Consider the following 57,671-nt stretch of genomic DNA (forward strand, 5'->3'; position numbering starts at 1 on the left):
CAAGCACCGTGGGGTGACGCGTGGAACGCGAGCGAGGTGATCGCTCCGCGGGCGCCAGCTACGGTTCGCGGTCGGCCATCGCTGGCCGTATCCGCTGGTGAGGCGGTGGATCAGGCGCTCAGGGTGGAAACCTGGGCGGCCAGCGCCGACTTCTTGTTGGCGGCGGCGTTCTTGTGGATGACGCCCTTGCTGGCGGCCTTGTCGAGCTTCTTGGACGCCTCGCGGGCGGCGACGGTGGCCTTCTCCAGGTCACCGCTGGCCACGGCCTCACGGGTCTTGCGGATCGCGGTACGAAGCGAGGACTTGACGGCCTTGTTGCGCTGGCGCGCCTTCTCGTTCGTCTTGTTCCGCTTGATCTGGGACTTGATGTTCGCCACGAAAGAGCCTTTGCAGGTTCGTCGGATTTCTCGGTTTTTCTGGAGCGGCCCCGAGGGGCGTTTCCCCAGAGTGCCGCGTACAGGAGAGGTCACGAGGCACGGTCGTCCAGATTACCAGCAGGTGCTGTGGCCTCCCAAACCAGACGGCGGCTGCCACTCGTGGGACGATGGGCGGGACTGTCACCACGTCCCACTAGCTGCTAGCTGCGTTCAATCACCGAATGGACCCCTGCGTGCCCGCGATCCCTACCCACGTGCCGGAGCCGAGCCGTACCGATCCGGCTCTCATCCGTAACTTCTGCATCATCGCGCATATCGACCACGGCAAGTCCACGCTCGCCGACCGGATGCTCCAGCTGACGGGTGTGGTGGAGCAGCGGCAGATGCGCGCGCAGTACCTGGACCGTATGGACATCGAGCGTGAGCGCGGCATCACGATCAAGTCCCAGGCGGTCCGGTTGCCCTGGGCGCCCACCGAGGGCGAGTTCCAGAGCTCCACCCACGTCCTGAACATGATCGACACCCCGGGCCACGTGGACTTCACCTACGAGGTCTCCCGCTCGCTCGCCGCGTGCGAGGGCTGCATCCTGCTCGTGGACGCGGCCCAGGGGATCGAGGCGCAGACCCTCGCCAACCTGTACCTGGCGATGGAGAACGACCTCACGATCATCCCGGTCCTCAACAAGATCGACCTGCCGGCCGCGCAGCCCGAGAAGTTCGCCGCCGAGCTGGCGCACCTCATCGGTTGCGACCCGAGCGAGGTGCTGAAGGTCTCGGCGAAGACCGGCGAGGGCGTGGCCGAGCTGCTGAACCGCGTGGTGGACACGGTGCCCGCGCCGGTGGGCGACGCCGACGCACCGGCCCGCGCGATGATCTTCGACTCGGTCTACGACTCGTACCGCGGCGTCGTCACCTACGTCCGCGTGATCGACGGCCAGCTCAACCGGCGCGAGCGCATCCGGATGATGTCCACGGGCGCCGCGCACGAACTGCTGGAGATCGGCGTCTCCTCGCCCGAGATGACGGCGTCCGACGGCCTGGGCGTCGGCGAGGTGGGCTACCTGATCACCGGTGTGAAGGACGTCCGCCAGTCCAAGGTCGGTGACACGATCACGGCGTTCAGCAAGGGGGCCACGGAGCCGCTCGGCGGCTACAAGGACCCCAAGCCGATGGTGTTCTCCGGCCTGTACCCGCTGGACGGGTCCGACTACCCGGAGCTGCGGGACGCGCTCGACAAGCTCCAGCTCAACGACGCCGCGCTGGTGTACGAGCCGGAGACGTCCGCCGCGCTCGGGTTCGGCTTCCGCGTCGGCTTCCTCGGCCTGCTGCACCTGGACGTGATCCGGGAGCGGCTGGAGCGCGAGTTCGGCCTCGACCTGATCGCCACCGCCCCCAACGTGGTCTACCGCGTGATCATGGAGGACGGCGCGGAGCACACGGTCACCAACCCGAGCGAGTTCCCCACCGGCAAGATCGCCGAGGTGTACGAGCCGGTGGTGCGGGCCACGGTGCTGGCGCCCAGCGAGTTCATCGGGGCGATCATGGAGCTGTGCCAGACCCGTCGCGGCACGCTGCTCGGCATGGACTACCTCTCCGAGGACCGCGTCGAACTGCGCTACACGCTGCCGCTGGCCGAGATCGTCTTCGACTTCTTCGACCAGCTCAAGTCCAAGACGCGCGGGTACGCCTCGCTCGACTACGAGCCCACCGGCGAGCAGACCGCCTCGCTGGTCAAGGTGGACATCCTGCTGCACGGCGACAAGGTGGACGCCTTCTCCGCGATCACGCACAAGGACAAGGCGTACTCCTACGGCGTGCGCCTGGTGGCCAAGCTGCGTGAGCTGATCCCGCGGCAGAACTTCGAGGTGCCCATCCAGGCCGCGATCGGCAGCCGCGTCATCGCCCGTGAGACGGTGCGCGCGATCCGTAAGGACGTGCTCGCGAAGTGCTACGGCGGCGACATCTCCCGTAAGCGCAAGCTCCTTGAGAAGCAGAAGGAGGGCAAGAAGCGCATGAAGATGGTCGGCAGTGTGGAGGTGCCGCAGGAGGCGTTCATCGCGGTGCTGTCCTCGGACTCCGACGGCGGGGACGCCAAGGCGAAGAAGTAGCGACACCGCCCCACCCGGGCCGGCCCGCCCCCGAGGGCGCCCCGTCCGGTCGTGGGGCACCGGGGCCCGTGGCCGCGCGCCGCGGGCCTCTCGCATGCCCGCGCGCGCAAAGGCGCCGGTCACTGTTTTAACAAGGAGGTTGCAGCCCCTTACGCGCGGGGGCGCGGCCATCTACTCTGATCACTGCTCGAAGGTTACTCATGAGTCACTAGCGCTGAGGCGGGCCCGGGAGGAAGCCGTGACCGACGACACCCAAGCCTTGCTCGACAACCGGCCGCCATCGATGGCCACGCTCTTCGTGGAGCGCGTCGCGGCCACACCCGAGAGGGAGGCGTACCGCTATCCGATCCCGCCCGCGTCGGGCGAGGGACCATCGGACTGGGGGTCGATGAGCTGGGCCGAGACGGCCGACCGCGTGTACGCCATCGCGGCCGGCCTCATCGACCTGGGGCTGGGTTCGGAGGAGCGGGTCGCCCTGGCGAGCAGCACCCGGGTCGAGTGGATCTTCGCGGACCTGGCCGTCCTCTGCGCCGGCGCCGCGACCACCACGATCTACCCGTCCACCAACGACGGGGAGACGGCGTTCATCCTCTCCGACTCGGGCAGCCGGGTGCTCATCGCCGAGGACGCCGAACAGCTCCGCAAGGCCCGCGCGAGCCGCGCCGACCTGCCCGCGCTGGAGCACGTGGTGGTGATCGAGGAGGCCGACGCGGTGCCGGCCGACGGCGACCCGGAGGGCTGGGTGCTCTCACTCGCCGAGTTGGAGCGGCGGGGCGCGAAGTACCTGGCGAAGCACCCGGACAGCGTGCGGGACCGGGTCCGGGACCTGCGGTCCGACCAGCTCGCCACGCTCATCTACACCTCCGGTACCACCGGGCGCCCCAAGGGCGTACGCCTGCCGCACGACGCCTGGTCCTACATGGGCCGCGCTATCGAGGCCATCGAACTCCTGGAAGAGGAGGACATCGGCTACCTCTGGCTGCCGCTGGCGCACGTCTTCGGCAAGGTGCTGGTGGCCGGGCAGCTCGCGGTCGGGCACACCACCGCGGTCGACGGCCGCGTCGACAAGATCATCGAGAACCTGCCGGTGGTCAGCCCGACGTACATGGCCGCCGTGCCGCGCATCTTCGAGAAGGTCTACAACGGCGTCGCGGCCAAGGCCCGGGAGGGCGGCGCTGCCAAGTACAAGATCTTCAAGTGGGCCGCCGAGGTCGCGCGCGAGTACGCCAAGGTCTCCCAGGACAACTTCCGGGCCACCGGCACCGCCACCGTCCCGCTCGGCCTGCGCACCAAGCACGGCATCGCTGACAAGCTCGTCTACGCCAAGCTGCGCGCGGCCTTCGGCGGGCGGCTGCGGGCCTGCGTCTCGGGCTCGGCCGCGCTCGCGCCCGACATCGGCTTCTTCTTCGCGGGCGCCGGGATCAACATCCTGGAGGGGTACGGGCTCACCGAGTCCAGCGCCGCCAGCTTCGTCAACCCGCGCGACTACCGCACCGGCACCGTCGGCAAGGCGCTGCCCGGCCTGGAGGTCCGCATCGCCGACGACGGCGAGATCCTGCTGCGCGGCCCGGGCATCATGGCGGGCTACCACGGGCTGCCGGAACGCACCGCCGAGGTGCTGGAGCCGGACGGCTGGTTCCACACCGGCGACATCGGCGAACTGTCCCCGGACGGCTATCTGAGCATCACCGACCGCAAGAAGGACCTGATCAAGACGTCGGGCGGCAAGTACATCGCGCCGGCCGAGGTCGAGGGGCAGTTCAAGGCCGTGTGCCCGTACGTCTCCAACATCCTGGTGCACGGCGCGGACCGTAACTACTGCACCGCGCTGATCGCGCTGGACGAGCCGTCGATCATGGACTGGGCCAAGGAGAACGGCCTGGCCGGCAAGGACTACACCGAGGTCACCGCGGCGCGCGAGACGCAGGAGCTGATCGACGGGTACGTGCGCCAGCTCAACGAGGGCCTCCAGCGCTGGCAGACGATCAAGAAATTCCGGCTGCTCCCGCGCGACCTCGACATCGAGCACGGCGAACTCACGCCGAGCCTCAAGCTCAAGCGCCCGGTCGTCGAGCGCGAGTACAAGGCACTCATCGAGGAGATGTACGCCGGCGCGCGCGAGGCGTAGCCGGCGCCGGCGCACTCCGCCGGCGCGCGAACGGACGGGAGGCCGCGCGGGCGGTCGACCCTGCGGGCGGTCGGGGCTCTGCCCCGACCGCCCGTCGCCGTTTCCGCCTCCCCCGGCGGGCCGGGCGCGGTCAGCCGAGTCCCAGGCCGCAGGCCGGGCGCGGTCGGCCGAGTCCCGGGCCGCGGGCCGGGGAAGCGCTGCCCACGCCGGCGATCCCGGACGCCTGACCGGATCGGCTGGCCACGGGCCCGCGCGCGGGGTGATCGCGTTCCGGCCAAGTCGCCGACGCGGTCGGCGCGCCGGCCCGTTCCGTACCCGGTGGCGCCCCAGGCGGGCTAGTGTCACTTCGAGCCCCGGCCCCGTTCACCACCCGTTGGGGAAACGGGGGCCGAGTGGGGCGCAGTTGTGGTCGTACGCGTCATATCGCGGCTCATGGCAGCCCATTTCCGTAACTCGGCGCATGTGAACGCGAGCGTTCTGCCACGCTGTCGGTACTGGACATTGAGCCACGCGGTGGGCGAACACCGCGTGACGCACGCCCCTCCGGCCCGCGCGGACGCCTCGCGTCCCCATGTCGCGGGCCGGGCCCGACGGGGGTCGGGTGGCGTGCACGAGAACCCCCGGGGGAGTGCATGGGCACGGGTGTGAACGCGCAGTGGGGCGCCCGCGGCGCCGAGGCCGTGGGGGCGTACGAGGGTGACGGTGCGGCGGTCCCGAGACGTGCCGCCCCGGTCCCCGGCGCCCCGCCCGGCAGGGTCGCCGCCACTGGTCCGGCCCCAGGGCGCATCTGCCGTACGGTCCTGCCCGGCAACGTGCTGGCGCCGGCCGCGGCGCGGCGGTTCGTACGGGACGCGCTGGCCGACTGGGCCGCGCACGGGATGCCGCAGGGTGACGTGATCACGGAGCAACTACGGGACGACGCCGTGCTGTTGGTGAGCGAACTGGTCACCAACGCCGTGGTGCACGCCGGCACCGGAGTGGTCGTGCGCTGCGCCCTGGAGCCGGCCGAGGCGCCCGAGCCCATGGCCACCCTCTACGCGGAGGTGACCGACCACCACCCGGCCCGCGCCGTCCGTGGCCAGCCGGCGCTGCGCGAGGCGGCACCCGAGGCCGTCGGCGCGGCGGTGGCGTCCGAGGCCGGCGGCCCGGCCGACGGGTTGCCGCGCGCCGGCGCGGTCGGGGCCGGCGTGGGTACGGACGCGCGCGGGGGCGCGCGGGCCGTCGTGGGCGGCGGCGATCGGGCCGGCAGCGGACTGCGGCTGGTCGGCACCATCGCCGACTCCTGGGGCACGATCTACCGCCGGACCAGCAAGACGGTGTGGTTCCGGCTACCGATGGGGCCCGTGCCCGCCGAGGGCCCGACGCCCAGCGCGGAGAGCGCGTGCGCCGAAGGGGGCGCTGCGCCGGCGCACGAGGCGGGCCGCGGCGACCGGAGCCCCGGCGACCGGACTCCCGGCGCCGACCTGCGGACCGCGGACGTGTTGGCCCCCGCGCCGCGCGAGGCGGCGCAGGACCGTGGCGCGCCGGGACTGCTCAGCCACGGAGGCCTGTCCTTCCTGGCCGAGGCGTCCGACCTGCTGGCCGGCCAGTTCGACGCGGACAAGGTGGCCCTGCTGGCGGGGCAGCTCCTGGTGCCGAGGCTGGCCGACTGGTGCGCGGTGTGGCTGGAGACCGCGGACGCCGGGCCCGCCGCCCCCTGGGTCTGGCACGCCAGCGAGAACCAGATGGCCGAGCTGCGGCGCCAGGTGGGGGAGCGCCCGCCGCCTCTGCCGGCCACCGCCAGGGGCCGCGCGGTGCCCTGGCCGTGGCCCGGCGGCGGTGCCGAGGCGGGGCCCGGCGGCGCGGCCCTCGCGTGCGCGCTGGTCACCGGCGGCCGGACGGTGGGCACGCTGCTGATCGGCCGCGGCGGACTGAGCCAGCTTCCGGACGAGGTGGCGCGACTCTTCGAGGACCTCGCGCGCCGGGTCGCGCTCGCGGTCGTGGCGGCGCGCCAGTACACCCGACAGGCGCAGATCAGCGAGGTGCTCCAGCGCGGGCTGCTGCCCAGCGGGCTCGCCGCGATCCCCGGCATGGACACCGCGGTGGTCTACGAGCCGGCCGGGGGCACCTGTGCGGGCGGCGACTTCTACGACGTCTTCCCGGCCGGCGACGGACGCTGGTGCTTCGCGCTCGGCGACGTGTGCGGCAACGGCCCGGAGGCGGCCGTCGTCACCGGCCTGGCCCGCCCGGTGCTGCGCCTGCTCGCCCGCGAGGGCTACGGCGTGACCGAGGTCCTGGACCGGCTCAACCGCACCCTGGGCGAGAAGGCCGTCGAGGCGGCGGCCTCCGCCATCGCGGCCGAGGGGCCGGGAGAGTCCCGGTTCCTGTCCCTCCTCTACGGCGAACTGGTGCCGTACGACGGGCTCGACGAGTCGGCGCCGTACGACGGGCTCGACCAGCCTGTGCCGCACGGCGAGCCGGTGCCGGGCGACGGTCCGATGCCGTACGGGGAGTCCCGGGGCGAGGGCCGGAGCGGCCCGGCGGGGGAGGGCGCGCGGGGCGCGCGGGGCGGCGTGCGGTGCACGCTGGCCAGCACCGGGCATCCGCTGCCGTTGCTGCTGCGGGCCGACGGCGGCGTGGTGGCGCGCGCGGCGCCGCAACTCCTGCTCGGGGTGCTGGAGGGCGTGCGGTACGAGAGCGAGACCTTCGACCTGCTGCCGGGCGAGACGCTGCTGTGCGTCACGGACGGCGTGACCGAGCGCAGGTCGGACCGGGCACAGTTCGACGACGACGACGGCCTGGCGCGGGCGCTGGCGATGTGCGCCGGGCTCACCGCGCAGGAGGTGGCCCAGCGCGTCCGCACGGCCGTGCACGCGTTCGGGGCGGCGCCGCCGAGCGACGACCTGGCGATGCTGGTGCTCAGGGCGGCGCCCTGACCCCGGCCGCCGCCCACGGCCCGAGCCGAGACCGCCCGCCGGCGCGCGCCCCGGCCCGCGCGCCCGCCCCGTCGCGCGGGCCACCACGCGACGGCGGGCCCGGTCACCCGGGCGATGCCGGAGAATGGGCACATGCCTTCTGCACTGCCCGACGGTGAGCCCATGCCCGACGACGGGGCGCTGCCGCAGCACGCCCTGGAAGGGGCCGGGGCGCGACCGCTCGGGTTCTACCTGCACGTTCCGTACTGCGCGACCCGCTGCGGATACTGCGACTTCAACACCTACACCGCCAGCGAGCTGCGCGGCTCCGGCGGCGCTCTCGCCTCCCGGGACAACTACGCCGCGATGGTCGCCGACGAGGTGCGGCTGGCGCGCAAGGTGCTCGGGGACGACCCGCGCCCCGTCGAGACCGTGTTCGTCGGCGGTGGCACGCCGACCCTGCTGGACGCGGCGGACCTGGTGCGGATGCTGGCGGCGATCCGCGACGAGTTCGGCCTGGCCCCCGGGGCGGAGGTCACCACCGAGGCCAACCCGGAGTCCGTGGACGAGCGCTACCTGGCCACGCTGCGCGAGGGCGGCTTCAACCGCGTCTCGCTCGGCATGCAGAGCGCGCGGCAGCACGTGTTGAAGGTGCTCGACCGCACCCACACCCCCGGCCGCCCCGAACGCTGCGTGGAGCTGGCCCGCGCGGCGGGGTTCGAGCACGTCAACCTCGACCTGATCTACGGGACGCCGGGGGAGAGCGACGACGACTGGCGGGCCTCCCTCGACGCCGCGCTCGGCGCCGGCCCCGACCACGTCTCGGCGTACGCGCTGATCGTGGAGGAGGGCACCCAGCTCGCGCGCCGCATCCGACGCGGCGAGGTGCCGATGACCGACGACGACGTGCACGCCGACCGCTACCTGATCACCGAGGAGACACTCACGGCCGCGGGGTTCGCCTGGTACGAGGTGTCGAACTGGGCCACCACCGAGGCCGGCCGCTGCCGGCACAACGAGCTGTACTGGCGTGGCGCCGACTGGTGGGGCGCGGGCCCCGGGGCGCACAGCCACGTGGGCGGCGTGCGCTGGTGGAACGTGAAGCACCCGGGGGCGTACGCGCAGGCGCTCACCGAGGGGCGCTCGCCCGGCGCGGGCCGCGAGATGCTGAGTGCCGAGGACCGCCGCGTGGAGCGCGTCCTGCTGGAACTGAGGCTCGCGGACGGCTGCCCGCTGGACATCCTCGCCCCCGCCGGCGCACGCGCCGCGGCGCGCGCCCTGTCCGACGGCCTGCTGCAGCCGGGCCCGTACGAGCGGGGCCGCGCCGTGCTGACCCTGCGCGGCCGGCTGCTGGCCGACGCGGTGGTCCGGGACCTCGTCGACTGACGGACGGAGCGGCTGACTGACGGACCGAGCGGCCGGCGGGCTGGCCGCTCGAACGGGTGAACGCGTACGGACGCCCGCCGCTCCGATCCCGGCCGTCTCTACGCTGGCCCCGCACGTCGCGGCGCACAGGGGGAGGTCCACGGAGATGAGCGGTGCGAGCGGTGCGAAGGCCCGTCTGGTGACCGACATCAGGGAGATCTTCGCGACGCTGGAGGCTCCCGGCGAACTCAGGGCGGAGCTGCTCCGCGGGGAGATCGTCATGACGGGCGGGCCCGACTGGGCCCACAACATGATCGTCACGCGCGTACGAGACCAGGTCCCGCAGAACCGCTGGTATCCGGTGGCGACGCAGGACATCGCCATCCCCGGCGAGGTCAGCGAGCCGCAGCCGGATCTCGTCGTCATCGAGCACGGCGCCTTCGACGGTCGCTCCCGGCTCGTGCCCGCCCCGGCGACCACCCTCCTCCTGGAGGTCGTCTCCAAGACCAGCAAGCACCGGGACCACGTCACCAAGCGCTCGATCTACGCCGCCGGGCAGGTCCCCGCGTACCTGATCATCGACCCCTACGCGGCCACCTGCGTGCTGCTGACCGAGCCGCGCGGCTCGGGCGAGGCGGCCGACTACCGGACCGAGCGCACCAGCGAGTTCGGCGAGCCGGTGCCGATCGGCGCACTCGGCATCGACCTTGACACCTCGGAGTTCGGCACCCTGCCGGCGGGGGCGTAGCCCGTCACCCCCGGGCCGTGGCGCCGCCCGTCACGCCGGGGCCGTGACGAAGTCGATCAACTCCTCGACGCGGCCGAGCAGTTCCGGCTCCAGGTCCTTGTACGAGCGGACCCAGCCCAGGATCCTCTGCCAGGCCGCGCCCGTGTTCTCCGGCCAGCCCAGGGCGCGGCACACGCCCGTCTTCCAGTCCTGGCCACGGGGAATCACCGGCCAGGCCGGAATGCCCAGCGACGCGGGCTTCACGGCCTGCCAGATGTCGATGTACGGGTGCCCGACGACGAGCACGTCGCTGCCGCCCGCGCTGACCTCCGCCGCGATGCGGGACTCCTTGGAGCCGGGCACCAGGTGGTCGACCAGGACGCCGAGCCGGGCGTCCGGGGCCGGAGCGAACTCGCGGACGATGGCGGGCAGGTCGTCGACGCCCTCCAGGTACTCCACGACCACGCCTTCGATGCGCAGGTCATCGCCCCACACCCGCTCGACCAACTCGGCGTCGTGGCGGCCCTCCACGTAGATGCGCCCGGCGCGGGCGACCCGGGCGCGCGCCCCGGGGACGGCGAGCGAGCCGGACGCGGTGCGCGGCTTCCCACCGCCCCCGGCCGCCGGCCGCCCGCCCGCGCCGGGCCGTGGCCGTACGAGGGTGACCGGACGGCCCTCCAGCAGGAAGCCGGCCGGGCTCAGTGGGAACACCCGGTGCTTGCCGAAGCGGTCTTCCAGGGTGACGGTCGGGCCTTCGGCGGTCTTCTCGCAGCGGATGACGGCGCCGCAGAAGCCGGTGGCCACCTCCTCCACCACGAGATCCACCTCGGCCGCCACCTCGGGCACGGACGTGGGCTTCTTCCAGGGCGGGGTCAGGTCGGGCCCGTACTGTCTGCTGCGCATGCGGCAGACGATAGCTTCCGCCCGGCGCTCGCCCCGCGCACCTATCGCGTCCCGCGCACCCAACCGCCCCCGCGCACCCGGCGTGCGCGGTGCCGCGAGCCGCCACCGCGTGCGTCGTAGCGCGTACGCCCGCCCCGTCCGGGCCCACTTGCCGCCCGGCCGGCTTACCGCCCGGCCCGCTCGCCGTCCAGGTTCGCCAGCGCGTGCCCCACACGTGGTTCGGCCAGCGGGCGCCGGCGCGTGCCCCGCGCGTGGTGCGACCGGTGGGCGTCGGTCAGGGCGCCGTCGCGTAGCGGCGGGCCAACTCCGCGCGCTGCGCGCGGACGTACGCCGCGTCCACCACCGCCCCGTGCCCCGGCACGTACACCGCGTCCTCGCCGCCGAGGGCCAGCAGCCGGTCCAGGGCCGCCGGCCACCGGGCCGGGACCGCGTCCGGGCCCGCCTGCGGCTCGCCGGACTCCTCGACCAGGTCACCGCAGAAGACCACCTCGGGCCGGCCCGGCACCAGGACCGTCAGGTCGTGCCCGGTGTGGCCGGGGCCGACGTTGGCCAGCAGCACCTCGCGTCCGGCGCCGAGTCCGATGGTGACCTCGCCGCTCACCGAGTGCCGCGGGCAGACCAGCAGGTCGGCGGCCTCGGCGACCGCCTCGGGGTCGGCGCCGTGGCGCACCGCGTCCGCGCGCAGCGCCTCCCGCCCCCGCTCCAGCACGTCCGCGAGCCCTGCCGCCCCGTAGACCCGCACGCCGGCGAAGGCGGCCGTGCCGAGTACGTGGTCGAAGTGCGGGTGGGTGAGGGCGACGTGGGTGACCGGGCGGCCGAAGAGGGCGCGCACCTCGCGGCGGATCTCGGCGCCCTCACGCAGCGTCGCCCCGGTGTCCACCACGAGGACGCCCTCCGGGCCGGCCACGGCCCCGACCGTGGCGTCCCAGCCGGGCAGCCGGCGCCGGGCGACGCCCGGCGCCAGCACCTCCCAGCGCTCACGCACGCGCTCTTCCGTCACGCTGTCCATGGGGAGACGCTAGCCCCCGGCGGGGCGGAGCGCCCGGTCGGTGCGGCGGCGGTTTCCAGCCCCCGCCCCCCAGCGGCCGGGGCCACTCTTGCCCGGACCGCGGTGACCGGCCGTACACTGGCTCAGGGGATTTGGCACTCGGGCGGGATGAGTGCCAGGAAAAGTCCCCTGATAGACGGTTTGACTGGAGGTGTGCGCGGTGCTGAGCGAACGCAGACTTGAGGTTCTTCGCGCCATCGTCCAGGACTACGTCGGCACGGAGGAGCCGGTCGGCTCCAAGGCGCTGACCGAGCGGCACCAGCTCGGCGTCTCGCCGGCCACGGTGCGTAACGACATGGCCGCGCTCGAGGACGAGGGCTTCATCGCCCAGCCGCACACCAGCGCCGGCCGCATCCCCACCGACAAGGGCTACCGCCTGTTCGTGGACCGACTGGCCGGTGTGAAGCCGCTCTCACCGGCGGAGCGCCGGGCCATCCAGAACTTCCTGGACGGCGCGGTGGACCTCGACGACGTGGTGGGGCGCACGGTGCGGCTGTTGGCGCAGCTCACCCGCCAGGTCGCGGTGGTGCAGTACCCGTCCCTGACCCGTTCCACGGTGCGCCACGTCGAGTTGCTCGCGCTCGCGCCCGCGCGCGTGATGCTCGTACTGATCACCGACACGGGCCGGGTCGAGCAGCGGATGGTGGACTGCCCGGCGCCCGTGGGCGAGACGGCCCTGGCGGACCTGCGGGCGCGGTTGAACAGCCGGGTGGTGGGGCGCAGGTTCGCCGACGTGCCGCAGCTCGTGCAGGACCTGCCGGAATCGTTCGAGCAGGAGGACCGGGGTACGGTCTCCACGGTCCTGGCGACGCTGCTTGAGACGCTGGTCGAGGAGACCGAAGAGCGGTTGATGATCGGCGGCACGGCCAACCTCACCCGGTTCGGCCATGACTTCCCGCTCACCATCCGGCCGGTGCTTGAGGCCCTGGAGGAGCAGGTCGTCCTCCTGAAGCTGCTCGGCGAGGCCAAGGATTCGGGCATGACCGTGCGAATCGGTCATGAGAACGCTCACGAGGGCCTGAACTCCACATCCGTGGTCGCTGTCGGCTACGGTTCGGGCGACGAGGCAGTCGCAAAACTCGGCGTGGTCGGACCGACCCGCATGGACTACCCCGGAACGATGGGAGCGGTACGCGCAGTGGCACGATACGTCGGACAGATCCTGGCGGAGTCGTAAGTGGCGACGGACTACTACGCCGTCCTGGGCGTGCGGCGCGATGCCTCTCAGGACGAGATCAAGAAGGCGTTCCGCAGGCTCGCGCGTGAGCTTCACCCGGACGTCAACCCCGATCCGAAGACGCAAGAGCGCTTCAAGGAGATCAACGCCGCCTACGAGGTGTTGTCGGACCCGCAGAAGAAGCAGGTCTACGACCTCGGCGGCGACCCGTTGTCCAACGCGTCGGGCGGCGGCCAGGGCGGCTTCGGCGCCGGCTTCGGCAACTTCTCCGACATCATGGACGCCTTCTTCGGCACCGCGTCCCAGCGCGGCCCGCGCTCGCGGACCCGGCGCGGCCAGGACGCCATGATCCGGCTCGACATCGAGCTGGACGAGGCGGCGTTCGGGACCACCAAGGAGATCCAGGTCGACACGGCGATCGTGTGCACGACCTGTAGCGGCGAGGGGGCGGCGCCCGGCACCTCGGCGCAGACCTGTGACATGTGTCGCGGTCGCGGCGAGGTCTCCCAGGTCACCCGCTCCTTCCTCGGGCAGGTCATGACCTCGCGGCCGTGCCCGCAGTGCCAGGGTTTCGGCACCGTGGTGCCCACGCCGTGCCCCGAGTGCGCGGGCGACGGGCGGGTGCGCTCGCGCCGCACGCTGACGGTCAAGATCCCCGCGGGCGTGGACAACGGCACCCGCATCCAGCTCGCGGGCGAGGGCGAGGTCGGCCCGGGCGGCGGCCCCGCCGGCGACCTGTACGTGGAGATCCACGAGGCCGCGCACCCCGTCTTCCAGCGCCGCGGTGACGACCTGCACTGCACGGTCACCATCCCGATGACCGCTGCGGCGCTCGGCACCAAGGTGCCGCTGGAGACGCTGGACGGTCTGGAGGAGATCGACATCCGGCCGGGCACCCAGTCCGGTCAGTCCGTCCCGCTGCACGGACGCGGCGTGACGCACCTGCGCGGCGGCGGCCGGGGCCAGCTCATCGTGCACGTCGAGGTCACCACCCCGAGCAAGCTCGACCCCGAGCAGGAGGAACTCCTGCGCCGGTTGGCCAAGTTGCGTGGCGAGGAGCGTCCGCTGGGCGAATTCAAGCCAGGGCAGCAGGGGCTGTTCTCGCGGCTCAAGGACGCGTTCAACGGCCGCTGAGGCCCGGCCCGGCTGACGCGGGCCGAAATCGCCGGTGGGCGCCGATCCCGTTGCGTGCGGGATCGGCGCCCTTCGCGTCGGCGTCCCTTCGCGTCGGTGTGCCGGCGCGGGAGCCGGCGGTGCGCCGGGGTACGGGAGCGCACGGCGCGGCTTGTGTACGTGTGGGCGGCGTGCGCATCGGGTGAACAGCGGGTGCCTGATGGGTGGGGAGTGCGTGGCGGGCGTCCACGCAGTGGACGCTCGGGGGCGTTACCCGGTGCTGTGGAGGGCGTGACACGATGTGGTCATGTCCTCCGCGTTGACCGGTCTCTCCCGGTATCCGATCGTGCAGGCCCCCATGGCGGGCGGCGCCTCGCGCCCGCAGCTCGCAGCCGCCGTGGGCGCGGCCGGCGGGCTCGGCTTCCTCGCCGCCGGGTACAAGACGCCGGCGGCGATGTACGAGGAGATCAAGCACCTGCGGGCGCAGAGCGACATGCCCTTCGGCGTCAATCTCTTCATGCCGCAGCCCGCGACCAGCGACCCCTCGGCCGTGGCCGTCTACGCCGAGCAACTGGCGGGCGAGGCCGCCTGGTACGAGACGCCGCTCGGTGACCCCGACTCGGGCAACGACGACGCCTACGAGGCCAAGCTCGCCATCCTGCTCGACGACCCGGTGCCGGTGGTCTCCTTCACCTTCGGCTGCCCGACGCGTGCCGTGTGCGAGGCGTTGGCCCGGGTGGGCACCGTCACGGTCGTCACCGTCACCACCGTGGAGGAGGCGCTGGCCGCGCACGCCGCCGGGGCCGACGCCGTCTGCGTCCAGGGCATCGAGGCCGGCGGCCACCAGGGCACGCACCGCGACGACCCGCACGCCCAGGGCATGGGCGCGGGGCTCGGGCTGCTGGCCCTGATCGAGCTGGTGCGCGACGCGGTGCCGCTGCCGCTGATCGCCGCCGGCGGACTGATGCGCGGCTCGCAGATCGCCGCCGTGCTGGCGGCCGGCGCCAGCGCCGCGCAGCTCGGCACGGCGTTCCTGGTCTGCCCCGAGTCCGGCGCGCACGAGCTGCACAAGCGGGCCATGACCGACACCACCTTCACCCGCACCGAACTCACCCGCGCCTTCTCCGGCCGCCCCGCGCGCGGCCTGGCCAACCGCTTCCTGCGCGAGCACGGCCCGTACGCCCCCGTCGCCTACCCCCAGGTGCACCACCTCACCTCCGGGCTGCGCAAGGCCGCCGCCAAGGCCGGTGACCCGCAGGGCATGGCGCTCTGGGCGGGCCAGGGGCACCGGCTGGCCCGGGAGATGCCGGCGGGGCACCTGGTGGAGATCCTCGTCGACGAGTTGGAGGCCGCCCGCGCGGGGCTCGCCGCGCGGGCCGGGCAGGCGCCGCAGCCCCGGGCGGGCGCCGGGGACGTGGCGTGAGCGCCCCGGTCTTCGTCGCCGACACCCTGGAGGGCGCGGCGGTCGGCGCCGCGCTCACGCTGACCGGCCCGGAGGGGCGGCACGCGGTCGCGGTGCGCAGGCTGCGGGTCGGCGAGGAGGTCGTGCTCACCGACGGGGCGGGCCGGGGCGTCTCGGGCACCGTGGCCGCCGTCGAGGGCAAGGACCGGCTGACGGTCGAGGTGGACGAGGTACGCGGCGAGCCGGCGCCGCAGCCGCGCATCACCGTCGTGCAGGCACTGCCCAAAGGCGACCGCGGCGAACTCGCCGTGGAGACCATGACCGAGACCGGCGTGGACGCGGTGGTGCCGTGGGCCGCCGCGCGCTGCATCACCCAGTGGCGCGCCGAGCGGGGCGCCAAGGCGCTCGCCAAGTGGCGGGCCACCGCGCGCGAGGCGGGCAAGCAGTCGCGCCGGCTGCGCTTCCCCGAGGTCGCCGACGCGATGACCACGCCGCAGGTGGCCGAGCTGCTGTCGCGGGCCGACTTCGCCGCCGTCCTGCACGAGGAGGGCTCCCAGCCGTTGGCCACGGCCGAGCTGCCGACGCGGGGAGAGGTCGTGCTCGTCGTCGGGCCCGAAGGCGGCGTGTCCCCGGAGGAGTTGGCCGCCTTCGCCGCCGTGGGAGCCCAGCCCTACCGGCTCGGGCCCAGCGTGCTGCGCACCTCCACCGCGGGCACGGCGGCCCTCGCGCTGCTGCTCGGCCGCACGGGTCGGTGGGGTTAGCCGCCCGCGACGCAACGCGTTCGGCGCGGTACGGGGCGGGGCATGGGGGGTCGGTCGGGCGGCCGTGACGCCGAGCGAGGGGCGCGCGTGTGTCGTCTGGGGCGCGCGTGGGGTGCCCGCGCGCGTACCGATGTCTTGCCTGTTCAGGCCCGTACGGCCCGGTGATTGCGCGAAGCGTGCCCCACACGGGTGACGGCGTGCCCAAACGAGTGGCCGACGGTGCCCTTTCGAGCACGTGGGAGGGGGTGGCAGGCTGCATCCCATGGGGGCACCAACACGAGTACGGCGATGGCGGCACACGGCCATCGCACTGGGCGCGGTCGGCGCGGCACTGGGCACGCTGGCGGCGTGCGACGACGTCGAGGGCGGGCTGCGGGCATCCACGGTCGCGGTCACCACGGACAAGGTGGGGACCCGGGCGCTGGAGCGCGGCGGCATCGACGTGCAGTGGCTGACCTGCACGGCACAGATCAAACGGGAGGACAACGACGCGACCGGCAAGCCACGTTCGCGCAACACGGGCCGCGCGCAGGTGAGCTGCCGGGGCAAGACCGAGAAGAGCCAGGACCTGGAGATCGGCGGGACCGTCACCTACGTACGCGAGGACCGCTGCGTGCGCGGCGCGCTGACCGGCAAGTTGGCCGGTCGCGTGGTCTTCGAGGCGGGCCTGATCGGCGAGTGCGGAAGTGGCAGATCCGCCTAGCCCGGCCGGCCAGCCCGCGACCGGAGCTGGCCCGGCCGACACCCGAACCGCCCCCCGCCCGCCGCGCGACACCGGCGGGCGGCCCCGGCGCGACGACCTCGGGGTACGGGCGGCGGGGGCAGCGGCCGGGCCCGCGCCACCGGGCCGCTAGCATGCGACGTATCCCAACGGACGGTGCTAAGGAGACGCGGCGATGGCGGGAGAACCGCAGGCCGACTGCTTGTTCTGCAAGATCGTGGCGAAGGAGGTGCCGGCGACCGTGGTGCGTGAAACCGCGACGACCCTCGCCTTCCGCGACATAAACCCGCAGGCCCCGACGCACGTCCTCGTCATCCCCAAGTCCCACCACCCGGACGCCGGGTCGCTGGCCGCCGCCGAACCGGAGGCCGCGGCCGACGTGCTGCGCGAGGCCGGTCTGGTCGCCGTCGACGAGAAGATCGCCGACAGCGGCTACCGCATCGTGTTCAACACGGGCAGCGGCGCCGGCCAGACCGTCTTCCACGCACACGCGCACGTCCTGGGCGGTCGCGGCCTCAACTGGCCCCCCGGATAAGCCAGTTGTCCGTACGTGAACTGGTCGTCCTGGGTACCGCGAGCCAGGTGCCGACCCGGCACCGCAACCACAACGGCTACGTGTTGCGCTGGGACGGCCAGGGCATCCTCTTCGACCCCGGCGAGGGCACCCAACGGCAGATGCTGCGCGCCGGGGTCGCGGCCCACGACCTGCACCGCATCTGTGTCACGCACTTCCACGGCGACCACTCGCTCGGCCTGGCCGGGGTGATCCAGCGGATCAACCTCGACCGGGTGCCGCACCCGATCACGGCCCACTATCCGGCCAGCGGCCAGCGGTTCTTCGAGCGGCTGCGGTACGCCACGGCCTACCGCGAGACGGTCGACATAGCCCAGGAGCCGGTGCGCGGGCCGGGCGCGACGCTCGCCGTCACCCCCGCGTACACGCTCGCGGCGCGGCGGCTCTCGCACCCGGTCGAGTCCTACGGCTACCGCCTGGTGGAGCCGGACGGCCGTCGCATGCTGCCCGACCGGCTCGCCGCGCACGGCCTCGCCGGACCGCTGATCGGCAGGTTGCAGCGGGAGGGCGCGGTACGGGTGGCCGGGCGCACGGTCGCGTTGGAGGAGGTCAGCGAGGTCCGCCGGGGGCAGCGCTTCGCCTTCGTGATGGACACCCGGCTGTGCGACGGCGTGTACGCCCTCGCCGAGGGGTGCGACCAGCTCGTCATCGAGTCGACGTTCCTCGACGAGGACGAGGCGCTGGCCCGCGAGCACGGCCACCTGACGGCCGGTCAGGCGGCGCGGGTGGCGGCGGAGGCGGGCGTACGGCAGTTGGTGCTCACGCACTTCTCGCAGCGCTACGGCGACCCGGTCGAGTTCGAGCGGCAGGCCCGTGCGGCGGGCTTCGCCGGCGAACTCGTGGTGGCCAGCGACCTGATGCGGGTGGCCGTGCCATCCCGGGCCGGCGTGGGCGGCTAGGTACGAGGGGTGCTCGCGGGGCGGCCCGCGAGCGTGAGCGGCGGTGGCGCGGGCCCCGAACGCGCGCCACTGCCGCCGTGCGGGGTGTCGGTCAGGCGACGACGCGGAACCTCTGGTTCGCGTTGGCACCCGACGCCTTGCACCGGTACTGGATGAGGGGTGCGCCGACCGCGGTGCTGGCGCCCTTCACGTCGAAGCACTTGCCGGCGAAGGTCTTGACGACGACCCTGTCGCCGCCGTCGGCGACGATGCGGAACCGCTGGTTGGCGTCGCTCCCTCCGGGCTTGCAGGAGTACTGGATGATCGGGGCCTCGTCCCGCGTGCTCCTGTTGGCCACGTCGAGGCACTTGCCGCGGGTGTGGGTGGTGTGGATCTTGTGCAGGCCGCCGCCGACCGGGATGAAGGCGAAGCGTTGGTTCGCCTTGCCGGCGCCGCAGGTGTACTGGATGATCGGCGCGCCGTTCGCCTGGCTGCCGCGGTGGACGTCGAGACACTTGCCGGCGAACGTTCTGATCGTGCCCTCGCGGGGCAGCATGGCCGAGCTCTCGGCCGCCTGGACGCTGGCCGGCAGGGCGGTCGCGGCGGCGGCCGTGACGGCGATGGTGGACAGATAGCGCAGAACCTTCGCGCGAACGCGCATGTTGGTGCTCCTTGTTTCGAAATGGGCCCCTTTAGCAGGATTAGCGCGGTATAAGTATGAGAAACGCCCAATAGTCGGCGTTCATCCGTTTGCTGCGCCGCCGCCGGAGACCGGAGTGCTCAGCCGGTCGGCGACCCGCTCCGATGGGCACAGCTTTCGGCCTACGTAGGGGAGTTGCTCGGAAAGCGCACCCCTCGCGTTCGGTTCCGGGCGGCCCTGGTCGACCCTCGTCAGTCCCGGTCGGTTCTCGTCGGCTCTGGCCCGTCTCCGCCGGCTCCGGTCGGTCGCGGGCGGTGAGCCTGGCGGACGGCGCCCGGAGCCTCAGTCGGTCAGTGCCGCGGCGGTGGCGCGGGCGAAGGCTTCCGGATTGTCCAGCATGATGTTGTGCCCGCAGTCCGGGACCGGGACGACGGCGACCCCGGCCGAGGTGAGTTCCGCGGCCCCGGGCAGCGGGCCGTCGGCCTCGGGCAGCAGGTAGGCGCGCGGGATCGGCAGGTCCCGCAGCAGCGCGCGCAGCGTGGGCTCGGTGCCGCGGGCGAGGTGGACCGCGCTGCGGTGCAGGGCGCGGCGGTCGGTCAGGCGCATGGTGGCCCACCAGTGCGCGCCGGCCCGCTCGCGCGCCTGCCGCCAGCCGCCCGCGAGGAAGTCCGCCTCGGAGTGTGCGGCGATGCCCGCGCTGCCCGCCGACGCCGGGTCGGGGGCGAGGGCATCGAGGTTGGCGTCGACCAGCACCAGGCGGGAGACCAGGTGCGGGTGGCGGGTCGCCAGGACGATGGCCACCGAGCCGCCCATGCTGTGCGCGACCAACTCCGCGCCGGCCACGCCGGCGTGGGTCAGCGTCGCGGCCAGCGCGTCGGCGTGCGACTCCAACGCGTAGTCGAAGCCCTGGGGCCGGTCGCTGAGGCCGTGCCCGAGCAGGTCGACGAGGAGCGAACGGTGGCCGGCCAGCAGCGGATGCGCCGCGCTCGCCGTGAAGTAGGCCGGCGACGAGGCGCCCAGGCCGTGGACGTAGACGCGCGCCGGCTGCCGTCCGGGCAACTCGACCCAGCGCATCCGGTCCCCCTCGGGCGTCACTGCTGCCTCACGCACGGTCTGCTCCCTCGCGGCGGTGGACGATGGACGAAACGGACGGGGGAGAAGCGTAGACACCCGCGTTCCGCGCCCCCGCGCGGCCCCCTTCGCGCGGCGCCACGGTGACCCGGAGCGCGGACCCGGGAGCCGCCCGGTCGGCCGGGTGCGTACGGGGCGATCGGGCACACTGGCCCCACTCGCACCGTCGGCGTACCCGCAGTACGGCAGGGCACCCGGGGCTGGGCCGTGCGAGGGCAGTACAGCGAGGTACGGCAAGGGAGCGACACCGTGACACGGCGAGACGGAGACGGCACCACCCGGGCGAACGGCGACGACCGGGCCCGCCACGAGCCGCCGGCGCGGCCGGCGGAGGCCGGCGGGCCAGGCACGGCGCCCGGCGAGCGGGACGGCGGGGCGCGCACCGAGCCGCGCGCCGGGTCTCGGGCGGGCGAGGCGCGCGCCGAGCCGGGCCCCGGGGCGCGCGCCGGGCGGCCGGGAGCCGCGCACGGGGAGATGCCCGCCGGCGCACACCGGTGGACGCCGGCGGACGGCCCACGACCCGGGCCCGGATCCGAAGCGGGGGCCGGGGCCGGTCACCGGGAGGGGCGGGGGCCGCTCGGCGCGCCGGGCCTCGGGGAGGGCGGGGTGCGTCCGGTGCTCGACCCGTTGGCCGCCGTCCGCCGCCCCGACGACCCGGCCTGCGACGTCTACCTGACCGGCCCCGTCTTCCTCGACATCGTCTTCACCGGCCTCGACTCGGCCCCCGTACGCGGCACCGAGTCCTGGGCCCGGGGCATGGGCTCAAGCCCCGGCGGCGTGGCCAACATGGCCACCGCGCTCGCCCGGCTCGGGCTGCGCACCTCGCTCGCCGCGGCCTTCGGCGACGACATGTACGGCGACTACTGCCGGGACGCCCTCGACCGTGGCGAGGGCATCGACCTGTCGCTGTCGCGCACGGTGCCGGGCTGGCACTCGCCGGTCACCGTCTCCATGGCGTACGAGGGCGAGCGCACGATGGTCTCGCACGGGCACGAGGCGCCGCCGACGCGGGCGGGGGCGGCGGAGGGGGCGTTCGACGGGGAGCCCGCCCCGGAGTGTCCGCCGCCGGCGCGCGCCTGCGTGGCCTCGCTGGTGCCCGGCAGCCGCGAGGAGTGGATCGCGCACGCCGCGCGCCGGGGCAGTCGGATCTTCGCCGACGTGGGCTGGGACGACACCGGACGCTGGGACCCGGCCGACCTCGCCGACCTGGAGCACTGCGAGGCGTTCCTGCCCAACGCCGTCGAGGCGATGCGCTACACGCGCACCGACTGCCCGCGCGCCGCGGCCCGCGCGCTGACCGAGAAGGTGCCGGTGGCCGTCGTGACGCTGGGTGCCGAGGGCGCGTACGCCGTGGACGGCCGCACCGGCGAGAGCGCCGAGGTGCCCGCGATCGCGGTCGAGGCGCTGGACCCGACCGGGGCCGGGGACGTCTTCGTGGCGGGGTTCATCACCGGCACTCTGGCCGGCTGGCCGCTCGCCGACCGGCTCGCCTTCGCCGGCCTGACCGCGGCCCTGTCGGTGCAGGAGTTCGGCGGATCGCTGTCCGCGCCGGGCTGGGTGGAGATCGCCGCCTGGTGGCAGCACGTGCGGGCCTTCGACGACCAGAGCCTGGTCGCGGGGCAGGGCAGCGCGCTGCGCCGGTACGCGTTCCTGGACGGCCTGCTGCCCTCCGCGCCCCGCCCCTGGCCGCTGCGCCGGGCGGTACCCACCATCGGCTTCCGGCAGTCCTGAGCCGGCCCCCTCCCGACCCCGAACCGGCCCCCACCAAGCCCCGACACCGGCCGTGCCCCGACCCTGACCCGGTCCCGACCCTGATACGGGCCCTGGCGCGGCCCTGATCCAGCCCTCATGCCGCCCCGGCCCCGGCCGCGCGCCGGCCCTGAACTTCGCCCGGGGCCGACCCGGACGCCCACCCGCGCACCGACGTCCCCGTGGCCTCGCGCGCGGGCCGCGGGGACGTCGGTGCGCGTTCACGTCGTGGCAGGGTGCCGGGCACCGGCCGGCCGCGGCCCTCGATAAAAGGCTCTGGTCTTGTCGGTGCGGCGTCGTACGCTGGGTATCCCAAGCCGCTGAACCACGGAAAGAGGGATGAGCAGGCCCCAGAGCCGGCCCATGACGCAGACACCCACAGCCCAGAGCCCCGCGCAGGGGCAGGCACGCGCCCACTTCACCGTTCCGGCCAAGCACCCGATGGTCACGGTCCTTGGCTCCGGAGACTCCCTGCTGTGCGTGATCGAGAACGCGTTCCCGGCCACCGACATCCACGTCCGGGGAAACCAGATCAGCGCGATCGGCGATCAGCGGGAAGTCGCTCTGATCCAGCGTCTTTTCGACGAGATGATGCTGGTGCTGCGCACCGGTCAACCGATGACGGAGGATGCGGTGGAGCGCTCGATCGCCATGCTGCGCGCGGCGGAGAACGGCGGCGAGCAGGCGGAGACCCCCGCCGAGGTCCTCACGCAGAACATCCTCTCCAACCGGGGTCGCACCATCCGCCCCAAGACCCTGAACCAGAAGCGCTACGTCGACGCCATCGACAAGCACACGATCGTCTTCGGCATCGGCCCCGCCGGCACCGGCAAGACCTACCTGGCCATGGCCAAGGCGGTCCAGGCGCTCCAGTCCAAGCAGGTCACCCGCATCATCCTGACCCGGCCGGCGGTCGAGGCGGGCGAGCGGCTCGGCTTCCTGCCCGGCACGCTCTACGAGAAGATCGACCCGTACCTGCGCCCGCTCTACGACGCGCTGCACGACATGCTCGACCCCGACTCCATCCCGCGCCTGATGGCCGCGGGCACGATCGAGGTGGCGCCGCTGGCGTACATGCGGGGGCGCAGCCAACCTGTATTCACCAACGTCCTCACACCGGACGGGTGGCGTCCCATTGGAGACCTGCAGGTTGGCGACCTGGTCGTCGGCTCGAACGGTGAGCCGACGCCGGTCCTCGGTGTCTATCCGCAGGGCGAGCGGGACATCTACCGCGTCACGGCCCAGGACGGTTCCTGGACCCTATGCTGCGGTGAGCACCTGTGGACCGTACGGACGGCTGCGGACAAGCGCCGCAACAAGCCGTGGCGGGTCCTGGAAACCCAGGAGATGATCGGCAACCTGCGGGCGGCGCACGCACGCCGATACGAGCTGCCACTGCTCACCGCGCCGGTCTGCTTCCCCGAGCGCGAGGTCCCTGTCGACCCGTACGCATTGGGGCTCCTGCTGGGCGACGGGTGCATCACGGGGTCCACCACCCCGTCGTTCTCGACCGAGGATCCGGAGCTCGCCGCATCGCTGGAAGCCGCGTTGCCGGGTATCCAGGCGCGCCCCAAGGGAGGGCCCGACTACGTCCTGAACCGGATCAAGAAGCCTGGTGACGTCGTCACGCTCGAAAATCCGGTGGTGCATGCGCTGCGCGAGTTGGATCTGCTCGGCTGCCGCTCGCACACCAAGTTTGTTCCGGACGCCTACCTGCACAACTCCGCCGAGGTCCGGCTCGCGGTGCTCCAGGGGCTCCTCGACTCCGACGGCGGGCCGGTTGCGCAGGCCGACCGCACCTGCCGCATCCAGTACGGGACGACGTCGATCCTGCTCCGCGACGACGTGATCGCCCTGGTGCAGTCCCTGGGCGGTGTCGCATATGCCAGGCGTCGGGCCGCTGCAGGACGCAAACCCGGTGCAGTCAAGGGCCGCGAGGTGCACCACCGCCGCGACACACACGTCATCGACATCCGCCTCCCCGAAGGCATCGAGCCCTTCCGTCTCGCCCGCAAGGCCGAGAAGTACCACACGGCCGGAGGCGGCGGACGTCCCATGCGCTTCATCGACAGCATCGAGCCGGCAGGTCGCGAGGAGACGGTCTGCATCCAGGTCGCCGCAGAGGACTCGCTGTACGTCACCCAGGACTACCTGCTGACGCACAACACGCTCAACGACGCCTTCATCATCCTGGACGAGGCGCAGAACACGAACCCCGAGCAGATGAAGATGTTCCTCACGCGGCTCGGCTTCGAATCCAAGATAGTGATCACCGGTGACGTCACCCAGATCGACCTCCCGGGCGGCACCAAGAGCGGTTTGCGGCAGGTGCAGGACATCCTGGAGGGCGTCCAGGACGTCCACTTCTCGCGGCTCACCAGCACCGACGTCGTCCGACACAAGCTCGTCGGCCGTATTGTCGACGCGTACGAGCAGTACGACAGCCGCACCGGGCAGTCGGGTTGAGCAGGCCATCGGCCGTGCCCGCGCCCGCCGCGACCCGGTGGTCGCGGCGTGGTGCGGCACGACGAGCTAACCGGCATCGGTAATCGGAGAGATCAACAGCCCCATGGCGATCGACGTCAACAACGAATCCGGCACGGACATCGACGAACAGGCGGTGCTGGACGTCGCCCGGTACGCCCTGGCCCGGATGCGCATCCACCCGCTTTCCGAGCTCTCGATCATCGTCATCGACGCCGACGCCATGGAGCAGCTCCACCTCCAGTGGATGGACCTGCCAGGCCCCACCGACGTCATGTCCTTCCCGATGGACGAGCTGCGCCCGCCGGGCAAGGACGACGACGAGCCGCCCCAGGGCCTGCTCGGCGACATCGTGCTCTGCCCCGAGGTGGCGAAACAGCAGGGCGCCCAGGCGCCGACACAGCACTCGATGGACGAGGAACTCCAGTTGCTCACCGTGCACGGCTGCCTGCACCTGCTCGGCTACGACCACGAGGAGCCGGACGAGCGGGCCGAGATGTTCGCCCTCCAGAAGGCGATCGTGGACGGCTGGCGGGCCGAGCGCGGCATGACGGGCCCGTCGCCGGCCCCCACCACCAGGTGAGCGCCGCCTGATGACCGCACAACTGATCACCTCGGCCGTCCTCCTGGTCGTCGTCGCCTGGCTGGCCGCCTGCGCGGAGGCCGGCCTGGCGCGCACGACGCGCTTCCGCGCACAGGAGGCGGTGCGTTCGGGACGGCGCGGCAGCGCCAAGCTGATGGCCGTCGCCGAGGACCCCACCCGCTACCTCAACGTGGCACTGCTGGTCCGGGTGGCCTGCGAGGTCGCGGCCGGCGCCGTCGTCACCTACGTGTGCGTGCGGGTGTACGACGAGACCTGGGAGGCGCTGGCCATCGCGATCGGCGTGATGGTCCTCGTCTCCTACGTCGCGGTCGGCGTGTCGCCCCGTACGATCGGCCGGCAGCACCCGCTCAACACGGCCACGGCCGCCGCCTACGTGCTGCTGCCGCTGGCCCGCGTGATGGGCCCCATCCCGCAACTCCTCATCCTCATCGGCAACGCCCTCACCCCCGGCAAGGGCTTCCGCAAGGGCCCCTTCGCCTCCGAGGCCGAGCTGCGCGCCATGGTGGACCTCGCCGAGCAGGAGTCGCTGATCGAGGACGACGAGCGCCGCATGGTGCACTCCGTCTTCGAGCTGGGGGACACGCTGGTGCGCGAGGTGATGGTGCCGCGCACCGACCTGGTCGCCATCGAGCGCTTCAAGACCATCCGGCAGGCCCTGACCCTCGCGCTGCGCTCCGGGTTCTCCCGCATCCCGGTCACCGGGGACAGCGAGGACGACGTGGTCGGCATCGTCTACCTCAAGGACCTCGCCCGTAAGACGCACGTCAACCGGGACTCCGAGAGCGACCTGGTCTCCACCGCCATGCGTCCGGCGACGTTCGTGCCCGACACGAAGAACGCGGGCGACCTGCTGCGCGAGATGCAGCAGGAGCGCAACCACGTGGCCGTCGTCATCGACGAGTACGGCGGCACGGCCGGCATCGTCACCATCGAGGACATCCTGGAGGAGATCGTCGGCGAGATCACCGACGAGTACGACCGCGAGCTGCCGCCCGTCGAGAGCCTCGGCGAGGACCGCTACCGCGTCACCGCCCGCCTCGACATCGGCACCCTCGGCGAGCTGTACGGGCTGCGCCTGAACGACGAGGACGTGGAGACCGTCGGCGGGCTGCTGGCCAAGTCGCTCGGCCGGGTGCCCATCGCCGGCGCGGTGGCCGACGTCGACCTGAGCGAGGACGCCACCGACCCGGACCTGACGGCCCTGCGCCTGACCGCCGAGTCCTCGGCCGGCCGGCGCAACCGCATCCTGACGGTCCTGGTCGAGCCCGTACGCGAGACGGGCGACCCGGCGGAGCCGGAGGCGGCAACCCGGGGCGCGGAAGCGGACCGCTAGCCGCGCGGCCCTCGGGGCCTGCCCCGAGGCGTCGCTTTCCCGCCCCCGGCCCTGGCCCCGTCACGGGTCCAAGGCGGTCAGTTCGCGCAGCTCGGTGCGGGAGGTGACGCCCAGCTTGGGGAAGATCTTGTACAGGTGGTAGCCGACCGTACGCGGGCTCACGGTCAGCCTGGCCGCGATCTCGCGGTTGGTCAGCCCGCGCGCGGCGAGCCGCGCCACCTGGCGTTCCTGCTCGGTCAGCCGGTCCGGCGCGTCGTCGGCCCGTCGCCGCGCCGAGCCGCCCGCCGCGCGGAGTTGACCGAGGGCGCGGTCGCGCCAGACCACGGCGCCGAGCCCGTCGAAGAGGTCCGCCGCCTCCCGCAGCGCCGCCCGCGCCTCGCTCGGCCGGCGCGTGCGCCGCAGGTGCTCGCCGCGCGCGAGAGCGTACCGAGCCCGGACGAACGGCTGGCCGCCGGCCGCGTCGCTCGCGCCGGGCGGCCGGCTGGCGTCGCCTATGTCGGCCGGGGACCTCGCGGCGGCGCCCTCGTACGCTTCCTGCGACTGCGACTGCGACTGCGACTGCGACTGCGACTGCGACTGCGACTGCGACCCGGACCCGGCGTCGCCGGTCGCGGGTTCGGCCGGGGCGGGGGCCAGCAGCCGGCAGCGGTCGGCGTCCACCCACGCCCACGGCATCCCGCTGGTCTCGGCCCAGGCGGCGAATCGCGCCGCGACCCGACGCGCGCCGGCCGGCTCACTCGTCGCCCGGTACGCCTCCACGAGGTCGGCGCTGGAGCGGCGGGCGATGCGCGGATGCGCGTACGGGGAGCCGGGGCGGTGCACGTCGGACAGGTGCTCGCGGGCCTCGGCGTACCCGCCGCGGGCCAACGCCGCCTGGGCCAGGGCCCAGCGGGCCTCGGCCGCGGCGGCGCGGTTGCGCGACGGCAGGGCCAGGGCCGTCGCCGCCCGGGCGTGCGCGTGGCAGGCGTCCTCGTCACCGCGCAGCGCCGCGAACCGGGCGAGCACGGCGAGCGCGTCGGCGCGACGTACCGGCTGGTCCGCGTCCCGGCTCAGCCGCACCGCCTCCGTCGCGTGCTCCACCCCCTCCTCGGTGAGGCCCAGTTCGTAGGCCAGGCCCGCGCTCCACACCAGCGGCAGGGCGAGCAGCGCCAGGGTTCCCGAGGCCCGCAGCGCGGCGCACGCCTGGGTGGCGAACCCCCGCACCCGGCGCGGGTGCGGCCCGTCGCGGGTGATGGCCAGCGGCCACAACCAGCGGTGCACGCTGCTGGTGCCCAACTCCTCCGGCGCCCGGCGCAGGATCTCCCACGGGTCGATGCCGGTGGCCTCGGCGTCCCCGGCGAGCGAGGCGGCGAGCCACCGCCCGTACCGCTGGTACCGGGGCGCTCCGTCGAGCCCGGCGATCCGCAGCGCGGCGGTGCGCGCCGGCGCGTCGAGCCCGGCGTGCTCGGCCGCGTCGCACGCCATGAACAGCAGCGCGGCGGCGTGCGGCGCCGAGTGTGTGACCAGCGCGTCGGCGCCACGGGACAGCTCCTCGTACGCCGCGTCCTGCGGCCCGCTCGCGTGTGCCAGCAGGCCGCTGAGGCGGGCGAGGGCGACCGGGGGCGCGGGGTGGGCCGCGTCGTGCGGGCCGGCGGCTCCGGCGCGCGACGCGTCCGCCGGAAGGGCGTGGGAGGCCGTGGCCCGCGCGGAGAGTTCGCGCGCGGCCTCCGTACGGCCCGACTTCCACGCCGCGTGCGCCGCCTCCGCGAGCCGCCGCAGCCGCCCCTGCGGGCTCTCGCTGAGGTCGGCGGCGCGGCTGAGCGCCGCCGCGACGGCGGCGAGCCCGCCGCGCTCGGCGAGTTCCCCGGCCCCCCGTTCCAGCGCGGCGGCCACCTCCTCGTCGGGCCCGGTGCTGGCCAGGGCGCGGTGCCAGACGGCGATGTGGCCGGCGCCGGGCGCCGCGAGTGGGCCGGGGGCGGCGCCGGAGGCAGTGGGCGGGGTGGGGGTGGTGGGATGCGGCGCCGGCGCGGCGGTGGGGCGCGCGGCGCGTTCCTCCCACTCCTCGGCGAGCGCCAGGTGCGCCGCCCCGCGTTCCAGGAACGGCGCGTCCGCGTACACCGCGGAGCGCACCAGGGGGTGCCGGAAGCGCAGTTCGGGCCCGCTGACGTGCAACAGGCCGGCCCGTTCGGCGACGTCGAGCGCGCCCGCCGGAACCCGCAGCCTGGCGGCGGCGCCCAGCACGACGTCGGTGCGCCCGCGCTCGTCGGCCGCTGCGACCAGCAGCAGCGTGCGCGCCGGCGCGGGCAGGCGGCGTACCCGGCCGGTGAACGCGGCCCGCAGCCGCGCACCGAGCGGCGGCCCGGCGGGCAACGGGGCGCCGTCGACCAAGGGTTCGCCGCCCGGGCCCGATCCGGGCCCCGGATCGGTCGGCGACCGCGCGGCGTGCGGTGCGGAGAACTCGAGGAGGGCCAGCGGGTTGCCGCCCGTCGCGGCGTGCAGCGCGGCCGGGTCCGGGCCGCCCGACGCCCCGCCACGGTCGGCCAACAGCGCCCCGACGGCCTCGACGGACAGCCCGCGCAGCCGCAGCGTGGGCAGATCGCGTACGAGGCCGCCACCGCCCAGGCCACTGCCCACGCCTCCACCCACGCCACCGCCCCCGGCCGACCCGCCCTCACCCCCCGCCGCGTCCCCGCCCCGTTCGGAGCCGTCCCCGTTCCGTACCGAGCCGTCCTCGTCCCATCCGGACCCCGCCTCGCCGCGTGGGTAGCCCTCCGTATCCCGTACCGGGCCGTCCTCGTCCCGTACGGCGATCAGCGCGGCGACGCCGGCGCGCAGAGTGGTGAGCCGGCGCGCGGCGAACAGCACGGCGGTCTGGGTGGCCGGGTCGAGCCACTGGAAGTCGTCCACCAGGAGGAGCAACGGCCGCTCGCGCGCGGCCCGTTCGATGAGGGCCAGGGTGGCGGTGCACACCAGGAGGTCCGTGGCGCGGTGCGCGGCCAGCCCGAGGGCGCCGTGCAGGGCGGCGGTCTGTGCGGCCGGTAGGCCGGCGGCGCGGTCGAGGACCGGCGCGAGCAGTTGCTGGAGGCCGCCGAAGCCCAGCGTGACCTCGGACTCGACGCCCGCGCAGCGCAGCACGGTGAGGCCGGACCCCGGGGCCTCCGCGCGCCGGTGCGCGTCCGCGAGGAGCGCGCTCTTCCCGATGCCGGCCTCGCCCCGTACGAGCAGCGCGCGCCCCCGACCCGCGAGCGCCTCGTCGAGCACCCGGCGCACGGCCGCGCGCTCGGCGTCGCGCCCGTGCAGCCGCGCCCCCGCCCCCTGTGGGTCATCCATGGCCAGAGGCTAACCGGCGCCCCGACCAGTCGATGTGACAGATGCCCGGGCCCGGGGCCGCGCCGGATGCTCGAAGCGGCACATCGGCGCGGCCGTACGGGCGCCGCGCGAGGCCGAGTCATCAGAGCGAAGGAGCCGGACACGTGAACACCACACCGCCCACGGACCAGCCCGCACCGCGCCGCCGGGGCGTCCTCGCGGGCGTCATCGCCGGGGCCGCGGGCGCGGCCGGGCTGACCGCGACGGGCGCCTCGCCCGCCGCCGCTGCCGGCCGCACCAGCCGGGGCAAGGGACGAGCCGGGGCGGGTGCCGGGCGCGGGTTCGCCGGCAAGGTCGTCCTCATCACGGGCGCCACCTCCGGGATCGGCCGCGCCACCGCCAAGGCGTTCGCCGCCGAGGGCGCGAGGGTCGGCTTCTGCGGACGGCGGAGCGAACTCGGCCGCACCGTGGAGCGCGAGATCCGCGCCGCCGGCGGCGAGGCCAGCTACCTGCGGGCCGACGTGCGCGAGGCCGACCAGGTCGAGGCGTTCGTGAACGGGGTCGTGGGGCGGTACGGCGGCCTCGACATCGCGTTCGCCAACGCGGGCGTCGAGTTCTCCCGGCCGCTGCACGAGACGACCGTCGCCCAGTGGGACGACATCACCCGCACCAACGAGCGGGGTGTCTTCCTCGCCATGAAGTACGCGATACCCCACCTCATCAAGCGCGGCGGCGGCGTCATCGTGTGCACCTCCTCCAGCGGCGCCGAGCGCGCCCGCCCCGCCCACGCCGGCTACTGCGCCAGCAAGCGGGGCGTCGAGGGCATCGTGAAGTCGGCCGCGCTGGACTACGGGGCGCACGGCATCCGGGTCAACGCCGTCCTGCCCGGCACCACCGACACCCCCCTGGTGCGCCCGCCCGGGCTGAGCGACGAGATGTGGGCGTCGTTCAAGAAGGCGTGGGGGCCGCTCAACGTCCCGGGGCTGCGCCGGATGGCCGAGCCGACCGAGATCGCGGACGCCGTCCTGGCCCTGGCCTCCGACCAGTTCGCGTTCATGACCGGCGCCTCGGTGACGGTGGACGGCGGCAGCACCGCCGGCGGTGCGATGGTCTGGCCGGAGGGCTTCCCGAAGCCGCCCGGACAGTAGCCGCCGCGCGCCGACGGGGGCGCGCGCCCACCGCGCGCCCCACCCCGTCGCGCGCGGTCCGACCCGCGCTCCCGCCTGGGGCCGAGGCCGCCACCAGCGTCGCCGTATCCTCGTGCACATGAGCGACACGACGGCGTTGGCCCCGGAAGACCAGAAGATCATCACGCTCGCCCGTGCCACGCGGGCGCGCAACGGCGTGCCCGAGGGCGCGGCCGTCCGCGATGAGACCGGACGCACCTACGTCGCCGGCACCGTCGCCCTGGAATCGCTCCACCTGAGCGCGTTGCGCACCGCCGTCGCGATGGCCGTGGCCAGCGGCGCCACCTCGCTGGAGGCCGCGGCGGTGGTCAGCGACGTGGCGGCCGTCTCCGACGAGGACCGGGCGGCGGTGCGCGACCTGGGCGGGCCGCTGACCCCGGTGATCCTCGCGGGCCCGGACGGCGCGCCGCGCGCCACGGTGACCGCCGGGTGAGCGCGCGCGACCTGCCCGAGCGCACCTCCGTGACCACCTCATCCGACGCCACCCCCGACGCTGCCGGCGCCGACGAGCCCACCTCCCGCCCGCAGCCGCCGGCTCCCGAGCCAACGGGCGGCTCGGCCGTGGACTGGGCGCTGCTCGTCTGCGGCTCGCTGTTGTTGCTGGGCGTCGTGGTGGACGTGGTGGAGGGCGAGGGCCTGGCCTGGGTCACCCTCGCCTGGACGCTGATCCTGATGCCGGAGGGCGTACGACGGATCTTCGCCGGCCGTGGTCACACGCGCCGGGCCGAGCTGATGGGCCCCGTCGCGGGGTTCTGCACGGCCGCGGCCACCGCGATCTGCTGGGCGGGCCTGGCCTACGACTGGTCCCGGGGCAACGGCACGAGTTGGCTCGTGCTGATCGGGACCGTGCTGCTGACCGTGGGCGGCGTGGCCTGGCTGGTCCGCAGGCTGCTGGAGCGGCGGTAACCACCGCCGAGCCGAGGCGTACGTCATGGACCGACTGCCGCACCTGGACCGCACGCTCGACGAGTCGGCCTCGCCCCGCTGGGCGTCGCCCGCCGCCGACGCGACCCACCTGGTCCGCACCGTGCACGCGGCGCGGCGCCTGCCGCTGGGCGAACTCGGCTCTGTGGAGTCGCGCCTCCTCGTCAGCCAGCAGGTGGCGCTGCCGTACGTGCTGCCGCTCGCGGTGCGCCTGCCGCGCGCGGTGCCGCTGCTCGACGCCTTCTTCTCCCCGGGCGACCTGCTGCTCGCCACCGTCTGCGTCCCCGCGACGGCCTGGGCGCCGCTGCCGGACGTGGCCGCTGAGCTGCGCGCCCGTGGTGGCGGCGTTGCCGGGGGCGGCGGTCGCCGAACTGCCCCGGGGCGCGGCCGAGCGGCTCGTCCGCTTCGCCGCGCCACCCGCCCCACCAGGCCGATCCGGCGGCGGACCGACCACGCCGACGCCCCCTCGGACGCGGTAGTGGCGGGCCCGGCCGGGCCCACCACGGCCCCGGTTGGTCGGGGCCGGCGCCCCGATCGGGGAGAATGGCCCGCATGAGCGCTCGTACTCCTTCTTCGGAAGCCCCCCATCGCGCGGGCTTCGCCTGTTTCGTCGGCCGCCCGAACGCGGGCAAGTCCACCCTGACGAACGCTCTGGTCGGTACCAAGGTGGCCATCACCTCCAACCGGCCGCAGACCACCCGACACACCGTGCGCGGCATCGTGCACCGCCCCGAGGCGCAGCTCGTCCTCGTGGACACCCCCGGCCTGCACAAGCCGCGCACGCTGCTCGGGGAGCGCCTCAACGACGTCGTACGGGCCACCTGGGCCGAGGTCGACGTGATCGGGTTCTGCCTGCCCGCCGACCAGAAGCTCGGCCCCGGCGACCGCTACATCGCCACCGAACTGGCCGGCATCAAGAAGACGCCCAAGGTCGCGATCGTCACCAAGACCGACCTCGCGGACTCCCAGCAGCTCGCCGAGCAACTGATCGCCATCGACCAGATCGGCCGCGACCTCGGCATCGAATGGGCCGAGATCGTGCCGGTCTCGGCGGTCGCGGACACCCAGGTCCACCTGCTGGCCGACCTGCTCGTGCCGCTCCTGCCGGAGAGCCCGCCGCTCTACCCGGAGGGCGACCTGACCGACGAGCCGGAGCAGGTCATGGTCGCCGAGCTGATCCGCGAGGCCGCCCTGGAGGGCGTACGGGACGAGCTGCCGCACTCCATCGCGGTCGTGGTCGAGGAGATGATCCCGCGCCCGGACCGCCCCAAGGACAAGCCCCTCCTCGACGTGCACGCCAACGTCTACATCGAGCGGCCGAGCCAGAAGGGCATCATCATCGGCCCGAAGGGCGCCCGCCTGAAGGAGGTCGGCATGAAGTCCCGCAAGCACATCGAGGCCCTGCTCGGCACCCCGGTCTACCTCGACCTGCACGTCAAGGTCGCCAAGGACTGGCAGCGCGACCCCAAGCAGCTCCGCAAGCTCGGCTTCTGAGCAACGCCCCGAGCCACCCCCGCGACGTGAGCCAGGAGTTCTTACGCTCCGGAGTGCGCCCCGGCGCGAGCCTGCCTCGGAGCGGTCCCGGCGCGGGCCTGCCCCGGAGTGCGCCCCGGCGCGGGCCCGCCCCCGAGCGGTCCCGGCCGGTGCCGGGCGACCGCCCCGGGGTCGGCGCTACGCCGGCGGGCTCGCGACCAGCGCCGTGCCCACCCGGACGAAGCCGATCTGCCCGTACAGCCGCTCCACCTCGGCGTCGGACGCGGACAGGAAGACGGTGCGTATCCCACGGGCGCGGGCGTCCGACGCCAGTGCGGAGGTCACCGCGAGGGCCAGCCCGCGGCGGCGCGCCGCCGGCAGCGTGCCGACGCCGACGATCTCGCTGACGTCCGCGACCACGTGCCGCTGGCCCGCGCACAGCGCGAGCCCGCTCTCGTCGTCCACGGCCGCCGCGACCGCCGTCCGCCCGGCCCTGATCCCCTCCACGGTGGCGTGCACCGCCGGCTGCCCGCCGTGTCGGGGCAGCGCCGCCACCAACTCCGCGAGACCCGTCGCGCCGACCCGGCCACCGGGCTCCGCGAACGCGAGGTGCGGCACGGTCAGGGCGCTGGGCAGCGCGGGATCGGCCGGGGCCACCATGCGCACCGTGACGCCGTCGGGCCGGTGGCGCACGACCGGCAGCAGCGCGCCGGCCCCCAGCACCAGCAGCGGGTGCTCGCGCACCACGAGCCCGGACCGCTCCGCGGCGGCGCGCAGCGTGGGCGTGGTCTCCGCCACCCACTCGAAGCTCTCCGGGAGGCCGAGCGCCCGCTGTCTGGCCCGCACCCGGTCCACGTCACCCGCGCTCACGTCCGCCGTCAGCCCCAGCGCGGGCCGCGCGTACAGCGGCCAGCCGGCCCCGTCGCGGACGAACAGGGTCAGCGGCCCGACGTCCTCGGCCCGGGCGAGCGGGCGTAACACCGCGTCGTAGTACCGCTCCAGGCGATCCAGCGTGGGTTGGTGAGAGATCATGCCGCGATCCAAGCAACACCCCGCGGCGCGGGCCAGTGGTTTGCACGCTGCGTAGTCGGCCGGGGCGTGCCCGTTACGCCCCCTCCCGCAGCACCGTCCTGATCAACTCCCGCTGCGCCGCGCTGAGTCGCGGGTCGGCGCAGTAGACCGTGGCGCCGTCCACCTCGATGCCGTACTGGAAGCCGTCGGGCACGCCCGCCGGTCTGTCTGGCGCCCCGTCGGCCAGCGCGGCGCGGGCCAGCTCCTCCAGGTGGGGGGCGTCGGCCCGGCCGGTGCTGTCGAGGCCCGCCCGGCGCGTGATGCCGGCGAAGCCGCCGGTTCTGGTGACGGTAATCCGCATGGTCCCTCTCTACCGGGCCGAGGGGGCGCCCCGCTACCCGCCCCGCCCCGCGGGTGTGCCCGAGCCGGCGCCACCGGCCCGGGCACGGCTCGGCGCGACGGCTAGGCCGTCTCCACCCCCACGCGGGACCATGCCTTCTGGAGCGCCCGCTGCTCGTCGCCGGCCCCGAACCTGCTCTCGGCCGCCGCCAGGGTCAACCGGGCGAAGTCGGTGAAGTTGGCGTCGGCGGCCAGCTCGCCGCCGGTCAGCACGTCGTACCAGATCTGCCCGGCCCGCTCCCACGCGTAGCCGCCGAGGTCCGTCGCGGCCAGGTAGAACGCGTGGTTGGGGATGCCCGAGTTGATGTGCACGCCGCCGTTGTCGTCGCTGGTGTCGACGTAGTCGTCCATCGTGGCGGGCTGCGGGTCCTTGCCGAGCACGTCGTCGTCGTACGCGGTGCCCGGGGCCTTCATCGAGCGCAACGCCTCGCCGGTCACCCGGTCGGTCAGCAGCTCCGCGCCGATCAGCCAGTCGGCCTGGTCGGCGGTCTGCCCCAGGGAGTGCTGCTTGATCAGCGCGCCGAAGACGTCGGAGACCGACTCGTTGAGCGCGCCCGGCTGGCTGAAGTACTCCAGGTTGGCGGTGTACTGCGTGACGCCGTGGGTCAGCTCGTGGCCGATGACGTCGAGCGGCAGCGTGAAGTCCCGGAAGACCTCGCCGTCGCCGTCGCCGAAGACCATGCGCTCGCCGTCCCAGAACGCGTTGCCGTAGTCCTGGCCGTAGTGGACGGTCGCGTCCAGCGGCAGGCCGCCGCCGTCGATGGAGCGCCGGCCGTAGACCTTGAGGTACAGGTCGAAGGTGGCGCCGAGGCCGGCGTAGGCGCGGTTGACGCTCGCGTCCTGGCCGGGGTCATCGCCCTCGCCGCGGACCTTCTCGCCGGGCAGCTCCTCGCGGTTCCCGGCGTCGTAGATCGTCCGCTGCGGCTGGTCCGTGGCCTCCCGGTCGGCCGCGGTGGCGCGGATGCCGCGGACCGTGGTGATGCGCCGCCTGGTGCGTTGCAGGGCGTCCCGCTCCAGGGTGCGGCGGGCCGGCTCGTGCAGCGCCGGGTCGTCGGCGCGGGCCAGCCGGTCCAGGACGTGTGGGGGGACGATGGTGCAGAAGACGCCGTGGTGGTGAGTGTGGTGGGAGGTGATTCGGGGCGCGTGGGCGGCGGCGGGCGGGCGGTTGCGCGTGCGTGAGTCGTCCATGGGGGCAATGTGGCACCGGCCGGTGGTCGTGTCATGGCGTGGCGTCGCGATTACCGAGATTGAGTGGTTGCCCGCGTACAACGCGTGACAGCGCCCATCCCGCATAGTGATACGGGATACGGCATCCCCTCGCCGCTCGGTTACGCTGCTGCGCATCATGCGTTTCGGGCTGCTTCTCCTTAGCTGCCGCGGCGAGGGCCTGTAAGTCGTAGGCCGACCCCCTCCCCGCGGTGATTCGGCGTTGCGACATTCGCGCCCCGTCGGCCGGTCCCAGCGGACAAGAGGAGCCCCCGCACCATGTCGAACGCATCGAACACCTCTCGCACCGGCGAACCGTCGAGCCCCACACACCACGCCTCCTCCGGCCGCCAGGCCCGCCCGGAGAACGCCGTGGGCCGCCCCACGCCCCTGACGGCCGCGACCCTCACCCAGCGCCCGTCCGGGATGCCCGTCCACCGCTACGGCGCGTACGAGGCCGTGGACATCCCCGACCGCACCTGGCCCGAGCGGCGCATCACCAGCGCCCCCCGCTGGCTGTCCACGGACCTGCGGGACGGCAACCAGGCCCTGATCGACCCGATGTCGCCGGCGCGCAAGCGGGAGATGTTCGACCTGCTGGTGCGCATGGGCTACAAGGAGATCGAGGTCGGCTTCCCCTCGTCGGGCCAGACCGACTTCGACTTCGTACGCTCGATCATCGAAGAGGGCGCGATCCCCGACGACGTCACCATCTCCGTCCTGACCCAGGGCCGCGAGGAGCTGATCGAGCGCACCGTGGAGTCCCTGCGCGGCGCCCACCGCGCCACGGTGCACCTGTACAACGCGACGGCGCCCGTCTTCCGCCGGGTGGTCTTCCGCGGCAGCCGGGAGCAGGTCAAGCAGATCGCCGTGGACGGCACCCGGCTGGTCGTGGAGTACGCGGAGAAGATCCTCGGCGACGAGACGGTCTTCGGCTACCAGTACAGTCCGGAGATCTTCACCGACACCGAGCTGGACTTCGCGCTTGAGGTCTGCGAGGGCGTCATGGACGTCTGGCAGCCCGAGGACGGCCGCGAGATCATCCTCAACCTGCCCGCCACGGTCGAGCGCTCCACGCCGAGCACGCACGCCGACCGCTTCGAGTGGATGAGCCGCCACCTGTCCCGGCGCGAGTTCATCTGCCTGTCCACGCACCCGCACAACGACCGGGGCACCGCCGTCGCCGCCGCCGAACTGGCGGTCATGGCGGGCGCGGACCGCGTCGAGGGCTGTCTGTTCGGACAGGGCGAGCGCACCGGCAACGTCGACCTGGTCACCCTGGGCATGAACCTGTTCAGCCAGGGCGTGGACCCGCAGATCGACTTCTCGCAGATCGACGAGGTGCGCCGGACCGCCGAGTACTGCAACCAGATGGAGGTCCACCCGCGCCACCCGTACGCGGGCGACCTGGTCTACACCGCCTTCTCCGGCTCCCACCAGGACGCCATCAAGAAGGGCTTCGAGGCGATGGAGGCCGAGGCCGCCGAGCGCGGCGAGCCGGTGGGCGCCATCGAGTGGGCGGTCCCGTACCTGCCCATCGACCCGAAGGACGTGGGGCGTTCCTACGAGGCGGTCATCCGCGTCAACTCGCAGTCCGGCAAGGGCGGCGTGGCCTACGTCCTGAAGAACGACCACAAGCTGGACCTGCCGCGTCGGATGCAGATCGAGTTCTCGAAGATCATCCAGACCAAGACCGACGCCGAGGGCGGCGAGGTCACCCCGGACCAGATCTGGACCGTCTTCCAGGACGAGTACCTGCCGACCGAGCCCGGCTCCGACAACCGCCCCTGGGGGCGCATCCAGCTCCGTAACGGGCAGACCACGACCGACAAGGACGGCACGGACACGCTGACCGTGGAGGCGGTCGTGGACGGCGCCCCGACCGTGCTGACCGGCTCGGGCAACGGCCCGATCTCCGCCTTCTTCCAGGCGCTGCAGGCCATCGGCATCGACGTACGGCTGCTCGACTACCAGGAGCACACGATGAGCGAGGGAGCCAGCGCCCAGGCCGCCTCGTACATCGAGTGCGCGATCGACGGCAAGGTGCTGTGGGGGATCGGCATCGACGCCAACACCACGCGCGCCTCGCTGAAGGCGGTCGTCTCCGCGGTGAACCGCGCCGCACGCTGACCCCGGGGGCACCTCCCGTCCCGCTGGCCCCACCGGAACCGCCGGTCACCTCCCGGCCGCCGGTTCCGGTCCCGCCCCCGTCGCCGACCGAGCCCGGGCCCCGCACGCCGTTTCGGCAGGCAGGGCCCGGGCTCGCGGCGTCTACCCCGCGTACGCCCCTGGGAGCAACCACAGTTGTCTCCGCACGGGGTACTGACGCCGCGTCTCGGATGTGGCTAACATCACGTCAAGGCGGCGGCTCTGCTCTCAGATGCGTAACGAATGCGCAGAGGCGTGTCGAAGCAGCGCAACGGAGCGGTGCGAAGCGTCAGGGAGGTGCCACGCGATGTACGCGCGAGAGCCACGCGAACGGAGCCTGTGCGTCATCGGCATCCGCACGAGCTGGCGCACGGTCGACGACGGGGAGTTCTTCTGCCCCACCTGCGGCGGCGACCGCAACTACCGGCGCCGTACGGGACGCCGCAGAGTCGTCCTCCTCGGCCTGCCCCTGCCCCTGCCCCTGCTGCCGCGCGGCGCCGTGGCGCCCGTCGTCGAATGCTCGGCCTGCCACGCGCACTTCGGCACCGAGGCCCTGGACCACCCCACCACCACGCGGCTGTCCGCCATGCTGCGGGACGCCGTGCACACGGTGGCGCTGGCCGTCCTCGCCGCTGGCGGCACCGAGGCCCGCCCGGTGCGCCAGGCGGCCGTCGGCGCGGTGCGCGCGGCGGGGTACGCGGACTGCGACGAGGACCAACTGCTCGACCTGATCGCGGCGCTGGCCGCCGACACCGGCCGGCTGCCCGGCATCGGCGGCGACGCGCCGGCCGTCTTCTTCGGCCTGGGCGACCCGAGCACGACGCTGGCCATCGAACTGCACGAGGCCCTGGAGCCGTTAGCCCCGCACCTGGCCCCGACCGGCCGCGAGAGCGTCCTCCTGCAGGGCGCGCGCATCGCGCTGGCGGACGGCGCGTACTGCCCCGCCGAGCGCGCGGTGCTGGAAACGGTGGGCCGCGCCCTGTCGCTCAACCCCGACGACACGGCACGCCTGCTCCTCGCCGCCTCCCACGCGGCTCCCTGACCCCGCCCGGCGGTCGCCTGGCCTTGTCTTGCCCCACCGGATGCCCTGCCCCCGCTTGACGTCACCCTGGCGCGGGGAGCTTTCGCCGTGCCAGCGAGGGGAGTTCGGCGCCGGCGCCCGTGGGCGTGACGTGGGGGCGCGGGGTGCCGGACCGGTACGGGCGTGCTCGCGGCCGACCTCGCACGTCCCCTCTCCGCGACCGCCTCCGCGTCTCGTACCCGTTCAGACCGGTAGGCGGCACGCGCGCGACGTGCGGCGCGGGGCAGGGGGCGCTGCCGGGTGTACTCCCCGGGGAGTAGCGCCGGGGTGCGGCCCTCCGACGAAGTACCGGACATCTCCCTCCCCATGGCGACGATCACCGCCCCTCGACGCGGAACCCTGGACGTGTCAGCACATCAGGCACAGGAGGGGAGGCCCGCATGGCGGTCGCACGGACCACCGGGGGCAGCGGGTTGGCGGGGGACGCGCCAGGCCCGGACGGCGGGAGAGCGGGCGCCGCGCCCGGCGGGGGCGGCGCGCGCGGCCACGGCGAGGGGGCGGCCCGCGAGAGCGGACCGGTGCGGGAGCACGGGCCGACGGGCCCCGCCGCGAGCAAGCGTCAGCGACGGGGGGTGCCCTGGGCCGTGGTGGCCCTGTGGATCGCCATCATCGCCGTGGCCATGCCCTTCGCCGGCAAGCTCGGCGACGTCCAGGACGACACGGCGGTCAACTACCTGCCGGCGAGCGCCGATTCGACGCGCGTGGCCGAGCTCCAGGAGAGCATGCCGGGCGGCGACACCACCGACCTGATCCTCGTCTACCACCGTGACGGCGGGCTGACCGAGGCCGACCGGGCGAGCGCCCGCGAGCACATAGCCGGGCTGGCCGACGCGTACCAGTTCAGCGGCGGTCAGCAGCCACGGGCGGTGGACTCCAAGGACGGCGCCACGGTGATGTACGGGGTGTCGCTCGCCGGGATGCCGGACGAGGAGGACCAGAACAAGGCGGTCGACGACATCCGCGAGGCCGTCGACGACCACCCCGAGGGGCTGAGCGTGGAGGTCGGCGGCTCCGGTGGTCTCGGCGCCGACGCGAACAAGGTCTTCGAGACCGTCGACGGCACGCTGATGTTCGCCACCGCGGCCGTCGTCGCCCTGCTGCTGATCCTCACCTACCGCAGCCCCTTCCTGTGGCTGGTGCCGCTGCTCGTCGTCGGCGCCGCCACGGTGGCGGCCATGGCCGTGGTCTACGGGCTCTCGCAGGCGTTCGACGTGACCGTCACCGGCATGAGCTCGGCCGTGATGACGGTGCTGGTCTTCGGCGCCGGCACCGACTACGCCCTGTTGCTCACCGCCAGGTACCGGGAGGAGCTACGCCGCTACCCGCACCCGTACGACGCGATGGTGGCCGCCCTGCGGGGTTGCGGCGCCGCCGTGCTCGCCTCGTCCGGGACGGTGGCCGCCGGCCTGATGTGCCTGCTCGCCGCCGACCTGAGCAGCAGCAAGGGGCTCGGGCCGGTGGGCGCGGCGGGCGTTGTGTGCGCGCTGGCCGCCATGCTGACGCTGCTGCCCGCCATCCTGGTACTGCTCGGGCGCCGGGTGTTCTGGCCGCTGATCCCCGCGTACGGCAGCACGCCCGCCAAGCGGCGCAACGTGTTCGCGGCCATGGGCGGTTCGGTCAGCCGGCGCCCGGTCACGTTCCTGGTGGGTGGCGTGGCGCTGCTCGGGGCGCTCGCCCTCGGCGCGCTGACCGCGCCCGGCGACCTCAAGCAGGAGGACACCTTCACCAACAAGCCCGAGTCGGTCTCGGCCATGCAGACGCTGGCCAGGGCATATCCCGAGCAGGGCAGCCAGCCGATCACCATCATGGCCCGCACCGCCAACGCGGACGCCGTGCTGCGCGTGACGCAGGACCACGACGGGATCGTCAGGGCCGAGCGCGGTCGCAGCGGCGAGGGATGGACGGAGATCAGCGCGTTCGCCAAGGACGCTCCGGAGTCGGCGGGTGAGGTCAGGACCATCAAGGGGCTCCGCTCCGAACTCGCCACCATCGACGGCGGCAAGGCCCTGATCGGCGGCGCCAGCGCGGAACAGATCGACCTGGAGAAGACCAACGCGGACGACCGCAAGGTGGTCATTCCGCTGGTGATGCTCGCGGTGTTGCTGATCCTGATAGCCCTGCTGCGGAGCCTGATCGCGTCGGTGATGCTGGTGGCCGCCGTGGTCGCGGTCTGGGGCGCGGCGACCGGACTCGGCGGGCTGCTCTTCGAGCCGGTCTTCGACCTCAAGGGCATCGATCCCGGACTCCCGTTGATCACCTTCGTCTTCCTGGTGGCCCTCGGCGTCGACTACGGCATCTTCCTGATGCACCGCATGCGCGAGGAGGCCATCAAGGGCGCGAGCACGCCGCAGGCGGCCCTCACGGCGCTACACACCACGGGCGGCGTGATCGCCTCGGCCGGACTGGTGCTGGCCGCGACCTTCGCGGTGCTGGCGACCATGCCGATGGCGATGATGCTGGAACTCGGCTTCATCATCGCGGTCGGCGTACTCCTCGACACTTTCCTGGTCCGCACCTACCTGGTCACGTCGGCGAGCCTGCTGCTCGACCGGTGGATCTGGTGGCCCGGCAAGCTCTTCCGCCGCCAGGCGCCGCGACCGGCGGCGGCCCCGGCGCCGGAACGGACGGCTGAGCCGGTCGGCTGACGGCCCGCCTGGCCGCCCCCGGGCGACCGGCCGAGCGGCCTGACCGCCTGGCCGGCTGCCGACCGGCCGCCGCGACCGCGTGACGGCTCGCCGGTGACCGGCGAGCCCCACCCGCCTCCGCGCACGCCCCTCCCGGCGTGCGCGGAGGCGCGGCCATGGCCGGTCCGCACGCACCCGGCCGCGCCTCGCTCACCAGGTCAACGGCCAGGTCCAGCGGGCGTGATCGAGAGTTATCCACAGGGATGAGCGGGACGGAGCGAAAGTCGGGCCCGTACCGCACGATGGGACCGTGCAGATGACCGAATTCACCGCCGCCCTGCGAGAGGACCGGCGCCCGCCCGCCAGGACGAGGGCGCGGCCGTCGGCGTGGGACGTGGCGCTCGCGTTGGCGGTGCTCGTCGTCCAGAGCCTGCTGGCCTTGAGCGTGCGCAACGACGGCAGCCGCCCCGACGCCTTCGGCTGGGCGCTGCTCATCGTGAGCGCCCTGGCGCTGGTGCCCCGCAGGACCGCTCCGACGGCCACCACGGTGGTGGTCGTGCTGGCCGTCGGCCCCTACCACTCGCTGGACTACGCCCACTTCGCCACGGTGCCCGCGGGGCTGGTCGCGTTGTACGCGCTGGCGGTCGGCGCGCCGGCGCGCAGGTCGCTGCTGGCGCTCAGCGCCATAGTCGGCGTCATGGCGGTGGTGATGTCCAACTCGCCTGACGACCAGGCGCTGCCGGAGATGATGCGCAGCTCCGGTTGGCTGTTGGCCGTGGTGGTGATCGGCATAGCGGTCAGGACGCACCGTAACTACGTGGCCGCCATCGTGGAGCGGGCCGAGCGCGCCGAGCGCACCCGCGAGGAGGAGGCCGCGCGCCGGGTCGCCGAGGAGCGCCTGCGGATCGCCCGTGACCTGCACGATCTGTTGGCCCACAGCATCACGCTGATCGGCGTGCAGACCTCGGTGGCGGCACACGTGTTGGTCGCTGATCCGGACCGGCTCGACCGGGACGCGGTCGCCAAGGCGCTGGACTCGATAGCCGACACCTGCCGGGACGCCCGGGCCGAACTCCGCACGACACTGCGGGTGTTGCGGGCCGGGGAGGCCGAGCCGGCGGCCGACTCCACCCGCCCGCCGCCGGGTCTCGCCGGCCTGTCCGACCTGGCGAGTTCGGCCGAGGCGGCCGGGGCCCGCGTCACGTTGGACTTCCCGCTGACCCCGTCCGCCGCGTCCACGGTCCCGCCGGCGGTGGGGGCGGCGGCGTACCGCATCGTCCAGGAGGCGCTCACCAACGCGGTGCGGCACGCGGGCCCCGACGTCCGCACGGTCGCGACCGTGCGGAAGGTCCCCCACCCCTGGGCGGAGGGCGAGGCGTTGAGCGTCACGGTGACCGATGACGGGCCCCCCTCGGCACGGGTGCCCGGCCAGCGTCGCGGCGGCGCCCCGGCCGACCCCGCCACGCCCACGCGCGAGTCCGCCCCCAGCGGGCTCCGCACCGCCGGTGCGGTTGGCGCGGCGGGCCGGCCGAGCGCGGGCGGCGCGGCCCAGGGCCACGGGGCCTCGGCTGGCGCCGGCCTGGGGCCTGGCGCCGGCCCGGGGCCTGGCGGCGGTGCGGGGCCTGGCGGCGGCGCGAGCGCGGCCGGGTCCGGCACGGACGGCCAGGGCGCCGCGAGTTCGGGCGGTGCCGGCGGCTCCGGTAGTCCGGCCGGCGCTGGCGGAGCCGGCGCGATCGGGGCCGAGGGCTTCGGCATCGCCGGCATGCGTGAGCGGGCGCGGAGCGTCGGGGGTTCGGTCACGGCCGGCTGGCGGGCGGATGGCCCGGGGTTCGTCGTACGGGCGATCCTGCCGCTGGCCAGCACGCCGCGCGGTGGGCCGGCCGCGCCGCGCGGCGAGGCCACGGCCTTCGGTTGGAAGGGCGCCAGGAGCGCGACCGCGGGCGAGAAGGCCGCGGCCAGGGAAGAGGCCCGTCCCGAGGCGGAGCCCGCGGACGGCACCACGTCCCGGCCCGAGTCGCAGCCGGTCCCGTCACCCGAGCCGGGGCCGGCCCAGCCTCCCGAGTCGAAGGCGGCGCGGCCTCCCGAATCAAGGTCGGCCCTGCCTCCCGAGCCGCAGGCCGGGCCACGGTCCTCCGGAGCACAGGCGGCGGCGCGGTCCGAGATATCCGTGACATCCGAGACGTCCGAGACTTCCGAGGCAAGAGGACAGACAGAGGAGGACGCGTCGTGACTGCGTCGCAGCCCATTCGGGTACTGCTCGCCGACGATCAGACGCTGGTGCGCGCCGCCTTCGCGATGCTCGTCGAGTCGGCCCGCGACATGCGGGTGGTCGGCCAGGCGGGCAACGGCAGGGAGGCGGTCGAGCTGGCCCGCGCGGTCGACGTCGACCTCGTCGTGATGGACATCCGCATGCCGGAACTGGACGGGATCGAGGCGACGCGGCGCATCGCGGCTGACCCGGAGTTGGCCGATGTGAAGGTGCTGGTCCTCACGACGTACGACACCGACGAGTACATCGTGGACGCCCTGCGCGCGGGTGCCTCCGGGTTCCTGGTCAAGGACACCAAGCCGGCGGAGCTTCTGGACGCGATCCGTACCGTGGCGGCGGGCGAGGCCCTCCTGTCGCCGGGCCCCACGGCCCGCCTCATCGCCCGCGTCCTCCGTCTGCCCGCCCCGCTGCCACCGGCCCCCGCCGTCCCCGACGCGCTGGCCACGCTCTCCGACCGGGAGCGCCAGGTGCTCACCCTCGTGGGGCGCGGGCTGAACAACGCGGAGATAGCCGAGGCGTTGGGCCTGAGCCCGCTGACGGCCAAGACGCACGTCAGTCGCATCATGGGCAAGCTGATGGCGCGCGACCGGGCCCAGCTCGTGATCGCCGCGTACGAGTCGGGGCTGGTCTCGCCGGCGGCCCGGACGGACACGGGGTAGCGGGCAGGGGTGCCCGAGCCGCCGGGAAGGCCCGCCCCCCCGGGCTCGGCAGGCCGTGTGGTGCGCCGAGGTCCGACGGTCAGCCGGGCGAGGGTGAGCCCGGGAGGCGGAAGGGACGTGAGCGGGGGTTGGCGTGGCGGGTCGGGGCGTCGGCTACCGTGGCCGCATGCCCACGCACGCCCGAGACCGACTGCTGACGGCCGCCGCGGAGTTGTTCTACGTCGAGGGCATCCAGGCGGTCGGGGTCGAACGGTTGCTGGCCGTCTCGGGGGTGGGCCGGGCGTCCTTCTACCGACACTTCGCCGGCAAGGACGCGCTGGTCGCGGCCGTACTACAGCGCCAGGGCGAACAGTGGCTGGCGTGGCTTGAGGCGGCTGTCGCCGAGCACGGCGGCGGGCCGCTGGCCGTCTTCGACGCGCTGGCCGACCGCGCGCGGAGCCACGGGTTCCACGGGTGCGCGTTCGTCAACGCGATGGCGGAGACAGCCGACCCGAGCAGCGAGGTGTACCGGCTGGCGGAGGCGCACAAGCGCCGGGTCACGGCGTACGTCGAGCAGTTGATCAAGGCGGCGGGATGTGAGCGGCACGAGGCGCTGGCCGAACAGTTCGTCCTGCTGATGGACGGGGCGACGGTGACCGCGATGCGGGAGCGCACCGGCGCGCCGGCGCTGCGGGCCCGCGAGATGGCACAGCGCCTGCTCGGCTGAGCGGAGCGACGCGCGAGGAAGGCCCCGAGCGGCGGGCGGGGCCGACCCCGCACCAGGCCGCCCGCACCGAGCCGCTCGCTTCCGCCATGTCCAGTCGCCCGCGCCGAGCCGTCCGCGTCCACCCGCACCAGACCGTTCGCTTCCACCCGCGCCCGCACCGAGCCGTCTTCCACCCGCACCGCGCCGCCCGCATCCGCCCCCCCGCGCCCGTCCCCACGCCCCCGCGCGCACTCAGCCGCCCGTGGCCGCCACGCGTGCTCGCAGTGTTCTGACCTCCTCGTCGAGGGCGGCGTTCCGCTGCTCCAACGCGGCGTTGCGCCGGGTCAGTTCGGCATGGGCGGCCAGCAGGCGCTCGTTCTCCCCCTCCACCTCGGCGATGTGGGCGCGTACCGTCGGAAGTGCGCTGACCAGTTCGGACTGGGTGAAGCGCGGGGTGATGTGCTGGGGGCAGTTCCAGTTGAACCCCTCGACCCGGATGGTCACCAGCCGCTCCACCCGCCCGTCGGTCCGAACGCGGCCGAGCCGTTCGGCCAGCGCGGGGTGTTCGTCCAGCGCCCTGATCTCGGCCCGCCCGAAGATCTTGAGCCGGGCCTGTCGCGCGTAGTCCATGAGGAAGAGGGCGACGCGCCCGTTGGCTCGTACGTTTCCGGTGGAGATGTACTGCCGGTTGCCCCGCACGTCCGCGTAGCCCAGGGTCCCTTCGTCCAGTACGTGCAGGAATCCGGGCGGACCGCCGCGGTACTGCACGTACGGCCATCCCGTCTCGCTGACGGAGCCCAGGTAGAAGCCGTCGCGTGAGGCGATGAACGCGGCCTCCTGCGCGCCGATGGGGTCGGCCGCGCCCTCCTCGGCGCCTGGCCGGGCCAGCGCGCGGGCCGCCGCGGACGCGCTGCCCTGCTCCCGTTGCACGCGCCGGACACTGTCGGTGTAGGCCAGATGGGCATAGCGGCTCATCGCGGATTCCCCTCGTCCCGGGCGTGAGTTGGCACCCTCCCGATGATGAAATGGTACCAATCGGTTCCGTCTTGGGTCGGTGGTGACCGCCGCACGGGCGAGCGAGCGGCGGCGTGGTCGGGCGGTGGCACGGCCGACCCGTGGCGCGGACGGGGTGTGGGCCCGACCCGGCGGGCAGCGCCTTCGGTCCCTTCGGTCCCTTCGGCGACCTCAGTCCCCCGAGGCTCCGGCGGCTCCCGTGCGCGGGGCGGTGAGGTGGTCGGCGCCTGGAAAGTGGGGAGGATGCCAGGGCGGTGCGGCACGCCGCGTGTGCCGGAGGCGGTGGGCGCGCTCAGGTGGTCGATCGGGCCCGCGGCGGCTTCCGTACCCTCGTACGCCGAACGTAAGGAACGTGATGCTGAACAACATATGGTCCCCATCGCCACGCCTCGGTCGGCCAGCGACAGCTCTGGTCCACGACGCGCCCTCACCGACGCGGATGGGCGCCGCGGCGCACGCCGGCGCATGGGACGGGCTGGGGCGCGCATGACGGCGATCGTGACGTACGAGGACGTCCAGGCCGCCGCCGAGCGGATCGCCGGGCACACCCGGCCCGTCGCCGTGGCGCGGGCGGACACCGACGTGTGGTTCGCCCTCGAGTACCTCCAGCACACCGGGAGCTTCAAGGCGCGCGGCGCGGCCAACTTCGTCGCGGCGCACGCCCTGGCCGGGACCATGCCGGAGGCGGGGGTGGTCATCGCCTCCGGCGGCAACGCGGGCCTCGCCATCGCCTGGGCCGCCGCCCGGCACGGCGTACCCGCCACCGTCTTCACGCCCGCCACGTCGCCCGCCGTCAAGGTGGACCGGATCCGCGCGCTGGGCGCGGACACGCGGCTGGTCGGCACGGAGTACGACCAGGCGCTGGCCGCCTCCCGCGAGCACGCCGACGCGACCGGCGCGCTGCTGTCGCACGCGTACGACCACCCGCTGGTGGCGGCCGGCGCGGGCACCCTCTTCGAGGAGATCCACCGGGCCCGGCCGGGGCTCGACACGGTGCTCGTCGCCTGTGGGGGCGGCGGACTCTTCGCCGGGGTGGCCGCCGCCGCGCACGCGCGCGGCGTGCGGGTCGTCGCCGTCGAACCCGTCGGCTGCCCGACGCTGCACGCCGCGATCGAGGCGGGCGAGCCGGTCGAGGTCGGCGTGGACTCGATCGCGGCCGACGCGCTCGGCGCCCGCTTCGTCACCCCCGCCGCGCTGCACTGGGCCCGCGAGAGCGACGCGTCGGTGCTGCTCGTGCCGGACGCGGCGATCACCGCGGCCCGCCGCGCGCTCTGGGAGGAGCGTCGCATCGTGGTGGAGAACGCCGCCGCCGCCGGGTACGCCGCCCTGCACAGCGGGGCGTACCAGCCCGCGCCGGGCGAACGGGTCTGCGCGGTGCTGTGCGGAGCCAACACCGACCCCGCCGACCTGGTGGCCCGCGCGTAGCGCCGCCCGCCCGCCGCGCCGCCCGCCGGCGGCGCGGAAGCGGGCCCACCGACCCCGGCTCGGTGGGTCCGCCGCGTACGGGACAATGGGCGCATGAGTCTGTTCCGCGACGACGGCATCGTGCTGCGCACCCAGAAGCTGGGGGAGGCGGACCGGATCATCACGCTGCTGACCCGGGGCCACGGCCGCGTGCGGGCGGTGGCCCGCGGGGTGCGGCGGACGAAGTCGAAGTTCGGGGCGCGCCTCGAACCGTTCTCCCACGTGGACGTGCAGTTCTTCGCGCGCGGCAGCGAACTCATCGGCCGCGGACTCCCGCTGTGCACGCAGAGCGAGACCATCGCCCCCTACGGCAGCGGCATCGTCACCGACTACGCGCGGTACACGGCCGGCACCGCGATGCTGGAGACCGCGGAGCGGTTCACCGACCACGAGGGCGAGCCCGCCGTCCAGCAGTACCTGCTGCTCGTCGGCGGCCTGCGCACGCTCGCCGCCGGCGAGCACGAGCCACACCTGGTGCTCGACGCGTTCCTGCTGCGCTCGCTCGCCGTCAACGGGTACGCGCCCAGCTTCGAGAACTGCGCCAGGTGCGGCATGCCCGGGCCCAACCGGTTCTTCTCGGTCGGCGCGGGCGGCGTGGTCTGCACGGAATGCCGCGTCCCCGGCAGCGTCGTACCCTCTGCGGAGTCGCTGGCGCTCCTCGGCGCGCTGCTGACCGGCGACTGGGCGACCGCCGACGCGTGCGAGGCACGCCATGTGCGGGAGGGCAGCGGACTGGTCGCGGCGTACCTGCACTGGCACCTGGAGCGGGGCCTGCGCTCGCTCCGGTACGTGGAGAAGTGAGCCGCGGCGCGTGCGGGAGCGGGCTACGGCACGCGAGGTGGTGCGCCGAGGAACGGTGGGAGCAGGAGGTTTCGCGCCCCACGGCGTAGCGCACGCCGCGCGGGGCGGCGCGGAAGATGACGGCGTACGGCAACCGTACGCGCGAGGCTGACGGCGCACAGGCGTCGCACGAGCGAGATGTGGGAGACGTGGCAGGCATGGCAGGACGCGGTTTCATGGGCCGGGCACGACGTGAATACCGGGCTCCGGACCCGCATCCGTCCGGTGCGCGACCGCCGAAGATCCCCGGCGAACTGGTGCCCAAGCACGTGGCGATCGTGATGGACGGCAACGGCCGCTGGGCCAAGGACCGTGGCCTGCCGCGCACCGAGGGCCACAAGGTCGGCGAGGGCGTCGTGCTCGACGTGCTCAAGGGCTGCCTGGAGATGGGCGTCAAGAACCTGTCCCTGTACGCCTTCTCCACCGAGAACTGGAAGCGCTCGCCGGACGAGGTGCGCTTCCTGATGAACTTCAACCGCGAGGTCATCCGCCGCCGCCGGGACGAGATGGACGAACTGGGCATTCGCGTCCGCTGGGCGGGGCGGATGCCCAAGCTGTGGAAGTCGGTGGCCAAGGAGCTCCAGGTGGCGCAGGAGCAGACCAAGGACAACGACGCCATGACCATGTACTTCTGCCTGAACTACGGCGGCCGGGCGGAGATCGCCGACGCCGCCGCCGCTCTGGCGGCCGACGTGGCGGCGGGCCGGCTCGACCCGTCGAAGGTCAACGAGAAGACTCTGGCGAAGTACCTCTACTACCCGGACATGCCGGACGTGGACCTCTTCGTCCGCCCCTCCGGCGAGCAGCGGACGTCCAACTACCTGATCTGGCAGAGCGCGTACGCGGAAATGGTCTTCCAGGACGTGCTGTGGCCGGACTTCGACCGCCGCGACCTGTGGCGCGCCTGCCTGGAGTTCGCCCAGCGCGACCGGCGCTTCGGGGGCGCGCTGCCGAACGTGCCCGCGAACGGGTCGTCCTCGACGGACGGTGGCGCGGGAGCCTGACCCACGGGCCCGCGCCGAGCCGCCGGCCTCTGGCCTGGCTGTCCTGGCCTGGCCTGATCTGGCCTGACTGGGCCTTGGGTGGGGGTCGGCGTACCACCGTTCGCCATGGCTCGCTCGCGCGCTGGCCGGCCGTTCGTCGCGGCCGGCCGCGCTCAGCCCTCGGTCGTCGCGCTCGGCTCCGGCGCGGTGGCGTGGGCGTCGCGGTGCCAGCCCTGGGTGGCGTCGATGTTGGCGGCGGCGCTCCGCGCGGCGCGCGCCGTGTCGCCCGCGCGCAGGGCGTCGAGCAGGTCCTCGTGCCCCCGGTGGTCCGCGCCGTGGAACCCGCGCTCGTCCCAGTGGGCGGCCATCGAGCGGCGCAGCGCCGGGCCGAGCGCGGTGTACAGGTCGCTGAGCAGCGCGTTGCCGCTGGCCACGGCGACGGCCTGGTGGAACGCGTGATCGGCGCGCACCCAGGCGTCGCGGTCGCGGCGCTGCCAGGCGTCGGCGCGCTCGGCGAGCAGCCCGTCGAGCGCGGCGAGCCCCTGCGGCGTGATCCGTTCGGCGGCCAGCCGGGCGGCCTGGGCGTCCAGGGCCTCGCGGACTTCGAGCACGTCGGCGAGTTCGCTGTCGAGCCGCTGGATGGCGCCGGCGAGTTCGTTGGTGGCGCGCACGTAGGTGCCGTCGCCCTGGCGGGCCTGGAGCAGGCCGGCGTGGATGAGGGCGCGGGTCGCCTCCCGCAGTGTGCCGCGCGCGACGCCGAGCTGCTCGGTGAGCGCGGTCTCGGTCGGGATGCGGCCCCCCACCGGCCACCTGCCCGAGGTGATCTCGGCACGCAGTCGCTGGATGACGTCGTCGACCAGTACCGAGCGGCGTACGGAGGGGAGCGTCACGGCGGTCCTTCCTGGCCCGGGAAAAGTGGCAGGCCCCAGCCTAGTGCTAAAGATTGGACGTTAAAGGTCAGACGTTTTATGTCTCTGCTCATGTCGCGCCCGCGCACCCGAGGCCCCCTCCGCCGCCACCCCGCTCCCGCCACCACCGACCCGCCGGTGCCGCGCTCTCCCGCTCCGGCGCCGCCTGGCTGACCGCCGCCGGCATCGTGTTGATCGCCTTCAACCTGCGGCTGGCGATCAGCTCGTCCTCCGCGCTGCTGGAGCAGGTGCGGGCCCAACTCGGCTTCGGCCCGCTCGTCGCCTCGCTCGTGCCGACGCTGCCCACGCTGTGCTTCGCGGCCGTGGGCTCCACCAGTGCCCTGCTGGCCCGGCGCGTGGGCGCCGAGCCCGCCGTCTTCCTGGCCCTGGGCGCGCTCTGTGTCGGACTCGCCCTTCGCGGGGTGCCGCACACCGGCGCCCTGCTGGCCGGCACGCTGCTCGGCGCGGCCGGCCTGGCCGTGTGCAACGTCCTGCTGCCGGCCGTGGTCAAGGCCCACTTCCCCGCCCGTGTCGCCCTGCTGACCGGGGTCTACACGACCACCATGGCCCTCGGTTCTGCCGTGGCCGCCGCTGCCGCCGTCCCCGCCGCCGACCTGCTGGGCCGCCCGTCCCTCGGGCTGGCCGTGTGCGGCGTACCCGCCCTGCTGGCCCTCGTCCTGTGGTCGCTACGGCCGGACTCCTGGCGGGCGCCGGCGCGCCGCGCCGAGGGCGGCGCGGCCTCCGCGTGGCGCGTCGGGCGTACCCGGTTCGGCCTGCTCGTGACCGCGTTCTTCGCCCTCCAGTCGCTGAGCGGCTACGCGGTCATCGGCTGGCTGCCGACCATCCTGACCGACCACGGCATGAGCCCCGACCGGGCCGGCCTCATGCTGGGCGTGGCCCTGGTCGTCGGCGTCCCCTCGACCTTCGCCCTGTTGCCGCTCACCCGTACCGGCCCGCGTCTGCGGCTGGCCTTCGTCGTGCTCGGGGCGTCCCTGACGGCCGGTTACCTGGGCCTGCTGTGCGCGCCGCTGGCCGTGCCCGCCCTGTGGGCCGTACTGACCGGGATCGGCCTCGGGGCCTTCCCGCTGGTGCTGGCGATCATCGGCAGCAGCGGTCACAGCCCCCAGGAGACCGCCGCGCTCTCGACCTTCGCCCAGAGCGTCGGCTACCTCCTCGCCTCGGCCGGTCCCCTCAGCCTCGGGCTGGCGCGCTTCGCCACCGGCTCCTGGGCGCTACCGCTGCTCATCCTGCTCGTCCTCGCGGCCCTGCAACTGCTCGTCGGGCTCGCCCTGACCGCGCGCCGAACGCACTGAACCGCGGCGCCGGCGGTGCGGCTGCGCGGGGAGGGATACGCGGGAGGGGGAGTCGCGCCAGCGCGGGTCGCGCACCCTTGCAGGCGACGGGGCGGCCGGGCGTGGCGTACGGGAAGGAGGCGTACGGGAAGGTGGGCGTGGTCGGGCGGTTCGAACCGCCGCCCGTACGCCGTGTGCGGTGCGGCGCGGTCAGCCCTTGGCCGCGGCGCACTCGCCGCAGGTGCCGAAGATCTCGATGGTGTGCGCCACGTCCACGAAACCGTGCTCGGTGGCGATCGAGTCGGCCCACTTCTCCACGGCCGGGCCCTCGACCTCGACGGCCTTGCCGCACGAGCGGCAGACGAGGTGGTGATGGTGGTCGTCGGTGCTGCATCGCCGGTAGACGGACTCGCCCTCGTCCGTACGCAACACGTCCACCTCGCCCGCGTCGGCGAGGGACTGGAGGGTGCGGTAGACCGTGGTCAGGCCCACCGAGTCGCCGCGGTGCTTGAGCATGTCGTGGAGTTCCTGCGCGCTGCGGAACTCGTCCACCTCGTCCAACGCCGCCGCCACCGCGGCGCGCTGCCTGGTGGCCCGGCCGCGTACTGGGGGACCCGCGGTCGCCACAGCTTCCTCCTCAGTTGCCTGCTCGTCGCCTGTCCGGCATCCGGCTGGACATTGTGCCAGTCTGCCAGGTGACGCGGCCGGCACGAGAGTTCCTTCTCGCCCCACCCGTCACACCCGCGCGTCGCCGGTGGCCGATACGCGATGGGTCGCCACCTCCAGCGCGCAGCGTTCCTCCTCCAGCGCGGCCCGCCGCGCTCGGCGTCGGGTGAGGGGCGCGGCCAGCGCGGTGACCACGGCGAAGACGGCGATGGCCAGGACGACGATGCTGGCGCCGGGCGGCACGTCCTCGTAGTACGAGTAGCTCGTGCCGGACAGGGTGACCAGCACGCCGATCGTGACCGAGAGCGCCATGGTCATCCCGAAGCTGCGGGTGGCCTGCTGCGCCGCGGCGACCGGCACCACCATCAGCGCGCTCACCAGGAGCAGCCCCACCACGCGCATGGCCACGGTCACGGTGACCGCCGCGGTGACGGCCAACAGCAGGTTCAGGAACCGCACCGGGAGCCCGGTCACGCGCGCGAACTCCTCGTCCTGGCATATGGCGAAAAGCTGACGCCGCAGGCCCAGTGTGATCAGGATCACGAAGGCGGCCAGCACGCAGATGGTCCGCACATCTGACTCGGAGACCGTCGTGATCGAGCCGAACAGGTACGAGGTGAGGTTGGCGTTGGAGCCGGTGTCCGACATGTTGATCAGCAGCACGCCGCCGGCCATGCCGCCGTAGAACAGCATCGCCAGCGCGAGGTCGCCGCGGGCCTTCCCGTACCAGCGGATCAGCTCCATCAGCACCGCGCCGAGCGACGCCACCGCGACGGCGGTCCACACCGGGTTGTTGCCGGTGAGGAAGCCGAGCGCGACGCCGGTGAGGGCGACGTGCCCGATGCCGTCGCCCATGATCGCCTGGCGGCGCTGGACCAGGTAGATGCCGACCGCCGGGGCCGTGACGCCGACCAGGACGGCGGCGAGCAGGGCCCGCTGCATGAAGGCGTAGTCGAGCATTTCCATCAGATCAGCAGCCCTGTCCGGATCGGCTCCGCGGCGTCCGCGGCGTGCGGGTGGATGTGGTCGTGGCCGGGCAGCGCGTGCTGACCGACCGCCTTGGGCGGCGGCCCGTCGTGCGCCACGCAGCCGTCGCGCAAGACCACGGCCCGGTCGATCAGGGGCTCGAGGGGCCCCAGCTCGTGCAGGACGAGGAGCACCGTGGTGCCCCGCGCGACCTGCTGGCGCAGCGCGTCCGCCAGCACCTGCTGGCTGGCCAGGTCCACGCCGGCCATCGGCTCGTCCATGATCAGCAGCTCCGGCTCGCCGGCCAGCGCGCGGGCGATCAGCACCCGCTGGTGCTGGCCGCCGGAGAGCGCGTTGACCGAGTCCTTGGCCCGGTCGGCCATGCCGACCAGCTCCAGGGCGCGGTCCACGGCGGCCCGGTCGCCCCGGCCCGGCCAGCGCAGCTTCGTACGGGCCAGCCGGCCGGCGGAGACCACCTCGCGCACGGTGGCCGGAACGCCGCTGGCGGCCGTGGTGCGCTGCGGCATGTAGCCGACGCGCGCCCACTGCCGAAAACGCCGTCGCGGGGTGCCGAACAGCTCCAACTCGCCACCGGTGAGCGGCACCTGCCCGACCAGGGCGCGCACCATCGTGGACTTGCCCGAACCGTTGGCGCCGAGCAGCGCGACCACCTCGCCGCGGCGGACCGTCAGGTCCACGCCGCGCAGCACCGGCCGCGAGCCGAGCGAGGCACGCGCCTGGCGCACCACCACGACAGGCTCTCCGCGCTCGCGGGCCGCCGCTTTCGTGTCGCCCGCCGCGGGTCCCGACGCGGGTCCCGGCTCGTCGCCCGGGCGCGCGGCCTCGGGGCCCGTGGCCGACGGGCCCGCCGGGTCCGACCGCTGGGTCGTGGACCGTCCGGCCGCGCCGGGTATGTCCCCGGCGGGCCCTTCGCTTCGCTCGCTCGCCACGCCTGCCTCCGCTTTACTCGCTGGTCGTACTGGTCGCCGTAGGGGTGCGCGCCGGGTGACGCGCCAGGGTGCGCGGGACGCGCCTCACGCGGCGGCACGGGCGCCGGTGGCGCCCGGCGCGCCGGGGGCGTGCGGGACGCCCCGGGGAATCGCCTCGCCGGGCCGGCGGTCCGGGCGGCTCATCGCGCGCCGAGCGCCTGCTTGAGGGCGGCGAGGTTGGCCCGCATGACCTCGAAGTAGTCGTCGCCCTTGGACTTGTCGTTGATGCCCTCGATGGGGTCGAGGACGCCTGTCTTGAGGCCGGTGTCCTCGGCGACGGTCTTGGCGCCCTTGTTGCTGGCGAGCGTCTCGAAGAAGACCGTGCTGACCTTCTCCTCCTTGGCGATCTCCTGGATCTCCTTGATGCGGGCCGGGCTGGCCTCGGCCTCGGGGGAGACGCCGGAGATCCCCTCCTGGTCCAGGCCGTAGCGCTCGGCGAGGTAGCCGAAGGCCGCGTGGGTGGTGATGAAGGTGTCGGTGGTGCGGTTCTTGAGGCCGGCCGTGAACTCCTTGTCGAGCGCGGTCAGCTTCGTGACCAGCGCGTCGGTGTTCTTCTGGAAGTCGGCTCGGTGGTCGGGGTACGCCTCGGCGAGCTTCTTGTTCAGGCCCTTGGCGACCTCGGCGTACTTGGTGGGGTCGAGCCAGACGTGCGGGTCACCGCCGGCCTCGCCGCCGTGGTCGTGGTCACCCTCGTGTTCGTGCCCGCCCTCGTGCTCGCCTTCGGCGTGGTCGTGGCCCTCGTCGCCGTGGTCGTGGCCCTCGTGGTCGTGGCCGTGCTCACTGGCGCCGTGTTTCTCCAGCGAGGTGAGCGTGGCGGCGTCCACCTTGTGCTTGGCCTCGGACTGGCCGACCGCCTCGTCCACGGCGGGCTGGAGCCCCTTGAGGTAGACGACGACGTCGGCCTTGCTCAGGTCGCCGACCTGGCGGGGCTTGAGCTCCAGGTCGTGCGGTTCGACGCCGGGCTTGGTGAGGGTGTCAACGCGGACGTCCGCGTCGCCGATGATCTGCTTGGCCAGGAACTCCATCGGATAGAACGACGCCACGACCTGCGGCTTCCCATCCTTGTCGGAGGCGCCCGAGCAGGCGGAGAGCGTGCCCAGCGAGAGCGCGGTGGCGCCGGCTATCGCGGTACCGGTCAGGAGGCGTCGTCGTACGTTCATGACAGTCATTTTCAACTAAACTGGAAACGATTGTCAACAAGACTGGTTGAAGGTTGTCAGACCCGGAACCGATTTGATCCCAGGGGTGTCGCCGCCGGTAATCTGGGGCTTTCGCTGGGGCGCGCGGGCGAGTACCCGGCGGACCCCGCACTGACCGCTTCGTCGTCGTAATGAAGAGAGCACCGTGGCCGCCGACAAGATCGACACCATCGTCAGCCTGAGCAAGCGCCGTGGCTTCGTCTATCCGTGCAGCGAGATTTACGGCGGTCAGCGGGCCGCCTGGGACTACGGACCGCTCGGCGTGGAGCTGAAGGAGAACATCAAGCGCCAGTGGTGGCGCGCGATGGTCACCTCGCGCGACGACGTGGTCGGCCTCGACTCGTCCGTGATCCTCGCCCGTGAGGTGTGGGAGGCATCCGGCCACGTCTCCACCTTCACCGACCCGCTCACCGAGTGCACCTCCTGTCACAAGCGCTACCGCGCCGACCACCTGGAGGAGGCGTACGAGGCGAAGCACGGTCAGCTCCCGCCGAACGGCCTCGCCGACCTCAACTGCCCGCACTGCGGCAACAAGGGCGGCTTCACCGAGCCCAAGCTCTTCTCCGGCCTGCTCTCCACGCACCTCGGCCCCACCCAGGACGCCGGCTCGCTCGCGTACCTGCGCCCCGAGACCGCGCAGGGCATCTTCACCAACTTCGCCGCCGTGCAGCAGACCTCGCGCAAGAAGCCGCCGTTCGGCATCGCCCAGCTCGGCAAGTCCTTCCGCAACGAGATCACGCCCGGGAACTTCATCTTCCGCACCCGTGAGTTCGAGCAGATGGAGATGGAGTTCTTCGTCAAGCCGGGCGAGGACGAGCAGTGGCACGAGTACTGGATGGAGCAGCGCTGGAACTGGTACACCGACCTCGGTATCCGCGAGGAGAACATCCGGTGGTTCGAGCACCCGGCGGAGAAGCTGTCCCACTACTCGAAGCGCACCGCTGACATCGAGTACCGCTTCAACTTCGGCGGCACCGAGTTCTCCGAGCTGGAGGGCGTGGCCAACCGCACCGACTACGACCTCAAGGCCCACTCGAAGGCGTCCGGCCAGGACCTGTCGTACTTCGACCAGGAGGCCGGCGAGCGCTGGACCCCCTACGTCATCGAGCCGGCGGCCGGCGTGAACCGCGCGATGCTCGCGTTCATGCTCGACGCGTACATCGAGGACGAGGCGCCCAACGCCAAGGGCAAGCTGGAGAAGCGCACCGTCATGCGGCTCGACCCGCGGCTCGCGCCGGTCAAGGTCGCGGTGCTGCCGCTGTCCCGCAACCCGCAGCTCTCGCCGAAGGCCAAGGGCCTCGCCGCCGACCTGCGGCGCAACTGGAACATCGAGTTCGACGACGCCGGCGCCATCGGCCGCCGCTACCGCCGCCAGGACGAGATCGGCACGCCGTTCTGCGTCACCGTCGACTTCGACACGCTTGAGGACAACGCGGTGACCGTGCGCGAGCGCGACACCATGAAGCAGGAGCGGGTCTCCCTGGACCAGATCCAGAGCTACCTGGGCGGGCGCCTGCTGGGCTGCTGAGCCCCGCACACCCCTTTTCCGGTCGTGCGACCGTGACGCCGGGCCGACCCTCTCGTCGGCCCGGCGTTTCGCGTGCGGGGAAGGGTGGTCCGGGACGAGATATCGGGTGCGATCACATGTGGGTCGCACGTGCGCCCATGGGACCACGGTGCGCGCGATTGATTTTCGCCGCTCCCTCGCGTGGGCCCTTACGGTCGATAGCAAGGGAAGCCGAAATCTCCTCGGCAGACTCCTGGGATCGGAGACCGGTGGCGCACTGCAACCAGACGCCATCGAAGTCCCCGACAGCCGCACATTGTTCACCTCAATCGCCCGAGCCCTGACTTGGACGTCCTCACGTCCGTACTGAGCCCAGCCATCGCCGTCCCCGACGAAGGGGGCTCGCCCACGCGAAACCGTGAGGGGGACGCGAATGCGGACCCGCTGCGCACCGCGTACTCGGATCGTTTCGAGATCGACGAGAGCGGGGCGCGCTCGCGCGTACGGAACGCGCCGTGACGGGCGGCGGCTCCGACCAGCAGCCCGCCCGGAGCCCCGGCGCTCCGGAGGCAGCCGCGCCGCGCGGGCGCGCTTGCCACCCCCTCACCGCACCACCCGCGGCAACCGCAGACTCAGCACCGCGGTGACCGCGATCGTGGCGAGTTGGACCAGCAGCGTGGTGATCAGGGCGTCGCGCATGCCCACCGAGGCCGCGCGGGAGAGGAAGAGGGTGCCGAGGGTGGCGACGCCCAGGGCCAGGGCGGATTGTTGG

The 57,671-nt window shown here is 73.7% G+C and carries 48 protein-coding genes (1 of these 48 only partly in view); 32 read left to right on the top strand and 16 right to left on the bottom strand.

From position 1 onward, the window contains the following. Nucleotides 1-110 precede the first annotated feature (110 nt). Entirely contained in the window at nt 111-377 is a 267-nt protein-coding gene (gene rpsT / locus H7H31_RS24730) for a 30S ribosomal protein S20 (protein WP_176161554.1), read from the bottom strand. A 233-nt stretch (nt 378-610) separates the two neighbouring features. On the opposite strand from rpsT, the gene lepA reads away from it, so the two are divergent. From lepA to H7H31_RS24755, 5 genes are all read left to right on the top strand, one after another. Next, nucleotides 611-2,485 (top strand): translation elongation factor 4, encoded by a 1,875-nt coding sequence (gene lepA, locus H7H31_RS24735; RefSeq protein WP_187064875.1) that lies wholly within the window; start codon nt 611-613, stop codon nt 2,483-2,485. Nucleotides 2,486-2,768: 283 nt separating this feature from the next. Next, complete coding sequence (locus tag H7H31_RS24740; RefSeq protein WP_187064889.1) at nt 2,769-4,613, top strand: AMP-dependent synthetase/ligase; 1,845 nt, start codon at nt 2,769-2,771, stop codon at nt 4,611-4,613. 632 nt (nt 4,614-5,245) lie between these two features. Next, a complete protein-coding gene (locus H7H31_RS24745) occupies nt 5,246-7,528 on the top strand; it encodes a SpoIIE family protein phosphatase (protein ID WP_232110062.1) in 2,283 nt (760 codons plus the stop codon). Between the two features lie 132 nt (nt 7,529-7,660). Then, nucleotides 7,661-8,893: a radical SAM family heme chaperone HemW gene (gene hemW, locus H7H31_RS24750; protein ID WP_187064876.1), complete on the top strand. Its 1,233-nt coding sequence runs from the start codon at nt 7,661-7,663 to the stop codon at nt 8,891-8,893. Between the two features lie 145 nt (nt 8,894-9,038). Next, the gene (locus tag H7H31_RS24755) at nt 9,039-9,620 is read left to right on the top strand and encodes a Uma2 family endonuclease (RefSeq protein WP_187064877.1); all 582 of its coding nucleotides are present in this window, start codon (nt 9,039-9,041) and stop codon (nt 9,618-9,620) included. Between the two features lie 30 nt (nt 9,621-9,650). Here the strand turns inward: H7H31_RS24755 and H7H31_RS24760 are convergent, their stop codons facing one another. Beyond that, nucleotides 9,651-10,502, bottom strand: a complete 852-nt coding sequence (locus H7H31_RS24760; RefSeq protein ID WP_187064878.1) for a DUF3097 domain-containing protein — start codon at nt 10,500-10,502, stop codon at nt 9,651-9,653. A gap of 274 nt (nt 10,503-10,776) precedes the next feature. Further along, nucleotides 10,777-11,511 carry an MBL fold metallo-hydrolase gene (locus tag H7H31_RS24765; RefSeq protein ID WP_187064879.1) on the bottom strand — a complete coding sequence of 245 codons (735 nt, stop codon included), beginning with the start codon at nt 11,509-11,511 and terminating at the stop codon, nt 10,777-10,779. A gap of 199 nt (nt 11,512-11,710) precedes the next feature. Here H7H31_RS24765 and hrcA point away from each other — a divergent pair, with 199 nt between their 5' ends. From hrcA to H7H31_RS24800, 7 genes are all read left to right on the top strand, one after another. Next, nucleotides 11,711-12,727, top strand: a complete 1,017-nt coding sequence (gene hrcA / locus H7H31_RS24770) for a heat-inducible transcriptional repressor HrcA (RefSeq protein WP_187064880.1) — start codon at nt 11,711-11,713, stop codon at nt 12,725-12,727. Next, entirely contained in the window at nt 12,728-13,861 is a 1,134-nt protein-coding gene (gene dnaJ / locus H7H31_RS24775; RefSeq protein WP_176161545.1) for a molecular chaperone DnaJ, read from the top strand. A 286-nt stretch (nt 13,862-14,147) separates the two neighbouring features. Next, nucleotides 14,148-15,263, top strand: coding sequence for a nitronate monooxygenase (locus tag H7H31_RS24780; RefSeq protein WP_187064881.1), 1,116 nt, complete (start codon nt 14,148-14,150; stop codon nt 15,261-15,263). After that, nucleotides 15,260-16,003, top strand: coding sequence for a 16S rRNA (uracil(1498)-N(3))-methyltransferase (locus tag H7H31_RS24785; protein WP_187064882.1), 744 nt, complete (start codon nt 15,260-15,262; stop codon nt 16,001-16,003). The genes H7H31_RS24780 and H7H31_RS24785 overlap by 4 nt, the downstream gene beginning before the upstream one ends. Before the next feature lie 262 nt (nt 16,004-16,265). Beyond that, nucleotides 16,266-16,706 carry a hypothetical protein gene (locus H7H31_RS24790; protein WP_187064883.1) on the top strand — a complete coding sequence of 147 codons (441 nt, stop codon included), beginning with the start codon at nt 16,266-16,268 and terminating at the stop codon, nt 16,704-16,706. Between the two features lie 193 nt (nt 16,707-16,899). Further along, nucleotides 16,900-17,259 (top strand): histidine triad nucleotide-binding protein, encoded by a 360-nt coding sequence (locus tag H7H31_RS24795; protein ID WP_187064884.1) that lies wholly within the window; start codon nt 16,900-16,902, stop codon nt 17,257-17,259. A 5-nt stretch (nt 17,260-17,264) separates the two neighbouring features. After that, complete coding sequence (locus tag H7H31_RS24800) at nt 17,265-18,197, top strand: ribonuclease Z (protein ID WP_187064885.1); 933 nt, start codon at nt 17,265-17,267, stop codon at nt 18,195-18,197. A gap of 91 nt (nt 18,198-18,288) precedes the next feature. Here the strand turns inward: H7H31_RS24800 and H7H31_RS24805 are convergent, their stop codons facing one another. Then, nucleotides 18,289-18,837, bottom strand: a complete 549-nt coding sequence (locus H7H31_RS24805; RefSeq protein ID WP_187064886.1) for an RICIN domain-containing protein — start codon at nt 18,835-18,837, stop codon at nt 18,289-18,291. A 321-nt stretch (nt 18,838-19,158) separates the two neighbouring features. Then, on the bottom strand, nt 19,159-19,926 hold the full coding sequence (locus H7H31_RS24810) for an alpha/beta fold hydrolase (protein ID WP_197995971.1): 768 nt from the start codon (nt 19,924-19,926) through the stop codon (nt 19,159-19,161). Nucleotides 19,927-20,553: 627 nt separating this feature from the next. Here H7H31_RS24810 and H7H31_RS24815 point away from each other — a divergent pair. From H7H31_RS24815 to H7H31_RS24830, 4 genes are all read left to right on the top strand, one after another. Then, complete coding sequence (locus H7H31_RS24815) at nt 20,554-21,678, top strand: carbohydrate kinase family protein (protein ID WP_176161538.1); 1,125 nt, start codon at nt 20,554-20,556, stop codon at nt 21,676-21,678. A gap of 381 nt (nt 21,679-22,059) precedes the next feature. Continuing rightward, nucleotides 22,060-24,162: a PhoH family protein gene (locus H7H31_RS24820; protein ID WP_187060593.1), complete on the top strand. Its 2,103-nt coding sequence runs from the start codon at nt 22,060-22,062 to the stop codon at nt 24,160-24,162. A gap of 103 nt (nt 24,163-24,265) precedes the next feature. Next, nucleotides 24,266-24,763 (top strand): rRNA maturation RNase YbeY, encoded by a 498-nt coding sequence (gene ybeY / locus H7H31_RS24825; protein ID WP_176161536.1) that lies wholly within the window; start codon nt 24,266-24,268, stop codon nt 24,761-24,763. Between the two features lie 10 nt (nt 24,764-24,773). After that, nucleotides 24,774-26,117 (top strand): hemolysin family protein, encoded by a 1,344-nt coding sequence (locus tag H7H31_RS24830; protein ID WP_187060594.1) that lies wholly within the window; start codon nt 24,774-24,776, stop codon nt 26,115-26,117. Between the two features lie 60 nt (nt 26,118-26,177). Here H7H31_RS24830 and H7H31_RS24835 read toward each other — a convergent pair whose 3' ends face one another. After that, nucleotides 26,178-29,426: a helix-turn-helix transcriptional regulator gene (locus H7H31_RS24835; protein ID WP_187118088.1), complete on the bottom strand. Its 3,249-nt coding sequence runs from the start codon at nt 29,424-29,426 to the stop codon at nt 26,178-26,180. A gap of 143 nt (nt 29,427-29,569) precedes the next feature. On the opposite strand from H7H31_RS24835, the gene H7H31_RS24840 reads away from it, so the two are divergent. The 5 genes from H7H31_RS24840 (at nt 29,570) to era (ending at nt 33,010) form a co-directional block, all read left to right on the top strand. Further along, nucleotides 29,570-30,553, top strand: a complete 984-nt coding sequence (locus H7H31_RS24840) for an SDR family NAD(P)-dependent oxidoreductase (protein WP_232110063.1) — start codon at nt 29,570-29,572, stop codon at nt 30,551-30,553. Between the two features lie 118 nt (nt 30,554-30,671). Beyond that, nucleotides 30,672-31,025 (top strand): cytidine deaminase, encoded by a 354-nt coding sequence (locus H7H31_RS24845; protein ID WP_187062574.1) that lies wholly within the window; start codon nt 30,672-30,674, stop codon nt 31,023-31,025. Next, the gene (locus tag H7H31_RS24850; RefSeq protein ID WP_187062575.1) at nt 31,022-31,498 is read left to right on the top strand and encodes a hypothetical protein; all 477 of its coding nucleotides are present in this window, start codon (nt 31,022-31,024) and stop codon (nt 31,496-31,498) included. The genes H7H31_RS24845 and H7H31_RS24850 overlap by 4 nt, the downstream gene beginning before the upstream one ends. Nucleotides 31,499-31,523: 25 nt before the next feature. Further along, the gene (locus tag H7H31_RS24855) at nt 31,524-32,072 is read left to right on the top strand and encodes a contact-dependent growth inhibition system immunity protein (RefSeq protein ID WP_232110064.1); all 549 of its coding nucleotides are present in this window, start codon (nt 31,524-31,526) and stop codon (nt 32,070-32,072) included. Further along, the gene (era, locus tag H7H31_RS24860) at nt 32,069-33,010 is read left to right on the top strand and encodes a GTPase Era (RefSeq protein ID WP_187062576.1); all 942 of its coding nucleotides are present in this window, start codon (nt 32,069-32,071) and stop codon (nt 33,008-33,010) included. Before H7H31_RS24855 ends, era begins: the two co-directional genes overlap by 4 nt. A gap of 177 nt (nt 33,011-33,187) precedes the next feature. On the opposite strand, the gene H7H31_RS24865 is transcribed toward era, so the two are convergent. The 3 genes from H7H31_RS24865 to H7H31_RS24875 form a co-directional block, all read right to left on the bottom strand. Then, nucleotides 33,188-34,021 carry a GNAT family N-acetyltransferase gene (locus tag H7H31_RS24865; protein ID WP_187062577.1) on the bottom strand — a complete coding sequence of 278 codons (834 nt, stop codon included), beginning with the start codon at nt 34,019-34,021 and terminating at the stop codon, nt 33,188-33,190. A 73-nt stretch (nt 34,022-34,094) separates the two neighbouring features. Continuing rightward, complete coding sequence (locus tag H7H31_RS24870) at nt 34,095-34,361, bottom strand: protealysin inhibitor emfourin (protein ID WP_187062578.1); 267 nt, start codon at nt 34,359-34,361, stop codon at nt 34,095-34,097. Between the two features lie 101 nt (nt 34,362-34,462). Then, entirely contained in the window at nt 34,463-35,587 is a 1,125-nt protein-coding gene (locus tag H7H31_RS24875) for a M4 family metallopeptidase (protein ID WP_187062579.1), read from the bottom strand. Between the two features lie 297 nt (nt 35,588-35,884). Here H7H31_RS24875 and leuA point away from each other — a divergent pair, with 297 nt between their 5' ends. The 6 genes from leuA (at nt 35,885) to H7H31_RS24905 (ending at nt 45,092) form a co-directional block, all read left to right on the top strand. Beyond that, nucleotides 35,885-37,735, top strand: coding sequence for a 2-isopropylmalate synthase (gene leuA, locus H7H31_RS24880; RefSeq protein ID WP_232110065.1), 1,851 nt, complete (start codon nt 35,885-35,887; stop codon nt 37,733-37,735). Nucleotides 37,736-38,060: 325 nt separating this feature from the next. Beyond that, complete coding sequence (locus tag H7H31_RS24885) at nt 38,061-38,795, top strand: TerB family tellurite resistance protein (protein WP_187062580.1); 735 nt, start codon at nt 38,061-38,063, stop codon at nt 38,793-38,795. 659 nt (nt 38,796-39,454) lie between these two features. Next, nucleotides 39,455-41,479: an MMPL family transporter gene (locus H7H31_RS24890; protein ID WP_187062584.1), complete on the top strand. Its 2,025-nt coding sequence runs from the start codon at nt 39,455-39,457 to the stop codon at nt 41,477-41,479. Nucleotides 41,480-41,774: 295 nt separating this feature from the next. Then, on the top strand, nt 41,775-43,688 hold the full coding sequence (locus H7H31_RS35080; protein ID WP_372456003.1) for a sensor histidine kinase: 1,914 nt from the start codon (nt 41,775-41,777) through the stop codon (nt 43,686-43,688). Beyond that, on the top strand, nt 43,685-44,386 hold the full coding sequence (locus H7H31_RS24900; RefSeq protein ID WP_187062581.1) for a response regulator transcription factor: 702 nt from the start codon (nt 43,685-43,687) through the stop codon (nt 44,384-44,386). Before H7H31_RS35080 ends, H7H31_RS24900 begins: the two co-directional genes overlap by 4 nt. A 166-nt stretch (nt 44,387-44,552) precedes the next feature. Then, entirely contained in the window at nt 44,553-45,092 is a 540-nt protein-coding gene (locus H7H31_RS24905; RefSeq protein WP_187062582.1) for a TetR/AcrR family transcriptional regulator, read from the top strand. A gap of 231 nt (nt 45,093-45,323) precedes the next feature. Here H7H31_RS24905 and H7H31_RS24910 read toward each other — a convergent pair whose 3' ends face one another. Next, a complete protein-coding gene (locus H7H31_RS24910) occupies nt 45,324-46,046 on the bottom strand; it encodes a pyridoxamine 5'-phosphate oxidase family protein (RefSeq protein WP_187063794.1) in 723 nt (240 codons plus the stop codon). A gap of 525 nt (nt 46,047-46,571) precedes the next feature. Between H7H31_RS24910 and H7H31_RS24915 the strand changes: the two genes are divergently transcribed. The 3 genes from H7H31_RS24915 to H7H31_RS24925 all read left to right on the top strand — a co-directional run bounded on the left by H7H31_RS24915 (nt 46,572) and on the right by H7H31_RS24925 (nt 49,393). Beyond that, entirely contained in the window at nt 46,572-47,510 is a 939-nt protein-coding gene (locus tag H7H31_RS24915) for a serine/threonine dehydratase (protein ID WP_187063795.1), read from the top strand. 93 nt (nt 47,511-47,603) lie between these two features. Continuing rightward, nucleotides 47,604-48,350 carry a DNA repair protein RecO gene (gene recO, locus H7H31_RS24920; protein WP_176161522.1) on the top strand — a complete coding sequence of 249 codons (747 nt, stop codon included), beginning with the start codon at nt 47,604-47,606 and terminating at the stop codon, nt 48,348-48,350. 197 nt (nt 48,351-48,547) lie between these two features. Further along, entirely contained in the window at nt 48,548-49,393 is an 846-nt protein-coding gene (locus H7H31_RS24925) for an isoprenyl transferase (protein ID WP_187063796.1), read from the top strand. A gap of 152 nt (nt 49,394-49,545) precedes the next feature. Here the strand turns inward: H7H31_RS24925 and H7H31_RS24930 are convergent, their stop codons facing one another. Further along, entirely contained in the window at nt 49,546-50,262 is a 717-nt protein-coding gene (locus H7H31_RS24930; protein WP_187063797.1) for a FadR/GntR family transcriptional regulator, read from the bottom strand. 206 nt (nt 50,263-50,468) lie between these two features. Here H7H31_RS24930 and H7H31_RS24935 point away from each other — a divergent pair, with 206 nt between their 5' ends. Continuing rightward, the gene (locus H7H31_RS24935; protein ID WP_187063798.1) at nt 50,469-51,593 is read left to right on the top strand and encodes an MFS transporter; all 1,125 of its coding nucleotides are present in this window, start codon (nt 50,469-50,471) and stop codon (nt 51,591-51,593) included. Nucleotides 51,594-51,782: 189 nt separating this feature from the next. Here H7H31_RS24935 and H7H31_RS24940 read toward each other — a convergent pair whose 3' ends face one another. The 4 genes from H7H31_RS24940 to H7H31_RS24955 form a co-directional block, all read right to left on the bottom strand. Then, a complete protein-coding gene (locus H7H31_RS24940; RefSeq protein ID WP_176161518.1) occupies nt 51,783-52,199 on the bottom strand; it encodes a Fur family transcriptional regulator in 417 nt (138 codons plus the stop codon). Nucleotides 52,200-52,307: 108 nt separating this feature from the next. Beyond that, on the bottom strand, nt 52,308-53,204 hold the full coding sequence (locus H7H31_RS24945; protein ID WP_187063799.1) for a metal ABC transporter permease: 897 nt from the start codon (nt 53,202-53,204) through the stop codon (nt 52,308-52,310). Continuing rightward, the gene (locus tag H7H31_RS24950; protein ID WP_232110362.1) at nt 53,204-53,956 is read right to left on the bottom strand and encodes a metal ABC transporter ATP-binding protein; all 753 of its coding nucleotides are present in this window, start codon (nt 53,954-53,956) and stop codon (nt 53,204-53,206) included. The genes H7H31_RS24945 and H7H31_RS24950 overlap by 1 nt, the downstream gene beginning before the upstream one ends. A gap of 377 nt (nt 53,957-54,333) precedes the next feature. Further along, entirely contained in the window at nt 54,334-55,353 is a 1,020-nt protein-coding gene (locus tag H7H31_RS24955) for a metal ABC transporter substrate-binding protein (RefSeq protein WP_187063800.1), read from the bottom strand. A gap of 184 nt (nt 55,354-55,537) precedes the next feature. On the opposite strand from H7H31_RS24955, the gene H7H31_RS24960 reads away from it, so the two are divergent. After that, nucleotides 55,538-56,920, top strand: a complete 1,383-nt coding sequence (locus H7H31_RS24960) for a glycine--tRNA ligase (protein WP_176161515.1) — start codon at nt 55,538-55,540, stop codon at nt 56,918-56,920. A gap of 582 nt (nt 56,921-57,502) precedes the next feature. On the opposite strand, the gene H7H31_RS24965 is transcribed toward H7H31_RS24960, so the two are convergent. Beyond that, nucleotides 57,503-57,671 carry the final stretch of an MFS transporter gene (locus H7H31_RS24965; protein WP_372456002.1) on the bottom strand. It continues 1,301 nt past the right edge of the window, so the window shows 169 of its 1,470 coding nt (coding positions 1,302-1,470); its start codon lies off the right edge, out of view; its stop codon occupies nt 57,503-57,505.

The organism is Streptomyces buecherae (genome assembly GCF_014295035.1).
GTDB classification, from domain to species: Bacteria; Actinomycetota; Actinomycetes; order Streptomycetales; family Streptomycetaceae; genus Streptomyces; species Streptomyces youssoufiensis.

Bases quoted from the DNA above. Each gene is read 5' to 3' on its own strand.
- H7H31_RS24910 (WP_187063794.1), bottom strand. From the start codon at position 46,046: ATGAGCCGCTATGCCCATCTGGCCTACACCGACAGTGTCCGGCGCGTG.
- H7H31_RS24870 (WP_187062578.1), bottom strand. From the start codon at position 34,361: ATGCGGATTACCGTCACCAGAACCGGCGGCTTCGCCGGCATCACGCGC.
- H7H31_RS24830 (WP_187060594.1), top strand. From the start codon at position 24,774: ATGACCGCACAACTGATCACCTCGGCCGTCCTCCTGGTCGTCGTCGCC.
- H7H31_RS24955 (WP_187063800.1), bottom strand. From the start codon at position 55,353: ATGAACGTACGACGACGCCTCCTGACCGGTACCGCGATAGCCGGCGCC.
- H7H31_RS24795 (WP_187064884.1), top strand. From the start codon at position 16,900: ATGGCGGGAGAACCGCAGGCCGACTGCTTGTTCTGCAAGATCGTGGCG.
- leuA (WP_232110065.1), top strand. From the start codon at position 35,885: ATGTCGAACGCATCGAACACCTCTCGCACCGGCGAACCGTCGAGCCCC.
- H7H31_RS24820 (WP_187060593.1), top strand. From the start codon at position 22,060: ATGACGCAGACACCCACAGCCCAGAGCCCCGCGCAGGGGCAGGCACGC.
- H7H31_RS24865 (WP_187062577.1), bottom strand. From the start codon at position 34,021: ATGATCTCTCACCAACCCACGCTGGATCGCCTGGAGCGGTACTACGAC.
- ybeY (WP_176161536.1), top strand. From the start codon at position 24,266: ATGGCGATCGACGTCAACAACGAATCCGGCACGGACATCGACGAACAG.
- H7H31_RS35080 (WP_372456003.1), top strand. From the start codon at position 41,775: ATGACCGAATTCACCGCCGCCCTGCGAGAGGACCGGCGCCCGCCCGCC.
- H7H31_RS24855 (WP_232110064.1), top strand. From the start codon at position 31,524: ATGGACCGACTGCCGCACCTGGACCGCACGCTCGACGAGTCGGCCTCG.
- H7H31_RS24905 (WP_187062582.1), top strand. From the start codon at position 44,553: ATGCCCACGCACGCCCGAGACCGACTGCTGACGGCCGCCGCGGAGTTG.
- H7H31_RS24835 (WP_187118088.1), bottom strand. From the start codon at position 29,426: ATGGATGACCCACAGGGGGCGGGGGCGCGGCTGCACGGGCGCGACGCC.
- H7H31_RS24845 (WP_187062574.1), top strand. From the start codon at position 30,672: ATGAGCGACACGACGGCGTTGGCCCCGGAAGACCAGAAGATCATCACG.
- H7H31_RS24780 (WP_187064881.1), top strand. From the start codon at position 14,148: ATGTCCTCCGCGTTGACCGGTCTCTCCCGGTATCCGATCGTGCAGGCC.
- H7H31_RS24805 (WP_187064886.1), bottom strand. From the start codon at position 18,837: ATGCGCGTTCGCGCGAAGGTTCTGCGCTATCTGTCCACCATCGCCGTC.
- H7H31_RS24790 (WP_187064883.1), top strand. From the start codon at position 16,266: ATGGGGGCACCAACACGAGTACGGCGATGGCGGCACACGGCCATCGCA.
- hemW (WP_187064876.1), top strand. From the start codon at position 7,661: ATGCCTTCTGCACTGCCCGACGGTGAGCCCATGCCCGACGACGGGGCG.
- H7H31_RS24765 (WP_187064879.1), bottom strand. From the start codon at position 11,511: ATGGACAGCGTGACGGAAGAGCGCGTGCGTGAGCGCTGGGAGGTGCTG.
- H7H31_RS24740 (WP_187064889.1), top strand. From the start codon at position 2,769: ATGGCCACGCTCTTCGTGGAGCGCGTCGCGGCCACACCCGAGAGGGAG.
- H7H31_RS24745 (WP_232110062.1), top strand. From the start codon at position 5,246: ATGGGCACGGGTGTGAACGCGCAGTGGGGCGCCCGCGGCGCCGAGGCC.
- H7H31_RS24875 (WP_187062579.1), bottom strand. From the start codon at position 35,587: ATGGACGACTCACGCACGCGCAACCGCCCGCCCGCCGCCGCCCACGCG.
- era (WP_187062576.1), top strand. From the start codon at position 32,069: ATGAGCGCTCGTACTCCTTCTTCGGAAGCCCCCCATCGCGCGGGCTTC.
- H7H31_RS24890 (WP_187062584.1), top strand. From the start codon at position 39,455: ATGCCCTTCGCCGGCAAGCTCGGCGACGTCCAGGACGACACGGCGGTC.
- H7H31_RS24760 (WP_187064878.1), bottom strand. From the start codon at position 10,502: ATGCGCAGCAGACAGTACGGGCCCGACCTGACCCCGCCCTGGAAGAAG.
- H7H31_RS24945 (WP_187063799.1), bottom strand. From the start codon at position 53,204: ATGGAAATGCTCGACTACGCCTTCATGCAGCGGGCCCTGCTCGCCGCC.
- H7H31_RS24925 (WP_187063796.1), top strand. From the start codon at position 48,548: ATGGCAGGACGCGGTTTCATGGGCCGGGCACGACGTGAATACCGGGCT.
- H7H31_RS24755 (WP_187064877.1), top strand. From the start codon at position 9,039: ATGAGCGGTGCGAGCGGTGCGAAGGCCCGTCTGGTGACCGACATCAGG.
- H7H31_RS24885 (WP_187062580.1), top strand. From the start codon at position 38,061: ATGTACGCGCGAGAGCCACGCGAACGGAGCCTGTGCGTCATCGGCATC.
- recO (WP_176161522.1), top strand. From the start codon at position 47,604: ATGAGTCTGTTCCGCGACGACGGCATCGTGCTGCGCACCCAGAAGCTG.
- H7H31_RS24915 (WP_187063795.1), top strand. From the start codon at position 46,572: ATGACGGCGATCGTGACGTACGAGGACGTCCAGGCCGCCGCCGAGCGG.